The organism is Mesorhizobium sp. CNPSo 4684, from assembly GCF_057784315.1.
The window spans coordinates 56,858-101,311 of the sequence record NZ_JBWLUX010000023.1 but is presented as its reverse complement, the minus strand read 5'-3'; the positions used below and the strand labels follow the sequence as shown (position 1 = coordinate 101,311).

Annotated in this window: 43 protein-coding genes, 1 tRNA gene and 1 riboswitch (1 of these 45 running past the window's edge); of the genes, 25 read left to right on the top strand and 19 right to left on the bottom strand. The window is 63.6% G+C overall.

The features are described 5' to 3' along the window. Positions 1-170 precede the first annotated feature (170 nt). Entirely contained in the window at positions 171-1,013 is an 843-nt protein-coding gene (locus tag AC04SG_RS21620) for an MBL fold metallo-hydrolase (protein ID WP_488552709.1), read from the bottom strand. Between the two features lie 133 nt (positions 1,014-1,146). Here AC04SG_RS21620 and mce point away from each other — a divergent pair, with 133 nt between their 5' ends. From mce to AC04SG_RS21590, 6 genes are all read left to right on the top strand, one after another. Continuing rightward, the gene (mce, locus tag AC04SG_RS21615) at positions 1,147-1,551 is read left to right on the top strand and encodes a methylmalonyl-CoA epimerase (RefSeq protein ID WP_488552708.1); all 405 of its coding nucleotides are present in this window, start codon (positions 1,147-1,149) and stop codon (positions 1,549-1,551) included. Continuing rightward, complete coding sequence (locus tag AC04SG_RS21610) at positions 1,548-1,832, top strand: DUF1467 family protein (protein WP_488552707.1); 285 nt, start codon at positions 1,548-1,550, stop codon at positions 1,830-1,832. The genes mce and AC04SG_RS21610 overlap by 4 nt, the downstream gene beginning before the upstream one ends. A 739-nt stretch (positions 1,833-2,571) precedes the next feature. Continuing rightward, the gene (proS, locus tag AC04SG_RS21605; RefSeq protein WP_488552706.1) at positions 2,572-3,900 is read left to right on the top strand and encodes a proline--tRNA ligase; all 1,329 of its coding nucleotides are present in this window, start codon (positions 2,572-2,574) and stop codon (positions 3,898-3,900) included. Continuing rightward, complete coding sequence (locus AC04SG_RS21600; protein ID WP_488552705.1) at positions 3,897-5,213, top strand: lipoprotein-releasing ABC transporter permease subunit; 1,317 nt, start codon at positions 3,897-3,899, stop codon at positions 5,211-5,213. Before proS ends, AC04SG_RS21600 begins: the two co-directional genes overlap by 4 nt. Beyond that, entirely contained in the window at positions 5,210-5,893 is a 684-nt protein-coding gene (locus tag AC04SG_RS21595) for an ABC transporter ATP-binding protein (RefSeq protein ID WP_192257624.1), read from the top strand. The genes AC04SG_RS21600 and AC04SG_RS21595 overlap by 4 nt, the downstream gene beginning before the upstream one ends. Positions 5,894-6,552: 659 nt before the next feature. After that, on the top strand, positions 6,553-7,803 hold the full coding sequence (locus AC04SG_RS21590; RefSeq protein ID WP_488552704.1) for a site-2 protease family protein: 1,251 nt from the start codon (positions 6,553-6,555) through the stop codon (positions 7,801-7,803). A gap of 18 nt (positions 7,804-7,821) precedes the next feature. Here the strand turns inward: AC04SG_RS21590 and lipB are convergent, their stop codons facing one another. After that, on the bottom strand, positions 7,822-8,565 hold the full coding sequence (gene lipB / locus AC04SG_RS21585) for a lipoyl(octanoyl) transferase LipB (RefSeq protein WP_352560147.1): 744 nt from the start codon (positions 8,563-8,565) through the stop codon (positions 7,822-7,824). A 336-nt stretch (positions 8,566-8,901) separates the two neighbouring features. Between lipB and AC04SG_RS21580 the strand changes: the two genes are divergently transcribed. Both AC04SG_RS21580 and AC04SG_RS21575 read left to right on the top strand, forming a co-directional pair. Continuing rightward, a tRNA-Leu gene (locus tag AC04SG_RS21580) sits at positions 8,902-8,986 on the top strand. Between the two features lie 501 nt (positions 8,987-9,487). Continuing rightward, positions 9,488-10,420: a TauD/TfdA dioxygenase family protein gene (locus tag AC04SG_RS21575; protein ID WP_488552703.1), complete on the top strand. Its 933-nt coding sequence runs from the start codon at positions 9,488-9,490 to the stop codon at positions 10,418-10,420. A gap of 59 nt (positions 10,421-10,479) precedes the next feature. Here AC04SG_RS21575 and sucD read toward each other — a convergent pair whose 3' ends face one another. The 5 genes from sucD to AC04SG_RS21550 form a co-directional block, all read right to left on the bottom strand. Beyond that, positions 10,480-11,379 carry a succinate--CoA ligase subunit alpha gene (gene sucD, locus AC04SG_RS21570; RefSeq protein WP_192257619.1) on the bottom strand — a complete coding sequence of 300 codons (900 nt, stop codon included), beginning with the start codon at positions 11,377-11,379 and terminating at the stop codon, positions 10,480-10,482. A 14-nt stretch (positions 11,380-11,393) separates the two neighbouring features. After that, the gene (locus AC04SG_RS21565) at positions 11,394-12,578 is read right to left on the bottom strand and encodes a malate--CoA ligase subunit beta (protein ID WP_023827346.1); all 1,185 of its coding nucleotides are present in this window, start codon (positions 12,576-12,578) and stop codon (positions 11,394-11,396) included. Positions 12,579-12,597: 19 nt separating this feature from the next. Beyond that, the gene (locus tag AC04SG_RS21560) at positions 12,598-13,560 is read right to left on the bottom strand and encodes an HpcH/HpaI aldolase/citrate lyase family protein (protein ID WP_488552702.1); all 963 of its coding nucleotides are present in this window, start codon (positions 13,558-13,560) and stop codon (positions 12,598-12,600) included. A 13-nt stretch (positions 13,561-13,573) separates the two neighbouring features. Further along, positions 13,574-14,764 (bottom strand): aminotransferase class V-fold PLP-dependent enzyme, encoded by a 1,191-nt coding sequence (locus tag AC04SG_RS21555; protein WP_488552701.1) that lies wholly within the window; start codon positions 14,762-14,764, stop codon positions 13,574-13,576. 146 nt (positions 14,765-14,910) lie between these two features. Continuing rightward, a complete protein-coding gene (locus tag AC04SG_RS21550; protein WP_210388288.1) occupies positions 14,911-15,576 on the bottom strand; it encodes a LuxR C-terminal-related transcriptional regulator in 666 nt (221 codons plus the stop codon). Positions 15,577-15,969: 393 nt separating this feature from the next. Here AC04SG_RS21550 and mgtE point away from each other — a divergent pair, with 393 nt between their 5' ends. Next, on the top strand, positions 15,970-17,388 hold the full coding sequence (gene mgtE, locus AC04SG_RS21545; protein WP_488552700.1) for a magnesium transporter: 1,419 nt from the start codon (positions 15,970-15,972) through the stop codon (positions 17,386-17,388). Positions 17,389-17,546: 158 nt separating this feature from the next. Next, on the top strand, positions 17,547-17,933 hold the full coding sequence (locus tag AC04SG_RS21540) for a MerR family transcriptional regulator (RefSeq protein ID WP_112565167.1): 387 nt from the start codon (positions 17,547-17,549) through the stop codon (positions 17,931-17,933). A gap of 285 nt (positions 17,934-18,218) precedes the next feature. On the opposite strand, the gene AC04SG_RS21535 is transcribed toward AC04SG_RS21540, so the two are convergent. The 3 genes from AC04SG_RS21535 to AC04SG_RS21525 all read right to left on the bottom strand — a co-directional run bounded on the left by AC04SG_RS21535 (position 18,219) and on the right by AC04SG_RS21525 (position 21,150). Beyond that, positions 18,219-18,713, bottom strand: a complete 495-nt coding sequence (locus AC04SG_RS21535) for a methyltransferase family protein (protein WP_488552699.1) — start codon at positions 18,711-18,713, stop codon at positions 18,219-18,221. Continuing rightward, positions 18,710-19,711: an acetyltransferase domain-containing protein gene (locus AC04SG_RS21530; protein WP_488552698.1), complete on the bottom strand. Its 1,002-nt coding sequence runs from the start codon at positions 19,709-19,711 to the stop codon at positions 18,710-18,712. The genes AC04SG_RS21535 and AC04SG_RS21530 overlap by 4 nt, the downstream gene beginning before the upstream one ends. A 275-nt stretch (positions 19,712-19,986) precedes the next feature. After that, a complete protein-coding gene (locus AC04SG_RS21525) occupies positions 19,987-21,150 on the bottom strand; it encodes an aromatic ring-hydroxylating oxygenase subunit alpha (RefSeq protein ID WP_488552697.1) in 1,164 nt (387 codons plus the stop codon). Between the two features lie 119 nt (positions 21,151-21,269). Between AC04SG_RS21525 and AC04SG_RS21520 the strand changes: the two genes are divergently transcribed. From AC04SG_RS21520 to cobO, 5 genes are all read left to right on the top strand, one after another. Then, positions 21,270-21,962, top strand: coding sequence for a gamma-glutamylcyclotransferase (locus AC04SG_RS21520; protein ID WP_488552696.1), 693 nt, complete (start codon positions 21,270-21,272; stop codon positions 21,960-21,962). Positions 21,963-22,029: 67 nt separating this feature from the next. Beyond that, positions 22,030-22,224, top strand: a riboswitch (cobalamin riboswitch). A 36-nt stretch (positions 22,225-22,260) separates the two neighbouring features. Further along, a complete protein-coding gene (locus tag AC04SG_RS21515) occupies positions 22,261-22,440 on the top strand; it encodes a CbtB domain-containing protein (RefSeq protein ID WP_112565177.1) in 180 nt (59 codons plus the stop codon). A 15-nt stretch (positions 22,441-22,455) separates the two neighbouring features. Further along, positions 22,456-23,229: a CbtA family protein gene (locus AC04SG_RS21510; protein WP_488552695.1), complete on the top strand. Its 774-nt coding sequence runs from the start codon at positions 22,456-22,458 to the stop codon at positions 23,227-23,229. Then, entirely contained in the window at positions 23,222-23,734 is a 513-nt protein-coding gene (gene cobU, locus AC04SG_RS21505) for a bifunctional adenosylcobinamide kinase/adenosylcobinamide-phosphate guanylyltransferase (protein WP_488552694.1), read from the top strand. Before AC04SG_RS21510 ends, cobU begins: the two co-directional genes overlap by 8 nt. Continuing rightward, complete coding sequence (gene cobO, locus AC04SG_RS21500) at positions 23,734-24,348, top strand: cob(I)yrinic acid a,c-diamide adenosyltransferase (protein WP_488552693.1); 615 nt, start codon at positions 23,734-23,736, stop codon at positions 24,346-24,348. Before cobU ends, cobO begins: the two co-directional genes overlap by 1 nt. A gap of 152 nt (positions 24,349-24,500) precedes the next feature. Here cobO and cbiB read toward each other — a convergent pair whose 3' ends face one another. After that, on the bottom strand, positions 24,501-25,478 hold the full coding sequence (gene cbiB, locus AC04SG_RS21495) for an adenosylcobinamide-phosphate synthase CbiB (protein ID WP_488552692.1): 978 nt from the start codon (positions 25,476-25,478) through the stop codon (positions 24,501-24,503). On the opposite strand from cbiB, the gene cobD reads away from it, so the two are divergent. Further along, entirely contained in the window at positions 25,477-26,532 is a 1,056-nt protein-coding gene (cobD, locus tag AC04SG_RS21490; RefSeq protein WP_488552714.1) for a threonine-phosphate decarboxylase CobD, read from the top strand. The genes cbiB and cobD overlap by 2 nt on opposite strands. Beyond that, on the top strand, positions 26,529-27,038 hold the full coding sequence (locus AC04SG_RS21485; RefSeq protein ID WP_488552691.1) for a tyrosine phosphatase family protein: 510 nt from the start codon (positions 26,529-26,531) through the stop codon (positions 27,036-27,038). The genes cobD and AC04SG_RS21485 overlap by 4 nt, the downstream gene beginning before the upstream one ends. 3 nt (positions 27,039-27,041) lie before the next feature. Here AC04SG_RS21485 and AC04SG_RS21480 read toward each other — a convergent pair whose 3' ends face one another. Beyond that, a complete protein-coding gene (locus AC04SG_RS21480; RefSeq protein WP_488552690.1) occupies positions 27,042-27,845 on the bottom strand; it encodes a creatininase family protein in 804 nt (267 codons plus the stop codon). Between the two features lie 217 nt (positions 27,846-28,062). After that, positions 28,063-28,446 carry a RidA family protein gene (locus tag AC04SG_RS21475; RefSeq protein WP_488552689.1) on the bottom strand — a complete coding sequence of 128 codons (384 nt, stop codon included), beginning with the start codon at positions 28,444-28,446 and terminating at the stop codon, positions 28,063-28,065. 254 nt (positions 28,447-28,700) lie between these two features. On the opposite strand from AC04SG_RS21475, the gene AC04SG_RS21470 reads away from it, so the two are divergent. From AC04SG_RS21470 to AC04SG_RS21440, 7 genes are all read left to right on the top strand, one after another. Continuing rightward, entirely contained in the window at positions 28,701-29,705 is a 1,005-nt protein-coding gene (locus AC04SG_RS21470) for an ABC transporter substrate-binding protein (protein ID WP_192257587.1), read from the top strand. A gap of 17 nt (positions 29,706-29,722) precedes the next feature. Beyond that, positions 29,723-30,532 carry an ABC transporter ATP-binding protein gene (locus AC04SG_RS21465; RefSeq protein ID WP_210328332.1) on the top strand — a complete coding sequence of 270 codons (810 nt, stop codon included), beginning with the start codon at positions 29,723-29,725 and terminating at the stop codon, positions 30,530-30,532. Beyond that, positions 30,519-31,370, top strand: a complete 852-nt coding sequence (locus AC04SG_RS21460; protein ID WP_192257583.1) for an ABC transporter permease — start codon at positions 30,519-30,521, stop codon at positions 31,368-31,370. Before AC04SG_RS21465 ends, AC04SG_RS21460 begins: the two co-directional genes overlap by 14 nt. 229 nt (positions 31,371-31,599) lie before the next feature. Beyond that, the gene (locus tag AC04SG_RS21455; RefSeq protein WP_488552688.1) at positions 31,600-32,910 is read left to right on the top strand and encodes a cytosine deaminase; all 1,311 of its coding nucleotides are present in this window, start codon (positions 31,600-31,602) and stop codon (positions 32,908-32,910) included. Continuing rightward, the gene (locus AC04SG_RS21450) at positions 32,910-34,313 is read left to right on the top strand and encodes an FAD-binding oxidoreductase (RefSeq protein WP_488552687.1); all 1,404 of its coding nucleotides are present in this window, start codon (positions 32,910-32,912) and stop codon (positions 34,311-34,313) included. Before AC04SG_RS21455 ends, AC04SG_RS21450 begins: the two co-directional genes overlap by 1 nt. A gap of 226 nt (positions 34,314-34,539) precedes the next feature. Continuing rightward, on the top strand, positions 34,540-35,121 hold the full coding sequence (locus AC04SG_RS21445; RefSeq protein ID WP_488552686.1) for an NAD(P)H-dependent oxidoreductase: 582 nt from the start codon (positions 34,540-34,542) through the stop codon (positions 35,119-35,121). Then, complete coding sequence (locus AC04SG_RS21440) at positions 35,121-35,708, top strand: NAD(P)H-dependent oxidoreductase (RefSeq protein ID WP_488552685.1); 588 nt, start codon at positions 35,121-35,123, stop codon at positions 35,706-35,708. The genes AC04SG_RS21445 and AC04SG_RS21440 overlap by 1 nt, the downstream gene beginning before the upstream one ends. A 146-nt stretch (positions 35,709-35,854) precedes the next feature. Here the strand turns inward: AC04SG_RS21440 and AC04SG_RS21435 are convergent, their stop codons facing one another. From AC04SG_RS21435 to AC04SG_RS21415, 5 genes are read right to left on the bottom strand one after another with little or no spacing between them, the layout of a single operon-like run. After that, positions 35,855-38,302: a GcvT family protein gene (locus tag AC04SG_RS21435; protein WP_488552684.1), complete on the bottom strand. Its 2,448-nt coding sequence runs from the start codon at positions 38,300-38,302 to the stop codon at positions 35,855-35,857. Next, positions 38,299-39,480, bottom strand: coding sequence for a pyridoxal phosphate-dependent aminotransferase (locus tag AC04SG_RS21430; protein WP_488552683.1), 1,182 nt, complete (start codon positions 39,478-39,480; stop codon positions 38,299-38,301). Before AC04SG_RS21430 ends, AC04SG_RS21435 begins: the two co-directional genes overlap by 4 nt. After that, positions 39,480-40,379 carry a homocysteine S-methyltransferase family protein gene (locus AC04SG_RS21425; protein ID WP_488552682.1) on the bottom strand — a complete coding sequence of 300 codons (900 nt, stop codon included), beginning with the start codon at positions 40,377-40,379 and terminating at the stop codon, positions 39,480-39,482. Before AC04SG_RS21425 ends, AC04SG_RS21430 begins: the two co-directional genes overlap by 1 nt. Further along, positions 40,376-42,829 (bottom strand): GcvT family protein, encoded by a 2,454-nt coding sequence (locus tag AC04SG_RS21420; RefSeq protein WP_488552681.1) that lies wholly within the window; start codon positions 42,827-42,829, stop codon positions 40,376-40,378. The genes AC04SG_RS21425 and AC04SG_RS21420 overlap by 4 nt, the downstream gene beginning before the upstream one ends. Before the next feature lie 19 nt (positions 42,830-42,848). Next, positions 42,849-43,391: a helix-turn-helix domain-containing protein gene (locus AC04SG_RS21415; protein ID WP_488552713.1), complete on the bottom strand. Its 543-nt coding sequence runs from the start codon at positions 43,389-43,391 to the stop codon at positions 42,849-42,851. 283 nt (positions 43,392-43,674) lie between these two features. Here AC04SG_RS21415 and AC04SG_RS21410 point away from each other — a divergent pair, with 283 nt between their 5' ends. Continuing rightward, entirely contained in the window at positions 43,675-44,379 is a 705-nt protein-coding gene (locus AC04SG_RS21410) for a nitroreductase (protein WP_192257567.1), read from the top strand. A gap of 14 nt (positions 44,380-44,393) precedes the next feature. On the opposite strand, the gene AC04SG_RS21405 is transcribed toward AC04SG_RS21410, so the two are convergent. Next, positions 44,394-44,454 carry the final stretch of an MFS transporter gene (locus tag AC04SG_RS21405; RefSeq protein ID WP_488552680.1) on the bottom strand. 1,382 nt of this gene lie beyond the right edge of the window, so only the last 61 of its 1,443 coding nucleotides appear in the window; its start codon lies beyond the right edge, outside the window; it ends in the stop codon at positions 44,394-44,396.

Sequence of the window (44,454 nt, the reverse complement as noted above, 5' to 3'; positions counted from 1 at the left end):
CCTTTCCTGGCAACAGCCCTTCGATACGCTGCCACTGCGCGCTGCTCAGTTCATATCGCCGTGCCATCCATCGCTCTCCAGATCGAATCTGGAAGCCTATGAATCATGCATCAACGCGATTTTGAATCCTGAATGTCGATTGGTCCTAGGGCGACGCCATCCGCTGGAGTTCAGCTGGTGGCGGGAAGCCAGCGAAACGTCCCGTCCACCTGCTCGATGTGCCCGAGACCCGGAAACGGCATATGATAGCCGGCGACAAGCAGCCGGTGGTCGGCGGCCATTTTCAACAGGCGCTTGCGGGTCTCGACGGCCTGCTCCTTCTCGTCGTCGAGGTCGGCATGCCAGTCAGGGCGCTGGATCGACACGACAGAGTGCAGGAAGGCGTCCGACCAGACGAGCAATTGCTGTCCGTCGCTTTCGACGTGGAACGCCAGCAGTCCCGGCGAATGGCCGGCGGCGTCGATGGCGGTGATGCCCGGCACGACCTCGTCTCCGGGTGCTACGAAGGTCGCGCGGTCGGCAAGGCCGGCGCAGACACGCAGAAACAGATCGCGATTGCTCAGCCTGGCTTCGCGCACCGTATCGGCCTCGGTCCAGAAGACGAATTCTGCCGCACCGAACACGTAGCGCGCCCGGCTGAAGACGGCTTCGCCATTGTGGACGAGGCCCCCGATGTGGTCGGGGTGGCCATGCGTGATGACCACCAAATCGATGTCGGCGGGTTCGAGCCCAACGTCTTGCAGGCATTCCAGGAGTGAGCTGTCGGCATCGCCGAATCCGGTGTCGAACAGGATCTTTTCGGCACCGGTGTCGACCAGTGTCGGGATGAAGCAATGCTCGTAGCGGTTGGGATCGATGGAGTTCGAGACGGCGAGTTGCTGTACGGCGGCTGGCGATTGTCCGGGGGCGAAAGCCGTGGCGAGATTGTCGCGGAGATCGACGGCGTCGAGCAGGGCGGCAACCTTGAACGAGCCAAGATCGAAGCTGAAAACGCGGGGGCGGATATCGGGCATTGCCGTTTGTACTTCGCAGACATCGATTGGAACAGGGCGGCGGTTCACCCAAGTGCGACCTTGCGCGCCTTGGCAAAGACTATTGATGTCGGCCGATTTGACGTAAGACGCCAGCATCGAAGCTGGAGGTTTCATGCTGGGACGCCTGAACCATGTCGCGCTTGCCGTGCCGGATCTGGCCGCGGCGATTACCGCTTATCGTGATACACTTGGCGCGAAGGTCACCGCGCCGCTGGCACTGCCGGAGCACGGCGTGACGGTGGTGTTCGTCGATGTCGGCAACACCAAGATCGAACTGCTGGAGCCGCTTGGCGACGGCTCGCCGATCGCGGCTTTCCTGGCGAAGAACCCCTCGGGCGGCATGCATCATGTCTGCTATGAGGTCGACGATATTCTTGCCGCGCGCGATCATCTCAAGGCGAGCGGCGCCCGCGTGCTGGGCGACGGCAATCCCAAAACCGGCGCCCACGGCAAACCGGTGCTGTTCCTGCATCCCAAGGATTTCTTCGGCACGCTGGTCGAACTGGAGCAGGCATGAGCTGGATTTCATTTGCCGCGCTGTTCTTCATCACATGGTGGCTGATGCTGTTCATCGTGCTGCCGTTCAGCGTGCGTACGCAGGATGACGATCACGACGTGACGCTGGGCACGGTTGCCAGCGCCCCGCGCGGGCCGCATATGCTGCGCGCCGTGATCCGCACCACCATTGTCACGGCTGTCGTCATGGGCATTTTCTACGGCCTGACGCACGGGCTGGGTTACAGCCTCGACGAAGTCCCGCACATCATCCCCGAAGCCAGCCAGGTACCGGCTAACTAAAACCTTTTCCCGCCGACGAAATCGGGCGGCGGCATGCTGCTGTTTGTGCCTATTTTCGGAGCATCGAACTCCAGTTTCGGCGCACTCGGGCTGAGGTTAGCAACCCCGCACGCAAGCATAGCCATTCCTGATAGAATCGCGGCGAGATCACGCCGGCGAAAGCTCATGTGATTTGGGAATGTGCAGATCTAACCAGATGATTGCGCAAAAAAAATGCAAGGCACAAGGCCTTGCAATTTAAACGCGTTCCGATCTGTTTTCCGGTTTCCGGCGGCAGCGAGTAACCGCGCCTAGATCGCATCCTCCCAAGACTTTGACCGCGTAGGAGAGCAGATTTTTCTCTACCCTCTCGGTTATCGGGGCACACTAGCCTAACCCCGATGAAATTGTCACGCAGAATTTTGCCCGCAAACGGGCAATCTGTGCTGCAGTGCACAATAGTGCGGCAGGCTTTGCTTGCGAAACGAACAACACCGGGGCTGCCGCATTAATGTGGCCAGGTGCCCTGCGTCGCTCAGACGCGCAAGGCGGTGTCAGCACTTTGCAGCCAAGCCATCACTTTGCACCTGAGCAATTATCGTTTTCGGTTCGAAGATCTTTGGAAGAAGAATCGATTTTTGCGATTTCGGGCCGATGCGGCGGGTCGGGTTTCCATTCCGTCACGAAATAGCTATGAAGCCGGGGCAAGCAAGCCAGCCGCGCCGATTCCGGTGCAGCCTCCTCTCTCACGGACCTGTCCATGCGTTTGTCGCAGTTTTTCCTGCCCATCCTGAAAGAAAATCCGCGCGAGGCCGAGATCGTCTCGCACCGGCTGATGCTGCGTGCCGGCATGATCCGCCAGCAGGGGCAGGGCAGCTTTTCCTGGCTGCCGCTGGGCAAGCTGGTTCTGGACAAGGTCTGCCGCATCATCCGCGAGGAACAGAACCGCGCAGGCGCGCTGGAAATCCTGATGCCGACCATCCAGTCGGCCGATCTGTGGCGCGAAAGCGGCCGCTATGACGACTATGGCAAGGAAATGCTGCGCATCAAGGACCGGCAGGACCGCGACATGCTCTACGGTCCGACCAATGAGGAAGTGGTTACCGAGATCGTGCGCGCCTACGTCAAGTCCTACAAGGATTTGCCGCTCAACCTCTACCACATCCAATGGAAGTTCCGTGACGAGGTGCGGCCGCGCTTCGGCGTCATGCGCTCGCGCGAATTCCTGATGAAGGACGCCTATTCGTTCGACCTCGATTTCGAGGGCGCCAAGGCAGCCTATAACAGGATGTTCGTCTCGTATCTGCGGACCTTCACACGCATGGGCCTGCAGGCCATTCCGATGCGGGCCGACACAGGGCCGATCGGCGGCGACCTCAGCCATGAATTCATCATCCTTGCCGACACCGGCGAGAGCCAGGTCTATTGCGACCGCGAATATCTGTCGCTCCAGGTTCCCGGCGAAAACACCGACTTTGCCAATGACGGCGAGATCGCCGACATCGTCAAGACATGGACGACGCCCTATGCCGCCACCGACGAGATGCATGACGAGGCGGCCTGGGACAAGCTCGGCGAAGCGGACCGGGTCTCGGCGCGCGGCATCGAGGTCGGCCACATCTTCCATTTCGGAGACAAATATTCGAAGCCGATGGGCGCCAAGGTGACCGGGCCCGACGGCAAGGATCATTTCGTCTCCGGCGGCTCCTACGGCATCGGCCCATCGCGCCTGGTGGCGGCGATCATCGAGGCCAGCCATGACGACAACGGCATCATCTGGCCGGATGCGGTCGCGCCGTTCGACATCGGCCTGATCAACATGAAGGTGGGCGACGCCGACTGCGACCGCGTCTGCGGCGAGCTCTATTCCGCCTTCACCGGCGCCGGCAAGGACGTGCTCTACGACGACACCGACCAGCGTCCGGGCGGCAAGTTCGCCACCGCCGATCTGATCGGCCTGCCCTGGCAGGTGATCGTCGGACCGCGCGGCGTTGCCGCCGGCGAGATCGAGATCAAGAACCGCCGGACCGGCGAGCGCGAAACGCTGCCGGTCGCGGAGGCCAGGAAACGCTTCGGTGCAATCGCATGAGCGAAGCCGCGGCAACGAAGCCTTCGGTCGCCAAGTCGCCGGTTGCCAAGTCTCCGGTCGCTGGCCCGTTTTCCATGTTCGAACGCATGGTCGCCTGGCGCTACCTGCGCTCGCGCCGCAAGGAGACGGTGATCTCAGTCATCGCCTCGATTTCTTTCCTCGGCATCATGCTGGGCGTCGCGACGCTGATCGTCGTCATGGCGGTGATGAACGGGTTCCGGGCTGAGCTTCTGACCCGCATCCTCGGCGTCAACGGCCATCTGATCGTCCAGCCGCTGGATTCGCCGCTTGAGGACTATGCGCAGGTTGCCGCCCGTATCAACGGGGTGGCCGGCGTCAAATACGCCATTCCGCTGATCGACGGCCAGGTGCTCGCGCAAGGCAATGTCGGCGGCGGCATGGGCGCGCTGGTGCGCGGCATACGCGCCGAAGACCTCGGCAAGATCGCGATCGTCGCCAACAACGTCAAGCAGGGTTCGCTCGCCGATTTCGACTCGGGCGAGGGCGTCGCCATCGGCAAGCGCATGGCCGAGAATCTCGGCCTCGTGCTTGGCGACACCATCACGCTGATCTCGCCGGACGGCGATGTGACGCCGATGGGCACGACGCCGCGGATGAAGGGCTACAAGGTGGCGGCGATCTTCGAAGTCGGCATGTCGGAATATGACAGCTCCATCGTCTACATGCCGTTTTCGGAGGCACAGCTCTATTTCAACATGGACGGCAGGGCGCAGACGATCGAGATCTATGTCGACAATCCCGACGATGTCGACGCGCTGAAACCGCTGGTCGATGCGGCGGCGCAACGGCCGATCGACATGGTCGACTGGCGCCAGCGCAACGAGACGTTCTTTTCGGCACTTCAGGTCGAGCGCAACGTCATGTTCATGATCCTGACGCTGATCGTGCTGGTGGCGGCGCTCAACATCATCTCCGGCCTGATCATGCTGGTGAAGGACAAGGGCCACGACATCGCCATCCTGCGCACGATGGGCGCATCGCGGGGCGCCATCCTGCGCATCTTCCTGATGACGGGTGCGGCGATCGGCGTCACCGGCACGCTCGCCGGCGTGCTGCTCGGGGTGCTGATCTGCACCAACATCGAATCCATCCGCCAGTTCTTCTCCTGGATGACCGGCAAGGTGCTGTTCAATCCGGAGCTCTATTTCCTCAGCCAGCTGCCGGCAAAGATGGACCCGCGCGAGACTATCTATGTCATCCTGATGGCGCTCGGCCTGTCCTTCCTGGCAACCGTGTTTCCGGCGTGGCGGGCCGCCCGTCTCGATCCGGTCGAGGCCTTGAGATACGAATGAAGTCCGAGATCATTATCGAGCTGAAGAGCGTCGAGCGGCACTATATCCAGGGGCCGCGCAAGCTCACCATTTTGAACGGCGCCGATTTTTCGCTGAAGCGCGGTGAGATGGTGGCGCTGGTGGCGCCATCGGGCACCGGCAAGTCGACGCTCTTGCACACTGCGGGCCTGCTCGAGCGCCCCGACGCCGGCGACGTCATTTTGGCCGGCCGCGCCTGCGGACGGCTGTCCGATGACGAACGCACCGCGATCCGCCGCAACGATGTCGGCTTCGTCTATCAGTTCCACCATTTGCTGCCGGAATTTTCGGCACTCGAAAACATCATGATGCCGCAGCTGATCAAGGGGCTCTCGCGCAAGGAAGCCTCGGAGCGCGCGGCACAGCTGCTCGACTATATGCAGATCGGCAAGCGCGCGTCGCACCGGCCGTCCGAATTGTCGGGCGGCGAGCAGCAGCGCGTCGCCATTGCCCGTGCCGTCGCCAATGCCCCATTGCTGCTTTTGGCCGACGAGCCGACCGGCAATCTCGACCCGGTCACCGCGTCCTATGTCTTCGAGGCGCTGGGCGCGCTGGTCAGGCAGTCCGGCCTTGCCGCGCTGATCGCCACCCACAATCACGAACTGGCCTCGCGCATGGATCGGCGGGTGACGCTGCACGAGGGTAAGGTCGTCCCGCTTTAGGGTATGGCAATGGCTCAGGAGGCCTGCGGATGATCGCCTCCTTGGCGAGGTCCTTCAGAGCAAGCAAGATTGCCGAAGGCAGCGCCGCCCCTCATTGTCCTGCCGGACATTTCTCCCCGTATAGTGACGGGGAGAAACTGGCCTGCCGCGCCCTCGGCGCTTAATCTTGCAACGCCGGCGATTGGCGAAATCGTCGATGAGAGCGACCCCTCTCCCCGTCACTATACGGGGAGAGGATGCCGGCAGGCAGGTGAGGGGCAGCGCCGACATTCGCGAGCAACTCGCGACCTGAAGCAGGGGATATCCTCCACCGCATGATCCCGCACCTGATCATATCAACGCTTTCTTAACCTTGCCCAAACCGGCTGTCAGGATTCGTCGGCATGCCGCTTTCCGGTCGTTGACATTCGAACAAAATTAGAACAAAATATGAACATAGCAACAACAGGAGAGAGTAATGAGCGATCTTGTTCAGGACGTCGTTTCGTTGGTGTCCATGAGTGCGTTTCTCGTTTCCATGGCGGTCTGGATCGGCGCCATGTGATCAGTCTGCGGTTCGCCGCAGTGTTTTGAGGCGGGCAGGAGGGCGTTGTGTTGTTAAGCCTTTCTTGCCGCCATGACGCTAGGGTGCCCTGTCAAGACAGGGAGCAAACGCCCAAGTGTCGCCGATCATCACGGCCCTTCTCGTGGCCGGCAATCTCGGACTGATTTTCCTTTTGATGACCGCGCCGCTCGGTTTGCGTACGGTGAGGCTCAGCCGCGTGGTTGCCATGGACCGGCAGCGCCTCTGGCAGGCGCTGTGGCCGCTCGGCAGCGACGCCGGCTGGTCCGGCGAGATTCTCTCGGCCGAGCCGTTGGTCGAGCAGGGCACGACCCGCATCATGCTGTCCTGGGAAGGCCGCGACGGCCAACCGATCGAGCGCAGGTCGCGCTTCGAAGACGTCGTCGAAGGCAGTCGGTTTTCCATGCGCGTCATCGAGGATACCGCGCTCGATGCTTCGTTCTGGAAGGATTTTTACGAGACCACCGAACTCGTTTCGGAAGGTGCTGCCACGCGCGTGACGCTCAGCCAGACCGACCGCTATCGCGGCGTCGCCTTCCTGGTGTTCCGCTACTTCGCCATGCGCCGCGAGCTCGGCAAGCTGCAGATCTGGGCGAGGACCGGACAGTATCGCAAGGGCGGCTGGTTCGAGCATCCGCTGAGCCAGGTCGGCTTTGCCATTCTGTCGGCCTTCATCCTGTGGCCGTTCTTCGGGCTCAATCCCGGTGGCTTTGCGCTGGCCGCGATCCTGACCTCGGTGGTCGCGCTGCACGAACTCGGCCATATGGCGGCCTTCCGGCTCACCGGTCATCGCAAGGCGCGGATGATCTTCATCCCGCTGCTCGGTGGCATCGCCATTGGCGGCCGGCCCTATGACAGCCGCTTCGAGGTCGCCTTCGTGGCGCTGATGGGCGCCGGCTTTTCCGCTTTCCTGGTGCCGCTGCTGATCGTCACCAGCGGCTTCGCGTCCAGCGAGGGGCATCGGCTGGCCGCCGCCCTTCTGGCGACGCTCGCCGGCTTTGCCGCGCTGTTCAACATCGCCAATCTGGTGCCGGTGTGGAAATTCGACGGCGGCCAGGTGCTGCGCCAGATCTGCCCGGGCCCGATCGCGCTGGCGCTGGCTTCGTTCTGTTTGCTTTCGGCTTTGCTGACGGTGGGCTGGTTCGCTGGTTTTTCCCAAGGCTTTCTGCTGGTGGCAGGTGCGGTCTTTGCCATTCTCAGCCTGCTGACCGTGGGCAGCGGAGTAAAGCCGCGCCACGAACTGAAGCCGATCCGCACCTTCGACCGTTTCGCCATGGCTGGCGCGCTATTGGCCGTCTTCGCCATTCATGGTTACGGCCTGCTGTGGGCCTCGGCAAAGCTTCTCTGAGCGTTTGATCGAGCGGTTTCAGCCGGCCTTGCGCGCTGGTTCGGCAGAAATAGCCTCGGCTGCCCCAAAAACATCCTCGAAGGCGGATTTCAGCGCCAGGTCGAAATCGGCCATGGTCACGGGCAGGCCGAGATCGACAAGGCTGGTGACGCCGTGGTCCGGCACGCCGCAGGGCACGATGCCGCTGAAATGGCCGAGATCCGGCTCGACATTGACGGCAATGCCATGAAAGCTCACCCAGCGCCGTAGCCGGATGCCGATGGCCGCGATCTTGTCTTCGGCCGGCGAGCCGTCGGGCAGGGAGGGACGATCGGGCCGCACCACCCAGACGCCGACGCGGTCCTCGCGGCGTTCGCCGCGCACGTTGAAGGCGGCGAGCGTGCCGATGATCCATTGTTCGAGCGCGGCGACGAAGGCGCGCACGTCCTCGCGCCGGCGCTTCAGGTCGAGCATGACGTAGGCGACCCGCTGGCCCGGCCCATGATAGGTATATTCGCCGCCGCGTCCGGCCGCGAAGACCGGGAAACGGTCGGGGTCGATCAGGTCTTCGATACGAGCGCTGGTGCCGGCGGTGTAAAGCGGCGGGTGCTCGACCAGCCAGACCAGCTCGGCGGCGGCACCAGTGCGGATCGCCTCGGCACGTGCTTCCATCAGGGCAAGCGCATCGGTGTAGCCGGTCAGGCCAGGCTCGATGCGCCATTCGACCGGTGCTGAGCCGGGCAAGGGCAGGAACGACGTGGCGATCTGGCTGCGTTCTGTCATGGCTTTTCGTTTTTCGCTTAATGCACGCCGGCTTCCAAAACCGCTTCAGGCCTGGGGCGGAATGCATTTGCCCTTCCATATGGCGGCAATTGGCTGAAACGTCCAGTTCGCCCCGCATTTCGGCCTTCGCGCATGACCCCGAAGATCGGAACGATCTTCGGAAAGGATCATGCGCCAAATCAAAGTGCTACAGCGTCCTTTGCGCGTCCAACAGGACGCGCGGCGCTGTAGAGGCCGTTATGCCAATTCCCGGCGATTATTGCGCGCCGCGCCCTTGTTTCGCCGGAAACGATTTGCTACACGCCGCGAGCCGGTTCGTTCCGGCTCCTACCACGGGCGGTCGTGGCGGAATTGGTAGACGCGCAGCGTTGAGGTCGCTGTGGGGCAACCCGTGGAAGTTCGAGTCTTCTCGACCGCACCAAAATTCGACCCATCGCGATCGGAATCGCCTAAATCCTAATGAGATCAGGTTGCGACGTCCTGCTGCTTGCGGCAGCCGCCGCGCGCTCCTAGGTCCCGATGGTGGATGCATCGCCATCAGTGCAGCTCATTTGCCCGGAAACGGCTTCCTGCCTTGTTGGGACGCTTCCCCATCGTCCTCCCCAGCAAACCCGGCACAGTCTGGATACGCCTGCGCGCTCCACGCCGCCGCCATCTCGGAGAACGAGCTTGTGCAGAAGTCATTTTTCCCCGAGTCGCCGAACTTTGAAACACTTTTTCTATGGAATTTGTAGAATTACGTTTTGAATGGGGTCTCGGTACTGCTCGCAAAGTCCTAGCGGCCTTCGCCCTCCTGCGTTGCGATCAGCGCTTTCGTAGCAAGCAAGACAGCTCCCTGCGAAAGGGGCTCCGCCGATCGCTGTGCGGCCGGTAACGGCGGAGCATTGCCAGCAGCCCGCAGTCCAGAGGATAGAGGTTTTCCATGCCCAAACTTGCACCCGTAGAGCAGACCATTCCGGAAGCCGATATTGTCCCGCTTACGGGGCGTGTCGGCGCTGAAATCAGGAACATACGGCTTTCCGGCGATCTGCCGCAGCAGACCATAGCGGCTATCAACCAGATCCTTCTGCGGCACAAGGTCGTCTTCTTCCGCGACCAGGCCCATCTCGACGATGCCGAGCAGGAGCGCTTCGCGCATCGTCTCGGCGACCTCGTGCCGCATCCGACCCAGGGTCCCGTCAGGGGAACGGCGTCCATTCTCGAGCTCGATTCGAGCCGTGGCGGCGGTCGCGCCGATCAGTGGCACACCGACGTCACCTTCGTTGACGCCTATCCGAAATTCTCCGTTCTTCGCGGCGTCGTCATACCGCCGGCAGGCGGCGACACCATCTGGTCGAACACCGCCGCGGCCTACCAGGACCTGCCCGCACCGCTGAAGTTGCTGGCGGACAATCTCTGGGCAGTTCACAGCAATGCCTACGATTACGCCGCCGTGCGGCCGCGCGCGAGCGCCGCGGAAAAGAAGCATTTTGAGGAGGTCTTCACCTCGACGGTCTACGAGACCGAGCATCCCGTTGTCCGCGTCCATCCCGAAACAGGCGAGCGCTCGCTTTTGCTCGGCAATTTCGTGCAAAGGCTGGTCGGTCTTTCCAAAAGCGATTCAGCGCGGCTCTACGAGGTGTTCCAGTCCTATGTCACCGCGCCGGAGAACACCGTCCGCTGGCGCTGGAAAGCCGGCGATGTGGCGATCTGGGATAACCGGGCCACCCAGCACTACGCAGTCAACGACTATGGCGATCAACACCGGGTCGTGCGTCGCGCCACGGTCGACGGCGACGTTCCGGTCAGCGTCGACGGCCGCCGCAGCGTTACCCGCACCAAGGTTGCGAAGCCCGCGACCGACAAGGCCGCCTGAGGTCTGGGCGGTCTGAACTCTAGCCGCCTGAGGCGCGGTCGAACTTGGAGGGCCGCCGTTCAGGCGGCCTTCTTCATCCGCGACAGCGTGTCGGCCACCACCTCGCCGAAGGAGGAGGGCGTCGGCACGATGACGACGCCTGCGTCTTTCAAGATCTCCACCTTTTCCTGTGCCGACTCGCCGAAGGCCGAGATGATGGCGCCGGCGTGGCCCATGCGGCGGCCTTTCGGAGCGGAAAGGCCGGCGATGTAGGCAATCAGCGGCTTCCTCATATTGTCGCGCGCCCAGATCGCGGCTTCGGCTTCCTGCGGCCCGCCGATCTCGCCGATCATGACAACGGCGTCGGTCTCGTCGTCCTGTTCGAACAGCTTCAGCATGTCCTTGAAAGAGGAGCCGTTGATCGGATCGCCGCCGATGCCGACGCTGGTCGACACGCCGATGCCGAGCGCCTTCATCTGCGACGCGGCCTCGTAGCCGAGCGTGCCGGAGCGGCCGACAATTCCGACGCGGCCCGGCAGATAGATGCTGCCAGGCATGATGCCCATCAGCGCCTGTCCCGGCGTGATGACGCCGGCGCAGTTCGGGCCGATCAGCCGCATGCGGTCTTCGTAGCGGTAGCGCAGCATGTAGCGCTTGACCTGCATCATGTCCTGCGAGGGGATGCCGTCGGTGATGCAGACGCAGAGTTTTATGCCGGCGTCCGCCGCTTCCATGATCGAATCGGCGGCAAAAGGCGGCGGCACGAAGACGATGCTTGCCTCGGCGCGGGTTTCGCGCACCGCGCCCTTGACCGTGTTGAAGACCGGCAGGCCAAGATGCTTCTGGCCGCCCTTGCCGGGGGTGACGCCGCCGACAAGCTTGGTGCCGTAGCGCTTCATGTCGTCGGCATGAAAACTGCCGATCTTGCCGGTGAACCCTTGCACGATCACGCGGGTGCTGCGGTTGAGCAGAATTGCCATTGTCTCGACCTCCCTCAGGCTGCTTTTTTCTTGGTGGCCGCGCGCCAGGCGGCGACGGCTTTTTCGGCGGCTTCGGCCAGCGTGTCGGCAACGATCACCGCCTCGCCGGAATCGGCCAGGATGCGGCGTCCTTCCTCGGCCCTGGTGCCGGAAAGCCTGACCACCAGCGGCACGTTGACGCCGACCTCGCGGATCGCCTTGATGACGCCTTCGGCGACCCAGTCGCAGCGGTTGATGCCGGCGAAGATGTTGACCAGAATGGTCTCGACATTCTTGTCGCCGAGCACGGCGCGGAAGGATTTCGCCACCCGTTCGGGCGAGGCGCCGCCGCCGATGTCGAGGAAGTTGGCCGGCTCGCCGCCGGCGATCTTGATCATGTCCATGGTCGCCATGGCGAGGCCGGCGCCATTGATGATGCAGCCTATATTGCCGTCGAGGCCGACATAGGAGAGGCCTCGGTCGCTGGCGAAGGTTTCGCGCGGGTCTTCCTGGCTCTTGTCGCGCAGCTCGGAGATTTCCGGCCGGCGGAACAGCGCGTTCTCGTCGAACGACATTTTTGCGTCGAGCGCGATCAGATTGCCGTCGCGGGTCACCACCAGCGGATTGATCTCCAGCATCGAGGCGTCGTAGTCGCGGAACACCTGGTAGCAACTGAAGATGGTTTCGGTCGCCTTGCCGATCAGATTGTGATCGAGGCCGAGCCCGAAGGCGATTTCGCGCGCCTGAAAACGCTGCATGCCGACGCCGGGATCGACCGATGTGCGCAGGATGGAATTGGGCGCCTTTTCGACGATGTCCTCGATCTCCATGCCGCCGGCGGCCGAGGCCACGATCATGACGCGCTCTTCCTTGCGGTCGAGGACGAAGCCGACATAGAGTTCCTGCGCGATGTCGACGGCTTCCTCGAGGTAGAGGCGCGAAATCAGCTTGCCGCGCGGGCCGGTCTGCTGGGTCACCAGCTTACGGCCGAGCATGGCTTCGGCGGCATTGGAGATTTCCTCGTCATTGGCGCACAGCTTGATGCCGCCGGCCTTGCCGCGCGCGCCGGAATGCACCTGCGCCTTCAGCACCCATTTGGCGCCGCCGATCTCGCGCGCCCGGTAAGTTGCCTGCTCGGGGCTGTAGGCCAGCCCGCCGCGCGGCACATGCACGCCGTGGCGCGCCAAGAGTTCCTTGGCCTGATATTCGTGAATGTCCATTTTGTCCTCCCAAAAACAGTCAGTGCGTGGCGACGCGCGCTTGGCCGGCGCGCTCGATGGCTTCGTTGACCACCAGAACATTGCGGGCCATGCGCTCCGACGCGGCGTCGATCATCTTGCCGTCGAGGGCTGCCGCTCCCTTGCCCTGCGCCTCCGCCTCCTTCAGGACTTCGAGGATGCGCCTGGCGCGGGTGACCTCTTTTTCCGGCGGCGAGAAGACGTCATTGGCGAGAGCGATCTGCGAGGGATGGATCGCCCATTTGCCTTCGATGCCGAGTGCGGCGGCGCGCCTGGCGCCGGCGATGTAGCCCTCGGGATCGGAGAAGTCGCCGAACGGCCCGTCAATGGCGCGCAAGCCGTAGGCGCGGCAGGCGACGGTCATGCGCGACAAAGCGAAATGCCATTGGTCGCCGGGGTAGTCGGGGTTCAGCCCGCCAATGTTGACGGTGCGCGCCTTGCAGCTTGCCGCATAGTCGGCGACGCCGAAATGCATGGCTTCCAGCCGGCCGGGGGTCGCGGCAATCGCCTCGACATTGGCCATGCCGAGCGCTGTCTCGATCAGCGCTTCGAGGCCGACGCGGGTCTTGAACCCCTTGGCCATCTCGATCTGGTTGACCATGGCCTCGACCATATAGAGATCGGCCGGCACGCCGACCTTCGGCACCAAAATCGTGTCCAGCCGGTCGCCGGCCTGTTCCATGACGTCGACCACGTCGCGATACATGTAATGGGTGTCGAGGCCGTTGATGCGCACCGAGACAGTCTTGCCCTTGGCGCGCCAGTCGATGTCGTTGAGCGCCTGGATGATGTTCTTGCGGGCGCGCTCCTTGTCGGGCGGCGCGACCGCGTCCTCGATGTCGAGGAAGATGAAGTCGGCGGCACTGTTGGCCGCCTTGTCGATCATCTCCGGGCTGGAGCCGGGAACCGCCAGCTCGCTGCGCTGCAGCCTCAGTTTCTTCAGATGGTTGATGGTGTGGCTCATCGTCGGCTACCTCTCAAGCGGCTTCGGCGACCGGCACGGCGGCCGAGGCGCGGAAATGCTGGATGGCGGCGCCGACGCCGGAGCCGGGCGCCAGCCGCACGCCGCAGTCGAGCAGCGCCATCTCGGCTGCCGATAGCGAGGCCAGCACCATCACCTCGTTCAGCCAGCCCAGATGGCCGATGCGGAAGACCTTGCCCATCACCTTGTTGAGGCCGCCGCCGAGCGACGTCTGGTATTTCTGGTAGGCGCGCTTGACGACGTCGCCGCTGTCTATGCCTTCGGGAACCAGGATGGCGCTGACCGTATCGGAATGCCATTTCGGCGCCTTGGCGCAGAGTTTCAGGCCCCAGGCGTCGACCGCCTTGCGCACGCCTTCAGCGAGGCGGTGGTGACGGGCGAAGATGTTGTCCAGCCCTTCCCCGGTGATCAGGTCGAGCGAGGCGCGCAGGCCGCGTAAGAGCTGCGTAGCCGGCGTATAAGGAAAATAGCCGGCATCGTTGGCGCGGATCATGTCCTCGAAGGAGAAAAAGCAGCGCCGGTGGGTGGCGCTCCTCGAAGCGACAAGCGCCTTCTTGCTGACCGAGAGGAAGCCGAGGCCGGCGGGCAGCATGAAACCCTTCTGCGAGCCGCTGACGGCGCAGTCGACGCCCCATTCTTCCTGGCGGAAGTCGATCGAGCCGATCGACGAAACGCCGTCGACGAAGAGCAAAGCAGGGTGGTTGGCGTCGTCGAGCATGGCGCGGCAGCCGGCGACGTCGCTGGTCACGCCGGTCGCCGTCTCGTTCTGGGTGCAGAAGACCGCCTTGATGCGGTGCGCCTTGTCGGCCTTCAGCCGCTCGGCATAGAGTTCTAGCGGCACGCCGGTGCCCCATTCGCAGTCGATCACGTCGACCTCGAAACCGAGGCGCTCGGCCATGTCGACCCACAGATGCGAGAACTGGCCGAAGCGCGACATCAGCACGCGGTCGCCGGGGCTGAGCACATTGGTCATCGCCGCTTCCCAGGCGCCGGTGCCGGAGGAGGGGTAGATGAAGACGCGGCCGGTCTCGTTCTTGAACACCTTCTTGATGTCTTCGAACAGCGGCAAGGTGAGATCGGGGAAGGATGCGGCGCGCATATCCTCCATCGGCAGGTTCATTGCCTGCCGGACCTGTTCGGGAATGTTGGTCGGTCCGGGAATGAAAAGATGGGTGAAACCGGCCATGTCGCGAACTCCTCCTGATCCAGCAAAGCGGTGATGGGGAGTTTCGTTTCGGCGGCTAAAGGCAACAACACCTTGCCGGGTAACATCTTGCCGCGTGCGGGTGGGGGCGGCCTACCCGGTTGGCCTACCCGCGGCCTGTCGCTTGCCTACCCGAAAGGCTGCTTCTGGGTACGCCTCTCGCGCGCATAAAGTGCGACGGCCATCGCCCGGTTGCGGACGTCGAGCTTGTCGTAGAGATTCTTGAGGTGGTATTTCACCGTGTTCTCGGAAATCCCCGTCCGCGTTGCGATCTGCAAATTGGTCCAGCCGTCGGACAGCACCGCCAGCAGCTCGCGCTCGCGCACGGTGAGCTGCGACAAGGGCGTGTCGTTGACCTTGTTGATGTCGATGTAGGGGATGCAGATGCGGCCGTGCGCGACGGCCAGGATCGTTTCGAAGATGATCGACGGGTCGTCGAACTGGAAGCAGTAGCCCTGGGCACCGAGCCGCACGCACTGCTTCAGAATGCCGATGTCATGGTCGTTGGAGAACACCGCGATGCGCACGCCGAGCTTGCGGCTGTGAACCTCGGCCAGCACATCGGCGCCGTCCATGTCGGCGAGCTTCCAGCCGATTACGGCGACGTCGAATTCGCCTTCCGCTGCCAGTTCGAGGAAATGCCTGCCGCTTTGCACGCAGGCCAGGAGTTCGAACCGCCCGTCGCAGTCCAGCATTTCGCGCAGCGCCGATATCACGAGCGGATTGCGTTCGGCGACGACCACGCGCACGCGCCGTTCCTCGATTGCCTTCACTGTCTGTGACCTGATCTTCAAGGGCTTCCGGCTGTTCTGGTTGTGGCCTGGGCGGGTCCGGCCATTGCCTGGACCTGCATCATGACAATTCTGCCCCAACCGTGCGGGGGTGCTCTTTCCCCAGCGACATGCGCTGTCGCGCTGCCTTAAGCCGGAACGCATCCTGTTTTGATGAAATCCACCGGCTTTGCGCCTGGTGACACCATCGCATCGGCGCAAACCGGCGCCGACGGCCAAGCGGGCATTTCGCTTGAAATTCCCGTGCGTTAGAGCGACAGCTTGCGTTGTCGAATCGTGTCGCGGCCCTATCTACTTTTGTTCGAGCGCCGGACCCAGAACCGGTTTCCAGTTTTCAAGATCATGGTCTAGACCTGACGGACACCTTTTCCCAAGGGATGATGGCGGGAGGCGCTGGTGGAAAGCCAGGACGAACTAACGAGCGGCGCCAAAGCCGCTGACGACGCCCACGCCGACATCTATGGCGAGGACGGCGCCGTGCTGTCGTCGTTCCTGGCCCAGATCGGTGCTGCCATTGCCGATCGCGACACGCTGACGCTGAAGCGCGAAGTCGACGACCTGCACCAGTCCGAACTCGGCGACCTGCTCGAAGCGCTGCATCCCGAACAGCGCCGCGCTTTGGTCGAGCTGCTCGGGGTCGATTTCGACTTTTCGGCGCTGACCGAGGTCGACGAGGCGATCCGCCGAGATATCGTCGACAACATGCCCAATGCGCAGATTGCCCAGGGCATGCAGGACCTCGATTCCGACGACGCGGTCTACATTCTCGAAGACCTCGAAAAGGAAGACCAGGACGAGATCCTGTCGCAGCTGCCGTTCACCGAGCGGATCAGGCTGCGCCGTTCGCTCGACTACCCTGAAGAGACGGCCGGTCGCCGCATGCAGACCGAGTTTGTCGCGGTGCCGCCGTTCTGGACCATTGGCCAGACCATCGACTACATGCGCGAAGACAAGAACCTGCCCGAGCGCTTCAGCCAGATCTTCGTCATCGATCCGAGCTTCAAGCTGCTCGGCGCCATCGACCTCGACCAGATCCTGCGCACCAAGCGCGCGACCAAGGTCGAGGAGGTGATGCACGAGACAAGGCATGCCATTCCGGCCACCATGGACCAGGAAGAGGCGGCACGGGAATTCGAGCAATACGATCTTCTCTCCGCCGCCGTCGTCGACGAGAACGAGCGGCTGGTCGGCGTGCTGACCATCGACGACGTCGTCGACGTCATCCAGCAGGAAGCGGAAGAAGATCTGCTGCGCATGGGCGGCGTCGGCGACGAAGAGCTGTCCGACAGCATTCTGTCGACCTCGCGCTCGCGCGTTCCCTGGCTGCTGGTCAATTTGTTGACGGCGTTCCTGGCAGCGTCGGTGATCGGCCTGTTCGACCGCACCATCGAGCATATCGTGGCGCTGGCCGTGCTGATGCCGATCGTAGCCGGCATGGGCGGCAATGCGGGGTCGCAGACTATGACCGTCACCGTGCGGGCGCTGGCGACCAAGGATCTCGACATCTACAATGCCGGCCGCATCATCCGCCGCGAGATGGGCGTGGGTTCCATCAACGGCATCATCTTCGCGGTGCTGATCGGCATCGTAGCGGCGGCCTGGTTCCGCGACCCCAATCTGGGCGGCATCATTGCGGCTGCTATGATCATCAACATGTTCGTGGCAGCCCTTGCCGGCATCCTGATCCCGCTGCTGCTCGACCGGTTCAAGATCGATCCGGCGGTGGCGTCAGCGGTTTTCGTCACCACGGTCACCGATGTCGTCGGCTTCTTTGCGTTTCTGGGGCTGGCCACCTGGTGGTTCGCCGTCCCCTGACGAAACAGGACATGGTGCTGTCAATTGACTTTTACGTAAATGCCGTGCGACGCTGCGTCGGGGCTTCCTGCCGAGTCCGGTATGGAGCGGGTTGATCGGAATTGGGGGAGGTGCCGCGCAGGCGGCCGCTGACTCACGTTCCGGCATTTGGAGCAACGATGCGGGAATATTATACGATCACCGAGCTAACGCGCGAATTCGATGTGTCGACGCGCACACTGCGCTTTTACGAGGATGAAGGGCTGGTGCAACCGGTGCGGCGCGGCCGCACAAGGCTGTTTCGCCCCTCGGACCGGCATCTGATCCGCCAGATCATGCGCGGAAAACGGCTCGGCTTCTCGATCAACGAGATCCGCGAAATCATCCAGATGTACAAGGAACCGCCCGGTGAGGTCGGTCAACTCAACCTGATGATCAAGCGCATCGAGGAAAAGCGCGAGGATTTGCGCCAGAAGCGGCGCGACCTTGAGGAGACGCTGGCGGAGCTCGACCAGGCGGAGGAGTCTTGTGTCGAGCGGTTGGTGGAGCTGGGGGTTAATACCTGAGGGTCGCTGCGCAGGCTATTGGTTCAAACTTCCGAAGGTCGGTGCTGCCCCTCATCCCCCTGCCGGGACCTTCTCCCCGTATAGTGACGGGGAGAAGGGGCTGAACGAGGCGCCGGCGCTTTTCTGCAACGCAGGCAATTGGCGAAACCTTCAGCCAAAGGGCCCTTTCTCCCCGTCACTATACGGGGAGAAATGTCCGGCAGGACAATGAGGGGCAGCGCTAACGTTCGCTGAATTATCAATCCGAACTCGAGCGATCGCCTTTGGTCCGCGAGCCGCTCCGCCTCAGATCCAGCGCCTGACTCGCTTCGCGTAGTCGCGGTACTTCTTGCCGAATTTGGCGGCCAGAACTTTTTCCTCTTTTTCGATCGCGACCTTTTGGGTCGCGAAGGCTGCGATCAGGGCCAGCGGCAGGAACCATGCGATCCCTGAAACGAAGGCGACGCCGATGAGCATCAGCGTGTTGGCGAGATACATCGGGTTGCGGGTGACGCCGAACGGGCCTGACGTCACCAGATGCTCCGGCACGCCATTGGGATTCATCGTGGTCCTGGCGCGCATCATGGCGCGGATGGCGGTGAACCAGAGCGCGGCGACGGCAAACAGCACCACAAAGCCGGCCGCGAACAGGAGGTCGCCGAGGAGGTCGCCGATCCAGGGCAGGGGATAGAAGAGGCCGAGCACGACGCTGATGGCGATGGCGGCGCAGTAGATCAGTGGCGGCCATGGAATCAGCCCGGCTTTCGATGGCCCAGCTTTTGCCGGCAGCTTGTCGGTCATTGTTGCCCTCCCTGCGTCATCGGGCTCTCCTCCGTCTTGGCGGTGCAGATGCCGGCAAGGTCGCTCAGATGCGCCTTGAACTCCGGGGTCTGGTCGCCATTGTAGAGCCGGTCGAATGCTGCCTCGCCTTGCAGCGTGTCCAGCATGCACACACAATAGCTGGCGCAGAACTCCGTGTCGCGCTGCTGTTCGCAGGATACCTGGCATTCCTTGAGGAAGACCACTTCCCTTGTCTCGACCGGCGCCGGCGAGATTTGCGAGAACAGCCAGACACAGCCGAACAGCAGCGGCTGGTGGATCAGGTAGAACGCCAGGCTGTGGCGGCCGATGAAGGTGAACGGCTTGGCCCAGCTTCCAGGCGTCAGCGTCGCCAGCCGCGCCAGAACGCCGGTGGTGGAGGCTAGTTTTGCCGTGGCGATACCGACAAGCACGGCGCCGAACCAGGGAAATAGCGGCACATAGTCGTTGGAGCGCGGGTTGATTGCCGACAGGCCGACCCACCATAACACCGGATGATCGAAGGCTTCGGATCGGAGATAGAGGGGTGCTGCGATCACCACTGCCGCCACGACCAGCGTCAGCAATGACGGCAGCCGCAGGAACAGAAGGCCAAGCAGGCTGGCCAGCGCTATCTCATGCAGGATGCCGAAGAAGATGAAGCTGCCCGGCGTGACGAAGTATGTGACCGCAGATATGGCGGCGGCCGCCATGGCGACCATGGCAAAGCGTTTCCAGAAACTGTTCCAGCGGATCTGCCTGCCATGGGCGAGAAACAGGCTGACGCCGACCAGGAACAGGAAGGTCGAAGCGATGCAGCGCGCATAGATCTTCCACCAGCCGACGGCGGTAAGGCCGGGATCGGTGTAGTGGAAATTTTCGAGATCCCAGGTGAAGTGGTAGCTGGCCATGGCGATCAACGCGATGCCGCGTAGGACGTCGATGGCGACGATGCGCTTCGGTTGATCCGGAACAGGTGCGATCGGCGTTTGGATGCTCATGGTCTCGTAATCTGATTCAGCCCCTGAAGACGACTATCACGGTTGCACCGGACAAAAGAAGGCCGTGCGCGCTCGCATCGCCCGCGTCGCGGCTGCATGAGGCGGCGCTTTAGGTCAGAGCCGGAAAGGCTTTGGCCGAATTCGCTTTTTGCCGCCACTGGTCTATTCGGTGGTGCTGGCGTTTTTCGGCCTGGGCTCGGTTTTCGTCACGCTCGGCCTGCAGGCCGCGGCCTGCGGCTTTCGTCACCTGGCGCTATCTGCCGAAGTCGCTTTGATCAGAGCGCTGCGTGGCGCTCGCGCACCCAGTTGTGGAAGCGATGCAGATCGTATTCCTCAGGCATCAGCACGCCCGCTTGGTGGCGCATCGAGCGCAGGCCTTTCTGGTTGACCTCGCAGATCGCTGCATCCTCCTCCAGCACCTGGGTGCCGAAGGCGACGACATTGTCGATGTCGGTCTCAGCGAGCGCCTTCGGCGCGAACAGCCATTCCGCGGTGAGTTCGGTCTGCTCGGGGCCGAGCGGTGTGAGCCGTACGGTCCTGACATAGTCGACATGGCCGACGATGAACATCGACGGCAGGCTGGTGGCATAGGTCTGGCCGGCTGCACGCTCGGCCAGCGTCAGGCCGGAGAAGACCGGGCCATGGACATGGCCGTCGCGCGACCAGGTCTCGGCGCCGGCGCGCAAGCCGCCGGAAAACTCCGGCGCGTCATTGTCGGCATGGCGGACCCAGTCGGGGTCGTCGTGCCGGCTCATCAGGCCGCGGCCGTAGATCGGCACCAGCCGCGACAGGTCCTTGTGGACGCCAGGGCAGTGCAGGCACTCGTTGAAGTTCTCCCAAAAGATCTTCCAGTTGCAATTCATCACCTTGCGCAGGACATGGCCTGATACCAGCGTTTCCAGCGGCCAGTTGCCGAGGTTGCCGGAAGCCGGATCGAAGGATGACGCAGCCGTACCGTCGACGCTTTCAGCAAGGTTGATGAAGACAAAGCCGCGCCAGACCGACAGCGCCACCCGATAGAGCGGATGATCGGCCTTGTCGAAACCGTCGGGCAGCGATTTCGAGGGAACGCGCACCAGATCGCCGCGCAGCGAATAGGACCAGGCGTGGTAGGGGCACGTGATCAGCCGCGCCTTCAGCCGGCCCTCGCTCTCCTGGCAAAGCTGCGAGCCGCGATGCCGGCAAGTGTTGTGGAAGGCGCGCAGTTCGCCGGTGTCGTCGCGCAGCACGACGATTTCCTGCGTGCCGACACGAAATGTCCTGAACGCCAAAGGCTGGGCAAGGTCAGCCTCGCGGCAGACGAGCAGCCAGCTTTTGTACCAGATGGCGTCGAGATCGCGCTGGTAGGCGCCAGCGTCCCAATAGGCCGAGGACGGCAGCGTCGGCTCCAGCCGGGTCAGGCCATTATAGGGATCGCGCTCGCTCGGGCTGGGTTGCATGGCCGGCTTCCTCTGGGATACCAGCCGACACCCCGGCAAATCGTTTGTCAATCACGGCTGACATTGCCGGTTGCGGGCGCGGCGCATAATCATGTCGTGGCATTGGGGGATTCGGAAAATTGGACGCACGACAGATGTCGCTTACGCCGGAGCTGGTCGCGCGTTGCTGGCGCGAGATCGCCGACGCCGGGCCGGATCCGGACTCGATGCATCTGGATGACAGCGACTATGATTCGCTGCTGGATGAATTGCAGGCCGAGCTTCCGGACACCGAGCCGCTGTGGCTGTTCGGCTATGGCTCGCTGATCTGGAAACCGGAAATCGATTATGTCGAGGACCGCGTCGCCCTGGCGCGCGGCTGGCACCGCTCCTTTTGCATGAACATGACGCGCTGGCGGGGCACCAAGGAAAGCCCCGGCCTGATGATGGCGCTCGACAGCGGCGGACAGTGCAAAGGCGTTGCCTTCCGGCTGGCCGACGACAACAGGCGCCAGCAACTGGGCCGGCTGTTCCGGCGCGAAGTCACGCTGAAGCCGACAAGCTACCGGCCGCGCATGCTGAAGCTTGCAAGCGAGGCCGGTCCGCTCAGGGCGCTGGCTTTCGTCATCAACCGCACCGGCCTGACCTATTCCGGTCCGCTCGACGAGGCGAAGGTCGTCGAGCGGCTGGCCACATCCTGCGGGCACTGGGGGTCGGGCGCGGACTATCTCTACAACACGGTGAAGAATCTGGAGGAGCGCGGCATTCACGACCGCCATCTCTGGCGGCTGCAGCGGCTGGTTGCCGAGCGGATCACCGCCTTGAACCCGTAACGCTGCATGGCGCATTCGCGCTGTTGGCCGGCGGAATTTGGTTTGCCGGATGCGGCTGTTTCAGCCTATAGTCACGCATGTCGTCGGTTCCGTTAGGGACCAAGAGGGAATGCGGTGAGGGCTGACTTGTTGCCCAATGCCGTGGCTGCCCCCGCAACTGTGTGCGGTAGTCCTCTCCAAGCCACTGAGGATTTTTCTTCGGGAAGGTGGGGAAGGGCGTTATTCCGCGAGCCAGGAGACCTGCCGGCGACAGGGAACTGACTTCGATGCCCTCGGGTGGAGGGCGAAAGGACAAGATATGAATACCGCTTCCGTCTCCCTCGGCGCTTCCGTCTCCTCGCAGTCGCGCTTCATGCAGCTCGTGCTTAGCGCGTTTCTGGGCATTTTCGTCATCGGCGTTGTCGGCTTCTCGCATATCGATGCGGTCCACAATGCCGCGCACGACTATCGCCATTCGATGGCGTTCCCCTGCCACTGACGAGGATCTGACATCATGAATCTGTTTCGCAACGTCGTGTTCGTCGCGGCGATCGCCGGGCTCGTGGCCGGCGTCGTCCTCGCCTGCATGCAGGCCTATGCCACCGTGCCGCTCATCCTGAAGGCGGAAGTTTACGAACAGGCCGGTGGCGGCCATCAACATGAGCATGCTGCGGCGCCCGCCGCCAACGCTGCGGACACCAATGCCATGAGCACCGCCGCGCCGGCTGAGGCAGCCGCGCCGGCAGAGGACGAAGGCTGGGCGCCGGCCGACGGCTTCGAACGCTTCGCCTTCAGCGTGCTGGCCAATATCGTCACCGGCATCGGTTTCGCGCTGGTCCTGGTGGCGGTTTCCGAATTCGCCGGCGGCATCGGTAACTGGCGCCAGGGCGTGTTCTGGGGGCTGGCCGGTTTTGCCGCGTTCACGCTCGCCCCGGGCCTCGGCCTGCCGCCGGAACTGCCGGCGATGCCGGCGGCCGACCTCACCCAGCGCCAGATCTGGTGGTGGGCAACGGTGGCGGCGACCGCGGCCGGTCTCGGCCTGATCGCCTTCCGCAAATCGCTGCCGCTGGCGATCCTGGCCGTGGCCCTGATCGTGGCGCCGCATATTGTCGGCGCGCCGCAGCCGGACAGCTTCGAGACGCCGATCCCCGAAGGCCTGCATCACCAGTTCGTGGTGGCGGTGACGGTGACCAATCTGGTGTTCTGGCTGGTGCTCGGCGCGGTTGTCGGCGTGGTGCGCGGACGCTTTACCGGTACGGCGACCAGCCTGCGCAACAGCTTTGCCTGATCGCAGTTTGACTTTCATCATCGGCGGCGCGCGCTCCGGCAAGAGCGCGCATGCCGAAACCTTGGCGACCGCGTTGCCGCCGCCATGGGCCTATATCGCCACCGCTGAAGCCTATGACGAGGAGATGCGTGAGCGCATCGCGCAACACAGGTCGCGGCGTGGCCAGGGCTGGGCGACCATCGATGCGCCGCTCGATCTCGCCGGTGCGCTCGAAGCCTTGCCGGACAACCAGCCCGTACTCGTCGATTGCCTGACGCTGTGGCTGACCAATCATATGCTGGCGGATCATGATCTCGAGGCGGAATGCCGGCGGCTGGCCGATGTGCTGTCGCGGCCGCGCGGGCCGTGGTTCGTGGTCTCCAACGAAGTCGGGCAAGGCATCGTGCCCGACAATGCGCTGGCACGCCGGTTCCGCGACGCTGCCGGCCGGCTCAACCAGCATGTCGCCGCAATTGCCGATACGGTGCTATTGATGGTGGCGGGGCTGCCGCTCAAGGTGAAATAATGGCCGACATCGACGCAAAAGACGAGGAACGCCACCGCGCCAAAATGGCCAAACGCAAGGCCGTGCAGGACGCCGAGGTTGCGGAAAAGACGGTCGAGAAGGGACTGCTCATCGTCAACACCGGACCCGGCAAGGGCAAAACCACAGCTGCCTTCGGCCTGGCGCTGCGCATGCTCGGCTATGGCAAGCGCGTCGGCGTCGTGCAGTTCATCAAGGGCAAATGGCACACCGGCGAAAAGGATGCCTTCGCCGCGTTCGGCGACCGCGTCATCTGGCACACGATGGGCGAAGGTTTCACCTGGGAGACGCAGGATTTGAAGCGCGACATTGCGGCGGCCGAAGCCGCCTGGGTCAAGGCGCTGGAGTTGATCGCCGATCCGTCCATCAGCCTTGTCGTGCTCGACGAACTGAACATCGCGCTGCGCTACGACTATCTCGATCTCGACAAGGTCGTGGCGGCCCTAAAGGCGCGGCGCGAAGGCCTGCATGTCGTCGTCACCGGCCGCAACGCCAAGACGGCGCTGGTCGAGGCAGCGGATCTTGTCACCGAGATGGGCGTGACCAAGCATCATTTTTCTGCGGGCGTGAAAGCGCAGCAAGGGATCGAGTTTTAGGGGGTTATCCTTCCACCTTGTGGGGAGGGTCGATCCGCGAAGCGGAGCGGGGTGGGGGTCCTCGTAGGGCGCTGTCCCCCACCCCGGAAAAAAATGCCGCCTTGCGACATTTATTTTCCGACCCTCCCCACAAGGGGGAGGGTAAGAACCGTTCAGAACGTCATCGCAATCAGCGCCGCCGAGAGCAACCCGAACAATCCAATCAGCAGATAATCGGCGACCTGGTAGAGTTTCAACGCCCGCCTGATGTCCAGGCTCTCCGCCTCGCGGCGGCCGCCTTCGCCCATGAACGCATCCTCGACGACAACGCCGCCATAGCTGCGCGGTCCCGCCAATGCCAGGCCGAGCGCGCCGGCCATCGCCGCCTCCGGCCAGCCGGCATTGGGCGAGCGGTGCTTTTTGGCGTCGCGCCGCACCGCTTTCCAGGCGTTGCGGGGATCGGCGCCGTCGACAAGAAAGGCCGCGGCAACGATCAGCAGTGCGGTCAGCCGAGCGGCCGGCAGGTTGATCCAGTCGTCGAAGCGTGCCGCTGCCCGGCCGAAGGCCTCGTGGCGCGGCGTGCGATGGCCGATCATCGAATCGGCGGTGTTGGCGGCTTTGTAGGCGACGCCGCCGGCCAAGCCGCAGACGCCGGTCCAGAAGGCGGGCGCGACGATGCCGTCGGAAAAATTCTCGGCCAGGCTTTCGATCGCGGCGCGGCTGACGCCGGCGTGGTCGAGCTTTTCGGGGTCGCGGCCGACGATGCGCGCGACAGCAATACGGCCGAGCGCCAGCCCGCCGGTGTCCAGCGCATCGGCCACGGCCTCGACATGTTCGGTGAGGCTCTTTTGCGACAGCAGCGACGAGGCCAGGATCGCTGTGATGATCATCCCGGCGGGAAAGAGCTGCCACAGCAGGATTTGCACGATGAAGGCGATCAGCGCAGGCACCAGCACGATCACCAGCAGCGCCTGCATGCCGCGGCGACGACGCTGCGCGTCGGAATCAGTGTCGCGGTTGAGCCGGAGGTCGAGAAAGGCTATCAGCCTGCCGAACCAGGTGACGGGATGGCCAACGGCACGGAACAGCCAGTCCGGGTAGCCCAGGATGCGTTCGATGGCCAGCGACAGGAAAGCGATCAGGACCGACATGAAGCTTTCTGATGGAGCGATTGCTGCGGTGGATCACGGTGGATCCCTTGGCCGGGCGAGCGCGCTCTTCCCCCACGCGCCACAGCCTTTCGTCGATCTCTCGACTGGTATCAATCCGCACTCCTACCCGCTTTTCGATCTGCCCGCCACCGCTCTGTCGCGATTGCCGGAAGCGGCGCGTCTGCATGAACTGGCTAAGGTCGCCGCCGATGCCTATGGCGCGCCGTCGGCGGTGCATGTTGCAGCGGCCCCGGGCACGCAGATCCTGTTGCCGCGCGTCGCCTCGCTGGTGAGCCCCGGCCGGGCGTTGGTGCTGGGGCCGACCTATGCCGAACACGCCAGGGCGGCCGCCATTGCCGGCCATGCGGTATCGGAGGTTGACGATTTCGACAGGCTCGCCGGTGCCGACCTCGCCATCGTCGTCAACCCTAACAATCCTGATGGGCGGGTCGTTTCGCGGGAAAGGCTGCTGCGGCTTGCCGGGCAATTGCGCGCCAAGGGCGGGCTGCTGGTGGTCGACGAAGCCTTCATGGATGTCGGCCCGCACGTGGAAAGCCTGGCCGGCGATGTCGGGCAGGGCGGCATCGTCGTGCTGCGCTCCTTCGGCAAGTTCTTTGGTCTTGCCGGCCTGCGGCTCGGTTTTGCGCTTTCCGACACGCTGACGGTCGAAAGACTGGAGACGCAATTCGGACCTTGGGCGGTCGCCGGTCCGGCACTGGAGTACGGCATCCGCGCGCTTGCCGACAGCGGCTGGCAGGCCGACATGCGCCGCCGGCTGGCCGAGGATGCCGCGCGACTCGACGCGCTGTTCGGTCGGTTTGGCATTCCCGTCGCCGGCGGCACGACGCTGTTTCGCTATCTGCGATTTGCCGATGCGCCCGGTCTGTTTTCGGCGCTTGGCGAGTGCGGCATCCTGCTCCGGCATTTTTCCGACCGCCCGCAGGTGCTGCGCGCGGGACTGCCTGGACGTCAGGAGGAATGGCAGCGGCTTGAATCGGCGCTTGCCGGCTGGGACGCACGGCGCGACGATAGCGCCAGGGAGATCGCGCGATGATCCATGTCTGTTCGCTGTCCAAGCTCGAGGAGACGGTGGCCGGAAGCGGCGCCGAGCGCGTGCTGTCGCTGCTTGCCGCCGGCACCGAGGTGATGCGGCCGGCCTCGATTGCGCGGGAAAACCACCTGCATCTGGTCATGCACGATATCGCGGTGGCGCAGGACGGCATGACCATTCCGGGCGAAGACCATGTGCGCAAACTGCTCGATTTTGCCCGCAAATGGGATCGCGCCAAGCCGATGGTCGTGCACTGCTACGCCGGCATCAGCCGCTCGACCGCCTCGGCCTATATCATTGCGGCAGCGCTGGCGCCGAAGCGCGACGAGGCGGAACTGGCGCAGACATTGCGGAAGCTTTCGCCCTCGGCGACGCCCAATCCGCGGCTGATCGCGGTAGCCGATACGTTGCTCTCACGCCAAGGCCGCATGATCGAAGCGATCGAAGCGATCGGACGTGGCGCCGACGCTTTTGAGGGCACGCCGTTTGTTCTCAAGATCGACGGCTGAGCTTTACGCCAACCAGTCGGCGAGCTTCGCCTTGCGCACGTCCTTCAACAGGGTGATGAAGCCGTCGGCCTGATGCTCCGCCGTCAGCCGGCCTTTTTCCGCGGTGGCGATCGAGGCGTCGCCGACGACGCCGTTGGGGTTGAGGTCGCTGGCGATCCAGGCGAAGGCGTGTGTGCCGGTGTGGCGCAGCAGCGCAAATTCGGTCTCGGCGCGGGCGACCTTGGAGACGAAATTGTCGGCCTTGCCCATGTCGACCAGCTCCGGGCGGAAATGCAGCATTAGTGAAGTCTCGACATCGCCACCATGAATGCCGTGGCGATCTTCCAGCTCGGTGTACATGCCGGCCGGGCGGCCGAAGCGCTGCCAGCTGGTCTTCACCGCCAGCATCCTTTCACGCACGCGCAGCTCGCGCGTGACGATGCCCATGATCTCTTCATTGCCGCCATGCGAGTTGACGACGATCAGTTTTCTCACCCCGGCACGGGCGATGGACAGGCCAAGTTCGGTCCAGGCATCGACCAGGGTCGTTGCAGGCAAAGTGAGCGTGCCCGGTGCATGCAGATGCTCGTTCGATTTGCCGACCGCCTGGACCGGCAGAATGCGGATGTCGAGATCGCCTGGCAGGCGGGCGATCACCGTGTCCAGCATGCCGTTCATGATCGAAGTGTCGGTCGATACAGGCAGATGCGGGCCGTGCTGCTCGATCGCCGCCACCGGCAGGACGGCAATGGTCGCCTCCGGGTCGATCGTAGCGTATTCGGTGGTCCGGTAATCGCCCCACCACACGCGTCTGTTTGCAACGGTCATGTCATGCCTCAACGGAATTCATCTGGTGTTTGCGCTGCCCCTCACCCTTACCCTCTCCCCGTGAAGAACAGGGAGAGGGGTCGCCAGCGTTTGAGCTAGACCCTTCTCCCCGTCACAATACGGGGGAGAAGGTGCCGGCAGGCGGATGAGGGGCAGCGCTAACTTTGCGTGACTTTAGACTATTGGCCGGCCGATTCGTAGATTTCTCCGACACTTCTCATCGAGCCGCGATCGCCTCGACCTCGACCTTGAATTCGGGCCGCGCGAAGCCCGACACGATCATCAGTGTCGAGGCCGGCGCCGGGCTGGCAAACAGCCGATCACGGACATCCATATAGGGCCGCAGATGCCCGCGGTCGGTGACGTAGGCGTTGATGCGCACAATGTCGGCAAGCCCAAGCCCGGCTTCACCCAGAATCGCCGCAATGTTCTGGAAGCACAATTCGGCCTGGGCGCCGGCATCCTCCGGAATCTGGTCATCCGCCGTTATAGCGACCTGACCCGAGCACAGCACCAGCCGCTTGCCCGCCGGCACTTCGACGCCATGGCTGTAGCGGGCGAAAGGCGGCTTGATCGACTTCGGGGCGAGGAATCTGAACATGGCAATCTCCGGTTCTGCGGCCAGCCTAGGGCCGGACGGCTTGCTCCTCAAGATGTGGTGCATGTCGCCCGGGCGATTGTGGACAGGCGTCCAAAAAATAGGCACGATGCCTCCCGCACAGCATGACCCGTCCGGTCTTGGCAATGGCTGCCGCGTGAAGCAGGCGGTCCGGGCGGTGGCATGTGTCTTGCTTCTTGGACCAATGGTGTCGAGCCCGGCGCGTGACGCTCCGGAGCCAACAGAGGGTGGTGTTGATGTACGGAAAACAGAAGATTTCGGCGGTCGCGCTCGCGCTGCTTGGAGCCAGCACGCTAGGGGCTGCGGCGAACGAGAAGGTCACCTTCGGCACCAACTGGCTGGCCGAGCCCGAACATGGCGGCTACTACCAGGCCGTGGCCGACGGCACCTATGCCGCCTGCGGCCTCGATGTGACGATCTCGCAGGGCGGTCCGCAGGTCAGCGGCCGGCCGCTGCTGCTCGCCGGCAAGCTCGATTTCTATATGGGCGGCAATCTGCTGTCGGCCTTCGACGCCGTGCAACAAGGCATTCCGATGCGCGTCGTGGCGGCCGATTTCCAGAAGGACCCGCAGGTCATCATGTCCCAGCCGGGCCAGGGGCTGGACAAGTGGGAAGATCTGAAGAACGCCGACCAGTACATACTGGGCGACGAGGGCGCGCAGACCTTCTTCCAGTGGATGGTCACCGAACTCGGCTTCGATGCCGCCAAGCGCGTGCCTTACACTTTCAACCCGGCGCCCTTCATCGCCAACAAGAAGTCGATCCAGCAGGGCTATGTCACCTCTGAGCCGTTCGCGGTGCAGAAAGCGGGCGGCTTCCTGCCCAACCAGTTCCTGCTCGCTGACTATGGCTGGGAGACCTATGCGACCACGGTCGAGGTGATGCAGGATACGATCGACAAGCGGCCGGAGGTGGTGCAGTGCTTCGTCGATGGCTCGGCCAAGGGCTGGTACAACTACCTCTACGGCGACAACAAAGCCGCCAACGACATGATCAAGAAGGACAATCCTGACATGACGGATGAGCAGATCGCCTTCTCGATCGAGCAGCTCAAAAAATTCGGCGTGGTCGATTCCGGCGATTCGGAAAAGCTCGGCATCGGCGCCATGACCGACGCACGCATTCAGAGTTTCTATGACAAGATGGTCAAGGCCAAGGTCGCGCAGCCCGGCATCGACATCAAGAAGGCCTATACGCTGGCCTTCATCAACAAGGGCGTTGGGCTCGAGCTGAAGAAGTAATCGTGAGACGGGAGACAATGGCGCAGGCGCCCATGACGGCATCGGGTGAAAGCCCGATGCTTTTGGCGCTGCGCCATGTCGGCAAGGTCTTTTCCAACGGCGTGACGGCGCTGAGCGATGTCGACCTAACAATCCGCGAGGGCGATTTTCTCAGCCTGCTCGGGCCGTCCGGCTGCGGCAAGTCGACGGCTTTGCGTCTGATCGCCGGCCTGTCGACGCCGACCTCTGGCGTGCTCGACTGGCGCGGCTCGATCGACCGCGCCAACATCGGCTTCGTCTTCCAGGAACCAACGCTGCTGCCTTGGGCCAATGTGTTCGACAATGTCTGGCTGCCGCTGCGGCTGAAAGGCATCTCACGCGCCAAGGCAGCACCTGCGGTGACCGAGATGCTGGCGCGGGTGCACCTGACCGGTTTCGAGAACGCCGTGCCGCGCGAGCTTTCCGGCGGCATGAAGATGCGCGTTTCGATCGCGCGCGCCATGGTGACCAAGCCGCGCATCCTGTTGATGGACGAGCCGTTCGCCGCGCTCGACGAGATCACCCGCTTCAAGCTCAACAACGATCTTCTGGAGCTGTGGCAGGACGAACGCTTCACCGTCGTCTTCGTCACCCACAGCGTCTTCGAAAGCGTGTTTTTGTCCAACCGTGTCGTCGTCATGGCGGCGCGGCCGGGTCGCGTTCACGCCGAGCTTGCGATTGATGCGCCCTATCCGCGCGACGAGGTGTTCCGGACCTCGCCCGATTATGCCGCGCTCTGCCGCCAGGCCTCGGACATCCTGGTCAATGCCATCAACACATCAGCCGGACCGCACCATGACGGCCATTGAGCAACCCGTACTGACCCTCGATCCGGAGGAGGCGGGCCGCGTGCGCCAGGAGCGGCTGGAGCGGATCGGCCGGTGGGTGCTGCCGCTGGCAATCATGATCCTGGCGATCTGGTTCTGGGACCGCATCTGCGTCTGGAACGAGATCCCGAAATACATCCTGCCGCGTCCCGGCGTCGTGCTGCAGACGCTCTATGACGATGCCGGGCTGCTGTTCTCGTCGCTGCTGGTGACGCTCCGGATCACCTTCCTCAGCCTGCTTCTCGCCGTCATCGGCGGCGTTGGGCTGGCGGTGCTGTTTGCGCAATCGAAATGGGTGGAGATGTCGTTCTTCCCCTTCGCCATCGTGCTGCAGGTGACGCCGATCGTGGCGATCTTCCCGCTGATCAACATCTATGTGAACAACCAGACGGTGAAGCTGCTGCTGTGCGCCTGGATCGTCGCCTTCTTCCCGATCCTGTCCAACACCACGCTCGGCCTCAACTCGGTCGATCGCAACCTGCGCGACATGTTCAAGCTCAACGGCGCGACGCGCTGGCAGCAATTGCGCTATCTCAGGCTGCCGGCGGCGATGCCGTATTTCCTCGGCGGCCTGAAAATCGCCGGCGGCCTGTCGCTGATCGGCGCCGTCGTGGCCGAGTTCGTCGCCGGCGCGCAGGGGCAATCGTCGGGGCTCGCCTCGCGCATCATCGAGGCCGGCTACCGGCTCAACGCGCCGCGGTTGTTCGCGGCACTGATCCTGATTTCGCTGACGGGCATAGTGATCTTCCTGGTGTTGTCGCTGGTGTCGCATCTCATCTTGCGGCGCTGGCACGAGAGCGCGCTGAAGCAGGAGCGGTGATGATGTTTTGCGCCGTGGACAAAGGCTGGCTGTCGTCGGTACCAACGTTGGCGCTGCCCCTCATTGTCCTGCCGGACATTTCTCCCCGTATAGAGACGGGGAGAAAGACGCCATCACGTATGGTTTCGCCAATCGTCAACCTCGCAAAACGAGCGCTGACGGCCGCGACAGCCCCTTCTCCCCGTCACTATACGGGGAGAAGGTGCCGGCAGGCGGATGAGGGGCAGCGGTGACCTCACAGATTCCAGATTCCGGCCATTTTGTACTTGGCAACGTTCGTCTTCACCGGTCACTAACGCCGGGTCTTGCCGCCACCTTCGATACTGACGGCTTCGCTCTGGCCGACATCGCCATCGCCGACGGCAGGATCTCAGCTATCGCCGCGCATAAGAAATCAAAAGCGCCGGCCGATGCCATCGACCTTGCCGGCCGCATCGTCCTGCCGTGTTTCGTCGACTGCCATACCCATATCGACAAGGGCCATATCTGGCCGCGCAAGCCCAATCCGGATGGCACCTTCATAGGCGCACTCAATGCCACCGGCGCCGACCGCGCGGCGCGCTGGAGTGCCGAGGACGTAGCGAAGCGCATGGATTTCTCGCTGCGCTCGGCCTATGCGCACGGCACCAAGGCGTTGCGCACGCATCTCGACAGCGTGCCGCCGCAGGAAGAAATCTCCTGGCCGGTGTTCGAGGCTATGCGCGAGACATGGCGCGGCCGCATCGAGTTGCAAGCGGCCTGCCTGCTCGGCATCGAAGGCGTGCGCGACAAGGAATGGTTCGAGAGGCTGGCCAAGCGTGTCGCTGCCGCCAAGGGCGTGCTGGGCGTCGTCACCTATATGGTGCCGGACCTCGAAGAGCTGCTCGACAAGGTGTTTTCAGAGGCGATCAAGCACGGGCTCGATCTCGATTTCCACGCCGACGAGACCGACGATGTCGCGGCCATCTCGCTGAAGAAGATCGCCGAGGCTGCCCTCTGGAGCGGTTTTGAAGGCAACATCCTAGTGGGACATTGCTGCTCGCTGGCGCGCCAGCCGGACCTCGACGTGCTGGATACACTCGACAAGGTGGCCAAGGCCGGACTGGCCGTGGTGTCGCTGCCAATGTGCAATCTCTATCTGCAGGACCGGCGCGCCGACCTGACCACGCCACGCTGGCGCGGCGTGACACTGATGCACGAGATGAAGGCGAGGGGCATTCCGGTTGCGGTCGCCTCCGACAACACGCGCGACCCGTTCTATGCCTATGGCGATCTCGACATGCTGGAGGTCTACCGCCTGGCGACGCGCATCCTGCATTTCGACCATCCGGTCGGCGATTGGCCGCAAGCGGTGGCGGCGACGCCGGCCAAGGTGATGCGGCTCGACGGTGCCGGCACGCTGGCCGCCGGCGGCAGCGCAGACTTCATCATCTTCAAGGGGCGGAGCTGGACGGAATTGCTGTCGCGGCCCGAATCGGATCGCATCGTCGTGCGCGACGGTAAGGCGATCGAACGCCAGCTGCCCGACTATGCCGAACTCGACGAACTGATGGTGGACTAATGGATGTTTCGGCGCTCAAACGCGATCTCGACGGGATAAAACTCGACGACAATCCGGCCATCGTCCAGCAGAAGAGCCGCGACTTCTATTGGTACAGCCCGGTGCTGAAGCAGCAGCTCGACCATGTCACCGGCGACCTGATCGTGACGCCGAAAAACGAGGCCGAACTGATCCGCGTCCTTGCCGCCTGCCATCGGCATGGCGTTCCGGTGACACCGCGCGGCAGCGGCACCGGGAATTACGGGCAGGCGATGCCGCTGTCGGGCGGCGTGGTGCTCAATTTGGCCGAGATGAACGAGATCAAGACCATCGCGCCGGGCCGCGTCGTGACCGGGCCGGGCGCGATCCTCGCCGACATCGACAGAGCGACGCGGGCGCATTCCGGGCAGGAGCTCAGGCTGTCGCCGTCGACCTACAACACCGCGTCGATCGGCGGCTTCATCGCCGGCGGCTCTGGCGGTGTCGGCTCGATCAATTTCGGTGGCTTGCGCGATTTCGGCAATGTGCTGCGCCTGCGCGTCGTCACCATGGAGGCCGAGCCGAAGGTGCTCGAACTCACCGGTGAGGACTTGCACAAGGTGACGCACGCCTATGGCACCAATGGCATCATCACCGAGGTCGAGATGCCGCTGACGGCAGCCTATGAGTGGATCGACGTCATCGTCGGCTTCGACGCTTTCATGCCGGCGGCGCGCTACGGCAATGCGCTGGCCTGCCAGGACGGCATCCTGACCAAGCTGATCACGCCGATCGCCGCCCCGGTGCCGCAGCTCTATTTCAAGCGGCACCAGAAGTTTTTCAGGGAAGGGCAGAGCATCTGCGTCGTGATGGTTGCAAAGCATGGGCTCGACGCTTTCCTCGCCTTCACCCGTCGCGCCGGCGGCGAAATCATCTTCAATGCGGCAACAGTGACGGACGAGGAGAAGAAAGGCCTGCCGCCGGGCTTCGAACTGGCTTGGAACCACACGACGCTGCGGGCGCTGCGCGTCGATCCCGCGATCACCTACCTGCAGTCGCTCTATCCGTTTCCCAACCAGCTGGCGCTGGTCGAGAAGATGGATGCGATGTTTCCGGATGAGGTCTTTTCGCATCTCGAATTCGTGCGGCTCGACGGCAACATCACTTGCTTCGGCTTGCCGCTGGTCAAATTCACCACAGAGGCGCGGCTTAACGAGATCATCCGGCTGCATGAGGAGAATGGCTGCCCGATCTTCAACCCGCATCGCTACACGCTGGAAGAAGGCGGCATGAAGCAGACCGACGAAATCCAGCTCGCCTTCAAGCGCGAGACCGATCCGCAAGGTCTGCTCAACCCCGGCAAAATGATCGCCTGGGAAAACCCGGATTATGACTATCGCTCGGGCCGGACTTTTTTGTTCAAGGGCCTGCAGAAGGCGGTGTGATGAGAGGTTTGCGCCCGTCCACCGGCTCCATTGGCGATTGGCGAAAGCCGCGGCGACGTCGGATCTCCCCCCTTGAGGGGGAGATGGCCGGCAGGCCAGAAGGGGTCGGTTCGGCTGGCGCGACGCGGTTCGGCCTTTCGAAGAAAGAGAAAGTTGGCGCTTCACGCGCGGCGACCCCCTCTGTCGCCCTCGGCGACATCTCCCCCTCAAGGGGGGAGATTCTCCCATGAAAGTCCTCGTCCTCTATGCGCATCCGGTGGAGACCAGCTTCAATGCCGGCATGCACCGGACGATCGTCGAGCGGCTGACGGCGGCCGGCCATGACGTCGACGACTGCGATCTCTATGCCGAAGATTTCGATCCCAGGCTGACGCGCGCGGAGAGGCTGGACTATCACAACCAGCGCAGCCCCGCGGACCCGGCCGCATCCTATGTCGAGCGTCTGCTCAAGGCCGAGGCGCTGGTGCTGTCCTACCCCGTCTGGAATTATGGCTTTCCGGCCATCCTGAAAGGCTTTTTCGACCGCGTCTTCCTGCCCGGAGTGTCGTTCAAGCTGGTCGACGGCCAGGCGCAGCCATCGCTGCACAACATCCGTAAACTGGCGGCCGTCACCACCTATGGCGGCGGGCGGTTTCGCGCCATGCTGATGGGCGATCCGCCGCGCCGGCTGGTCAAACGGATGCTGCGCGCGACGATCAAGCCCGGCGCCTCCGTGTCCTACCTCGCGCATTATTCGATGAACCTGTCGACCGATGAGACGCGGGCGGCCTTCCTCGCCAAGGTCGCGGCCAGGATGGATGAATTCTGATGCGCGTGCTGGTGGTCTATTGCCATCCGGTGCCCGAAAGTTTTTGCGCCGCCATTCGCGACACAGCGGTCGACGTGCTGAAGGCACGGGGCTGGGATGTGCGCCTGCTCGACCTCTATGCGGAAAACTTCGACCCGGTGATGGGAAGCGATGAGCGGCGCACCTACAATGAGCGCGCGCCGGAGGATCCGGCGCTGAAGCCGCATTTCGAGCATCTCGCCTGGGCGCAGGCGATCCTCTTCATCTATCCGACCTGGTGGTACGGGTTGCCGGCAATGCTGAAGGGCTGGCTCGACCGGGTGTGGGCGACCGATGTCGCCTTCAAGCTGCCGGCGGGCAAGGGGCGGATCACGTCGCTGATGACACATGTCACCAAGGTTGGCGTCATCACCACCTGCGGCGCGCCGACCTGGTGGAGCGTTGTCGTCGGCCAGCCCGGCCGCAAGACCTTGCTGCGCGGCATGCGGGCGCTGTGCGCTCGCCGCTGCCGGACGTTTTTCCTGGCGCACTATCTGATGGATGCCTCGACGCCGAAAAGCCGGGCGGCGTTTCTGGGGAAGGTGCGGGCGAAGCTGGAGCGGTTTTGACGGGTTAGCGTCCTTCTCCCCGTTTACGGGGAGAAGATGCCGGCAGGCAGATGAGGGGCGGCGCGAACTCTGCAGACCTTGGCGCCGCCCCTCATCCGGCCCTTCGGGCCACCTTCTCCCCGTGAACGGGGCGAAGGAAGAGAGCGCTATATCTTCACCCGTTCCGCCTTCGGGTCGTACATCGGCTTCAGCGAGGCTTCCGCGGCAAAACGCTCGCCGGCGATCTCGATCTCGTAGGATGAGGAAAGCACGTCCGCCTCGCTCTCGCCCTTGCTTGGCACATAACCCAACCCAATCGCGCCCCCAAGATGATGGCCGTAATTGCCTGAGGTGATCGGGCCGACGATCTTGCCGTCGCGCAGGATGGCCTCATTGTGGAAGAGCAGGGGCTCAGGGTCCTTCAGCCGGAACTGGACCAGCCGGCGTGACAGGCCGGCCACCTTTTTCTCGAGCACCGCGTCGCGACCGATGAAGTCGCCTTTTGCTGTCTTCACTGCAAAGCCGAGGCCGGCCTCCAGCACATTGTCCTCGTCGGTGATGTCGTGGCCGAAATGGCGGAAGGCCTTTTCGATGCGACAGGAATCCAGCGTATGCAGGCCGCAGAGTTTCAGGCCGACATCCGCGCCGGCCTCGTCGATCGCTTCGAAGACATGCGCCGCCTGATCGGTCGAGATATAGAGCTCCCAGCCGAGCTCGCCGACATAGGTGACGCGGTGGGCGCGGGCGAGGCCCATGCCGATCTCGATCTCCTGGAAAGTGCCGAATGGATTGTTCTCATTGGAAAAATCGTTGGGGCTGACCTTCTGGATCAGCTTCCGCGCATCCGGACCCATCAGGCAGAGCACGCTTTCAGCAGCAGTCACGTCGGTGATGACGACGAACTCCTCGCCGACATGCCGGCGCAGCCAGGCTAGGTCGCGCTGCAGCGTCGCGCCGGGAACGACGAGGAAATAGGCTGTCTCCGACAGGCGCGACACTGTCAGATCGCTTTCGATGCCGCCGCGCTGGTTGAGCATCTGGGTGTAGACGATCTTGCCCGGCGCCACGTCCATATCGTTGGCGCAGAGTCTTTGCAGGAAGGCGCAGGCATCGCGGCCCTCGACGCGGATCTTGCCGAACGAGGTCATGTCGAACAGACCGACCTTGTTGCGGACCGCCAGATGCTCCTCGCGCTGGTTGCCGAACCAGTTCTGCCGCTTCCAGGAATAGCGGTATTCGCGTTCCTGTCCTTCGCGGGCAAACCAGTTGGCGCGCTCCCAGCCGGCGACCTCGCCGAAGACCGCGCCGCGCGCCTTCAGATGCTCATGCAGCGGCGAGCGCCTGACATTCCTGGACGTTGCCATCTGCCGGTAAGGAAAATGGTCGGCATAGAGCAGGCCGAGCGTTTCGGAGACACGCTCCTTTAGATAGCGGCGGTTCTTCTGGAACGGCTGGGCGCGGCGGATGTCGACTTCCCAGAGGTCGAAGGGCGCTTCGCCATCATTGATCCATTGCGCCAAAGCCATGCCGGCGCCGCCGGAGGAGACGATGCCGATCGAGTTATAGCCGGTCGCCATCCAGTAGCCCGATAGCTCCGGCGCCTCGCCGAGATAGTAGCGGTCGTCCGGGGTGAAACTTTCGGGCCCGTTGAAGAAGGTGTGAATGCCGGCGGTGGCCAGCATCGGCATGCGGTTGACGCCCATTTCGAGGATCGGCTCGAAATGCTCCATGTCCTCGGGCAACTGGTCGAAGCAGAAATCCTCGCGGATGCCGTCCATGCCCCAGGGCTTGGCCACCGGCTCAAAGGCGCCGAGCATCATCTTGCCGGCATCTTCCTTGTAGTAGGCGCATTCGTCGGGAACGCGCAGCACCGGCAGGCGGCCGAGACCGGGGATGGACTCGGTGACGAGGTAAAAATGCTCGCAGGCGTGCAGCGGGATGGTGACGCCGTTCTGTGCGCCGAGTTCACGCGCCCACATGCCGGCGCAGTTGACGACGATGTCGGCCTCGATGGTGCCTTGGTCCTCGCCTTGCGCCCACGACACACCGGTGACGCGGCCGGCCTTGGTGTGGATCTTGGTGACCTTCACATTCTCGACGATGGTTGCGCCGCGCTGGCGCGCACCCTTGGCCAGCGCCATGGCGATGTTGGCGGGATCGCACTGGCCGTCGAGCGGCAGGTGCACCGCGCCGACGACGTCTGACACGTTGAGATGCGGATACATCTCTTTGACTTCCCTAGGTGAAATCTCGCGTACATCGACATCGAAGGCGCGGGCAAGCGAGGCCTGCCTATAGATTTCGTGCTTGCGCTCCTCGGTCAGCGCCACGGTGATCGAGCCGACCTGGCGCATGCCGGTGCCGACTTCGGTCTCGGCCTCCAGCTTGACGTAGAGGTCGGCCGAATATTTCGCCAGCCGCGTCATGTTCTGCGAGCCGCGCAGCTGGCCGATCAGGCCGGCGGCGTGCCATGTCGTGCCCGATGTCAGCTGCTTGCGTTCGAGCAGCACGATGTCGGTCCAGCCGAGCTTGGCCAGATGATAGGCGACCGAGCAGCCGGAGACGCCGCCGCCGATGATCACGGCGCGGGCCTTGGTGGGAATGGGTTTGGTCATGCGGCCTCGCGGCGATAGCTGGATGCGAAGCGGCGCAGGCGTTTTGCGGCTTCCTGAAGCACCGGTTCCGGCTGGCAGAGGCTGATGCGGATATGGCCGGCGGCGGCCTTGCCGAAGCTGGAACCCGGCATGACGCCGACCTTTTCCCGGTCGAGAAAGGCCCAGGCGAATTTCTCGTCGTCGGGCTCGACGGCAGAGATGTCCAGCATGACATACATGCCGCCCTCGGAGCCGTGCACGGTGACATTGTTCATGCCGCGCACCGCGTCGAGCAGAACGGTGCGGCGCGCCGCGTAGCGCTCGGCGATTTCCTTGACGCCGTAACGGTTCTCCAGCGCCTCGGCACAAGCGATCGAGATGAAGGCCGGCAGGCCGTAGGTCGTCACCAGATTGAGGTTGGTCAACAGCGTGATCATCTCAGCCGGGCCGGTCAGCCAGCCCATGCGCCAGCCGGTCATGCCATGGCTCTTGGACATCGAGTTGATGACCAGCGTGCGCTCAGCCATGCCGGGCAGGCCGCGCGGCGAAATGTGTTCGCCGCCGCCCAGCGTCCAGTAGACCTCGTCCGACAAAAGCCAGAGATCATGCTCGCGGCAGATTGCGGCCAGTTCTTCCAGCCGCTCGCGCGAATAGACAGCACCGGTCGGGTTGTTCGGCGTGTTGATCAATATGGCGCGTGTGTTGGGCTTGAGCGCCGCGCGGATCCTGTCGGCGCGCGGCTGGAAACCGTCCTCGGCCGGGGTCTCGACCACGGTGAAACTGGCGCCGGCGGCGCCGAACGTGTTGGGGTAGGTAGCGTAATAGGGGGCGACCACGATGGCATGGTCGCCCTGGTCGAGCACGGCCTGGACGGCCGCATAAAGCGCTGCCTGGCCGCCGGGCGTGGCAATCACCTGGTCGGGGCTCGTTTCGATGCCGGTGCAGGCGGTCGATGCCGCAGCCATCGCCCTGCGCAGGCGCGGAACGCCGGGAAGCGGGGTGTAATGGTGGTTGCTGCCGCGAACCGCCGTCACGCAGGCTTCGATCGTCTGCGACGGCGTGTCGAAATCATGGTCGCCGACCGACAGCATGATGATGTCCTGGCCGGCCTCCTTGCGGGCCCAGGCCTCGGTGTGGACCTCCCAGCCATCCTTGCCCGAAGGCACGATGCCGGAAATGCGCTTTGACGGTCTGGGCATCATTGAACTCCCGAAATCTGGTAACCGGCCTGTTCGAGCCGGTCATACAAGGCAGCGATGTGGGCAGGGCCGACTTCGCAGCATCCGCCGACGATGCTGGCGCCGGCCTCGACCCAGCCGAGCGCCTGGTCGGCATAGGCATCCGGACCAAGGTCGTGGCGGGTGTGCAGCACATCGACGGTGCCGCCGTGCTTGAGCGCTTCGGTAGAGGTGAAGCCGTTGGCATAGGCGCCGACCGGGCCGCCGAGATCGATCAGCTCGGGCAGTGCCGCGGCGATCGCTTCGGGCCGACAGCAATTGACCAGCCGTGCCGCGAGCTGCAGGCCGTCGAGTGCACGCGAGGCCGCGGCGATCGCTTCGCCGCTGCGCAGGCGCGGGGTGCCGTGGTCGGCCAGCGTCCATGACACCCAGACCGGCTTGCCGCTTTCCGACGCTGCCGTGACGGCCGCGCGCGCTTCATCGGCGGAGGCCATGGTTTCGCACAGAAAGAGATCGACGCCGTCCGCCTGCTCGGCAACGATGCGGCGGTAGATGTCGAGTGTGTCCTGATAGGAAATGGTCAGTGCCGGCGCATAGCTGCCGAACAGCGGCGACAGGCAGCCGGCGATGGTTGCCTCTCCGGCTTGCTCGCAAGCTTGCCTTGCGAGCTCGATGCCGCGCTTCTGCAGCGGCTTGAACAGTTCCTCCGCACCCTCGCGCGCCAACCGCTCCGGCGTAGCCGAATAGGTGTTGATGGTGATGACGCGCGCGCCGGCACGGATGAATTCCGCATGCAGGTCGCGCACCAGATCCGGTTCGTCGATCAGCACCCTGGCCGACCACAGCGGCGTCGGTTCGGATTTGCTGCGGCGGACCAGCTCCTGGCCCATACCGCCATCGGTGAGGATAACAGTCTTCACGCCCGCAGCCTCTCGTTCTTCGGATCCCACAGCGGCTCGTCCCTCTGCACGACCGCCTTGAAGCGGTCGCCGAAGATTTCGATCTCGATGGCGGTATCGGGTTCAGCCAGGTCGGCGCGCAGCATGCCGAGCGCGATCGACTTGTCGATCCGGTGACCCCAGCCGCCTGATGTCGTTTCGCCGACGATCTTGCCGTCATGCCACAGCGTCGACACCGACGGCGCGTCGCAATCGCCGGGGTTTTCGACGACCAGCGTGACGAAGCGCTTCTTCACGCCTTGCTGCTTTTCGTTCTGCAGTGCGGCCTTGCCGCGGAAGTCCGGCTTGTCCCATTTGACGAAGCGCTCGAGCCCGCCCTGCAGGATCGTGTAGTCGGTCGACAGGTCGCCCTTCCAGGTGCGGTAGCCTTTTTCGAGACGCAGCGAGTCCAGCGCATACATGCCGAACGGCTTCAGTCCGTGTTTTTGTCCCGCCCCCCAGACGGCATCGAAGATGGCGGCGGTGTCTTCCACCTTGGTATGAATTTCCCAGCCGAGTTCGCCGGCGAAGGACACGCGCACAAGCTTCGCCCAACGGCCGGCGATCGTGGTTTCCTGATGCGTCAGCCAGGGCAGCGAGAGATCCGCATCGCAGACCTCGGTCAGGATCTTGCGCGCGTTGGGACCGGCGAGGATTTGCGTCGAGTAGTCTTCGGTCCTGTCGGTGAGGGTGAAAGCCGCGTCCCTCGGCATGCGCGACTTCAGCCATTCGAAGTCGTGCCACTGCGCTACCGCCGCGGTGATCAGCGTCATCTGCTCTTCGCCATGGCGCACCACCGACATCTCGGTGACGATGCGGCCCTTGTCGTCGGCAAAATAGACGAGGCCGATGCGGCCGGGCTTGGGCACCAGGCCGGTGACCTGCAGCGCCAGCCATTCGGCTGCGCCAGGGCCTTCGAGGTTGAAGCGCGAGAAGCCGGGCAGGTCCAGAATGCCGGCGGCGTCGCGCACCGCCAGGCATTCCTCGCGCACGCGGTGGTGCCACGGCCCTTCGCGGCGGAAGGTCAGCGTCGCTTCTTCCGACGTGTCGTCGCTGTCCTTCGCGTACCAGGTGGCGCGCTCCCAGCCATTATAGGCGTCGAACTGAGCGCCGAGCGCCTTGATGCGATCGTGGATCGGCGACAGCTTGCGGTCACGCGCCGCGGGCCAGGCATGGCGCGGGAACTGGATGGCGTATTCGTTGCCATAGATCTCCATGCCCTTGGCGACGCTATAGTCGGGCGCGGCGGCAAAGCTGGTAAAACGGCGTGGATCGCAGGACCACATGTCCCATTCGGTCTGGCCCTGCGTCACCCATTCGGCCAGCACCTTGCCGGCGCCGCCGCCTTGCGCAATGCCGAAGGTGAAGACGCAGGCCTCGAAGGCGTTGGGGACGCCGGGCATCGGACCGATCAGCGGGTTGCCGTCCGGCGCATAGGGGATCGGCCCGTTGATCACCTTGGAGAGGCCGGCAGTGCCGAGGATCGGCACGCGGGCGACGGCATCGGCCAGATAATGCTCGAGACGGTCGAGATCGTCGGGGAACAGCTGGAAGGAAAAATCCTCCGGCATCGGATCGTTGTGGGTCGCCCAGTGGGCGCGGCAATTGCGCTCATAGGGGCCGAGATTCATGCCGTTCTTCTCCTGGCGCAGATAGTAGGAGGTGTCGACATCGCGCAGCAGCGGCAGTTTCTTGCCCTGTTCCTTCGACCAGGCCATCAGTTCGGGGATTTCCTCGAACAATATGTACTGATGGCTCATCACCATCATCGGGACGTCGCGGCCAAACATTTTGCCGACTTCGGCGGCCCGGTAGCCGGCGGCGTTGACGACGATCTCGCAGCGGATCTCGCCTTGTGGTGTCTCGACCACCCATTCGTCATTCTCGCGGCGCACACCTGACACCGGGCAGAAGCGCACGATCTTGGCGCCCATGTCGCGCGCGCCCTTGGCCAGCGCCTGCGTCAGCTGCGCCGGGTCGATGTCGCCATCGCTCGGGTCGTAGAGCGCGCCCTTGAGATCATGCGTCTCGATGAAGGGGTAGCGGCGCTCGATCTCGTCGGGGCCGACAATGTCGATGTCCATGCCCTGGTAGCGGCCCATGCCCTTGGCGCGCTGGAATTCCTGCATGCGCTCCCTTGTATGGGCGAGGCGAAGCGAGCCGGTGACGTGATAGTTCATGGGATAGTCGACCGTTTCGGCGAGGCCGCGATAGAGCTCGGTCGAATAACGCTGCATGTTCATCAGCGACCATGACGACGAAAAGGTCGGCACATTGCCGGCGGCATGCCAGGTCGAGCCAGATGTCAGCTCGTTCTTCTCAAGCAGCACGCAGTCGGTCCAGCCGGCCTTGCACAGGTGATAGAGCGAGGAGGTGCCGACGACACCACCTCCGATGATCACCACGCGTGCCGTGGTCGGCAAACCGGCCATGTTCTTCTCCCAGTTCAATTCAATATACGGGCGGGGAAACCACCCAGATGACCACGGCCGGCTCGCTGCCGGGATTGCGCCAGCGGTACGGCTTGCGCTCGAAGCGGAAGGAATCGCCTTCGCCGAGCCGATGCCAGACGCCCGCGATCTCGATCTCGAAAATGCCCGAAGCGATATAGCCAGCTTCCTCGGTCGGTCGCAGCTGTTCAGTCTTCAGCTCCGCGCCCGGCGCGAAGATCGAGCGCACCATCTCGAAACTACCGCCGAGATCGGGTGACAGAAGCTCCTCCACCAAGCCAGTTTCGCTTGTGCCAAGCGTGCGCCGGCTGCCGGCGCGCACGACGACGCCGCGCTCCTTCTCGATCGGCACGTCGTGGCTGAAGAACAGGCTGAGCGGCACGCCGAACAGGTCGGCGAAGGCTCTGAGGTCGCCGAGCGAAGGGATCGACAGGCCGCGCTCGACCTGGCTGACCCAGCCGACGGAGCGGTCGAGCTCCAGCGCGATCTCGGCCAGCGTCAGCCCACGCGCCTTGCGCAGCGCACGGATATCGCTCGCCAGCAGGCGTTCGTCGGGTCCCTGCAATGTTTTGGCGATAGCTGGGGACAAAACGCTCACTTTATGAAAATTCCGGAGTGAATTTCATGAGAGCCCACGCCCGTGAAAAAATCAAGGGGATTTTCATGGAGCCACAAGATTTGCTTGCGCGATTTTGACGGTTCATGCAAAGGCTCGGCCACGAACGGCTGATGTGGGGACGCCGGGTCGGCGACCAAGGTTTGGAATCTGCGCAATGTGTTCCCTGAAAGCCGTTTCGGCTTTCCGGGTATGCGCAAAGGGACGGCCCATGCTGGAAAAAAACGCCCAAATCGCGCAGGACGCGGCTGTTGTCGACGAGGCGATCCTGTCGCGCCGTTCGGTGCGTGCCTTCCTGCCCGACATGGTCGACGACGAGACGATCCGCGCCATTCTCTCCGTCGCCGCGCGCGCGCCTTCCGGCACCAACATGCAGCCCTGGCGGGTCTATGTGGTCAAGGGCGAGATCAAGCAGCAGATATCAGATGCCATCCTCAACTCCGGTATCCGCGCCGAAAAGGCCGATTGGGACGAGTATCGCTATTATCCCACCCAGTTCTTCGAACCTTATCTGACCCGCCGGCGCGCCAACGGTTTCGGGCTCTACGGGGCGCTTGGCATCGGTCGCCGCGAGGTCGACAAGATGCGCGCCCAGCACGACCGCAACTTCGTCTTCTTCGATGCGCCGGTCGGCATGATCTTCACCATCGACCGGCGGCTGAACCAGGGTTCGTGGATCGATTATGGGATGTTCCTGCAGAACATCATGGTGGCGGCGCGGGGCAGGGGCCTGCACACCTGCCCACAGGCAGCCTTCGCGCCCTATCACCGGCAGATCCGGCCGGTGCTCAACATTCCCGACGAGGAGATCGTCGTCTGCGGCATGGCGCTCGGCCATGAGGACACGTCCAAGCCCGAAAACGACTTCCGCACCGACCGCGTGCCGCTGGAAGAGTGGGTGACGTTCAGCGAATAGGGCGGGTCTTAGTTCTATTCCACGGTCACCTGCGCGCCGTGACCGCTGACATGGGCGCCGTCCTGCGGCGTCAGC

Excerpts from the sequence above, each read along its gene's own strand:
- AC04SG_RS21620 (WP_488552709.1), bottom strand. The coding sequence starts at position 1,013 with ATGCCCGATATCCGCCCCCGCGTTTTCAGCTTCGATCTTGGCTCGTTC.
- mce (WP_488552708.1), top strand. The coding sequence starts at position 1,147 with ATGCTGGGACGCCTGAACCATGTCGCGCTTGCCGTGCCGGATCTGGCC.
- AC04SG_RS21610 (WP_488552707.1), top strand. The coding sequence starts at position 1,548 with ATGAGCTGGATTTCATTTGCCGCGCTGTTCTTCATCACATGGTGGCTG.
- proS (WP_488552706.1), top strand. The coding sequence starts at position 2,572 with ATGCGTTTGTCGCAGTTTTTCCTGCCCATCCTGAAAGAAAATCCGCGC.
- AC04SG_RS21600 (WP_488552705.1), top strand. The coding sequence starts at position 3,897 with ATGAGCGAAGCCGCGGCAACGAAGCCTTCGGTCGCCAAGTCGCCGGTT.
- AC04SG_RS21595 (WP_192257624.1), top strand. The coding sequence starts at position 5,210 with ATGAAGTCCGAGATCATTATCGAGCTGAAGAGCGTCGAGCGGCACTAT.
- lipB (WP_352560147.1), bottom strand. The coding sequence starts at position 8,565 with ATGACAGAACGCAGCCAGATCGCCACGTCGTTCCTGCCCTTGCCCGGC.
- AC04SG_RS21575 (WP_488552703.1), top strand. The coding sequence starts at position 9,488 with ATGCCCAAACTTGCACCCGTAGAGCAGACCATTCCGGAAGCCGATATT.
- sucD (WP_192257619.1), bottom strand. The coding sequence starts at position 11,379 with ATGGCAATTCTGCTCAACCGCAGCACCCGCGTGATCGTGCAAGGGTTC.
- AC04SG_RS21565 (WP_023827346.1), bottom strand. The coding sequence starts at position 12,578 with ATGGACATTCACGAATATCAGGCCAAGGAACTCTTGGCGCGCCACGGC.
- AC04SG_RS21560 (WP_488552702.1), bottom strand. The coding sequence starts at position 13,560 with ATGAGCCACACCATCAACCATCTGAAGAAACTGAGGCTGCAGCGCAGC.
- AC04SG_RS21555 (WP_488552701.1), bottom strand. The coding sequence starts at position 14,764 with ATGGCCGGTTTCACCCATCTTTTCATTCCCGGACCGACCAACATTCCC.
- AC04SG_RS21540 (WP_112565167.1), top strand. The coding sequence starts at position 17,547 with ATGCGGGAATATTATACGATCACCGAGCTAACGCGCGAATTCGATGTG.
- AC04SG_RS21535 (WP_488552699.1), bottom strand. The coding sequence starts at position 18,713 with ATGACCGACAAGCTGCCGGCAAAAGCTGGGCCATCGAAAGCCGGGCTG.
- AC04SG_RS21530 (WP_488552698.1), bottom strand. The coding sequence starts at position 19,711 with ATGAGCATCCAAACGCCGATCGCACCTGTTCCGGATCAACCGAAGCGC.
- AC04SG_RS21525 (WP_488552697.1), bottom strand. The coding sequence starts at position 21,150 with ATGCAACCCAGCCCGAGCGAGCGCGATCCCTATAATGGCCTGACCCGG.
- AC04SG_RS21515 (WP_112565177.1), top strand. The coding sequence starts at position 22,261 with ATGAATACCGCTTCCGTCTCCCTCGGCGCTTCCGTCTCCTCGCAGTCG.
- AC04SG_RS21510 (WP_488552695.1), top strand. The coding sequence starts at position 22,456 with ATGAATCTGTTTCGCAACGTCGTGTTCGTCGCGGCGATCGCCGGGCTC.
- cobO (WP_488552693.1), top strand. The coding sequence starts at position 23,734 with ATGGCCGACATCGACGCAAAAGACGAGGAACGCCACCGCGCCAAAATG.
- cobD (WP_488552714.1), top strand. The coding sequence starts at position 25,477 with ATGAAGCTTTCTGATGGAGCGATTGCTGCGGTGGATCACGGTGGATCC.
- cbiB (WP_488552692.1), bottom strand. The coding sequence starts at position 25,478 with ATGTCGGTCCTGATCGCTTTCCTGTCGCTGGCCATCGAACGCATCCTG.
- AC04SG_RS21485 (WP_488552691.1), top strand. The coding sequence starts at position 26,529 with ATGATCCATGTCTGTTCGCTGTCCAAGCTCGAGGAGACGGTGGCCGGA.
- AC04SG_RS21480 (WP_488552690.1), bottom strand. The coding sequence starts at position 27,845 with ATGACCGTTGCAAACAGACGCGTGTGGTGGGGCGATTACCGGACCACC.
- AC04SG_RS21475 (WP_488552689.1), bottom strand. The coding sequence starts at position 28,446 with ATGTTCAGATTCCTCGCCCCGAAGTCGATCAAGCCGCCTTTCGCCCGC.
- AC04SG_RS21470 (WP_192257587.1), top strand. The coding sequence starts at position 28,701 with ATGTACGGAAAACAGAAGATTTCGGCGGTCGCGCTCGCGCTGCTTGGA.
- AC04SG_RS21465 (WP_210328332.1), top strand. The coding sequence starts at position 29,723 with ATGGCGCAGGCGCCCATGACGGCATCGGGTGAAAGCCCGATGCTTTTG.
- AC04SG_RS21460 (WP_192257583.1), top strand. The coding sequence starts at position 30,519 with ATGACGGCCATTGAGCAACCCGTACTGACCCTCGATCCGGAGGAGGCG.
- AC04SG_RS21450 (WP_488552687.1), top strand. The coding sequence starts at position 32,910 with ATGGATGTTTCGGCGCTCAAACGCGATCTCGACGGGATAAAACTCGAC.
- AC04SG_RS21445 (WP_488552686.1), top strand. The coding sequence starts at position 34,540 with ATGAAAGTCCTCGTCCTCTATGCGCATCCGGTGGAGACCAGCTTCAAT.
- AC04SG_RS21440 (WP_488552685.1), top strand. The coding sequence starts at position 35,121 with ATGCGCGTGCTGGTGGTCTATTGCCATCCGGTGCCCGAAAGTTTTTGC.
- AC04SG_RS21435 (WP_488552684.1), bottom strand. The coding sequence starts at position 38,302 with ATGACCAAACCCATTCCCACCAAGGCCCGCGCCGTGATCATCGGCGGC.
- AC04SG_RS21430 (WP_488552683.1), bottom strand. The coding sequence starts at position 39,480 with ATGCCCAGACCGTCAAAGCGCATTTCCGGCATCGTGCCTTCGGGCAAG.
- AC04SG_RS21420 (WP_488552681.1), bottom strand. The coding sequence starts at position 42,829 with ATGGCCGGTTTGCCGACCACGGCACGCGTGGTGATCATCGGAGGTGGT.
- AC04SG_RS21410 (WP_192257567.1), top strand. The coding sequence starts at position 43,675 with ATGCTGGAAAAAAACGCCCAAATCGCGCAGGACGCGGCTGTTGTCGAC.